Raw genomic sequence first — 57,671 nt, 5'->3', positions numbered from 1 at the left:
TTATCTAACGGAAGGTTGAGAGACGAAAACCATTACTAAATGCTGTCTTACCAGTACATTGGTAACGAAAAGCAGTCAAAGTTGTTGCTTCCGGGCGTCGCTGATTGCATGCGGACGAGGGACCAGGCCAAGCCTGAAAAGCGGTCTTGGCCTTCGCCCGGAATGGTTGCAAAAATCGCAACTATCCCGGACCGTCCGTCCCATAAGACCGGCAAAAATCGCCGCTCAAACGGGACTTTCACGTCCGATGCAATCAGCGACGCCCTCCAGCTAAGTTAATGGTTATAAAGTAAGTGGCCCTAAAAACAGTTGAGTTGATTCTTGAAAATCATTGAGCCAGCCGGCAATGATTTGAACTTTCTCAATGCTTTCATTGGTTGCCTGTATTAATATTTCATGTATAAATACTGCTACACTGGGATTACTAGTCACTAGCCATCATGCAACTTTTAGGTGAAAGCTAAGAGTTGCATGTAAGTTCCAACACGCCAATAACTAAGCCCATACAGAATTCACTTCGGGTTGTAACTGATAATAGGTGGTTGTGGAACTGGTCAGGTCCCGCCGTTAGTTCATTATTTTACAATATTTCTGAAAATACTTGAAACCGGTTCCGCAAGTCTTCCTAAAAAGGGGTATACTTAGTTTAAATACAGCTTAAAGGAGTGTCCAGTACATGAAAATTGTTGCACTTGTTGGTAGCATTCGACATGCCTCGTACAATCAAAAACTAGCCGAATATGTGAAAAACCGTTACGCGGATCAGATGGAAGTTGTCATTCCGTCATTGCGTGACTTACCGTACTATGACCAAGATATTGAACTAACCGCGCCTGATAATGTTAAGGCTTTCAAACAGTTAGTCCTCGACGCAGATGGTGTTATTTTTGTCACCCCAGAATACAATCACAGTATTTCCGGTGTGCTTGAAAATGCGATCGATTGGCTCTCACGGGTTGAACATCCGTTAAAAGGGAAGCCAGCAATGATCTTGGGCGCCACGATGGGACCATTAGGAACGGTACGGGCGCAAGGTCATTTGCGCCAAATCTTAGATTCACCCGGGGTAGCGGCCTTAGCCATGCCTGGTGATGAATTCTTGATGGGAACGGTTCAAAACAAATTTGATGCTGCGGGGCATATTACGGATCAACCAACCATTGAGTGGCTCGATCATTGTACGCAGGACTACCTTAAGTTTGTGCAACAAGTGACTGCAAATACGGTCAATGAATAAGAACTAAAAAAATAAGCGTTGAGGGGTAATTTCAGATGAACAGAGAACGTAAGTTGATTTATGTCATTTTAAATGATGAAGATGTTGAGTACGATTTGGAAGAATTGCCAGATGAATATGTCGTTTATATTCGCCAGCAAGCCGGAGATCCTCGCGACTTACCGTTAGTTAATACTGAAGTTCAAAACTTATTTAAGGATGCCGGCTTGGACTTCGCTGAAAAGGTCAAACCAACTAACAGAAAAGCAGATATCGTCTTAACCGTTAAGCGGACCAGTGTCACTGACGATTAATTCGGACAATCAGAACTATTGACTGTTATTTAAGGGTCAGTTCAATTATCATAAAGCATAAATCGAAGCGCGAGGAAAATTCCGAGCGCTTTTTTTATTTGGGAGGAAAATTAATGACGATTGATGAACTTTATCACTTAATGTTAACGACGATGGGCCCGCAACATTGGTTGGAACCTGGTGTTGCGCCGGCAGAAACGCCCTGGGAGATCTTATGGGGTGGCGTGTTAGTCCAAAATACAAATTGGCGCAACGTTGACTACGCGTTGGCTAATTTAAAACAAGCGACGCAATTTGAGCCAGAACGGGTCTTAGCCTTAACCCCGAGCGAGTTAACGGCCTTAGTTAAGCCGGCAGGATTTTACACGCGGAAAGTGCCGACGCTACAAGGCTTAGCCGCTTGGAGTGGTCACTATGGCTTTGATCTGGCTAAAATTCGGGCGTTACCTGCCACCCAGATTCGGCGGGAACTCAAAGCCCTCAAAGGGATTGGTGATGAAACGGCGGATTACTTCAGTATGTATGTGTTTAATAAGCCCACAATTATTGTGGACACCTATTTGCGTCGGCTATTCACTTGGCTAGGCGTCAACTTACCTAGTTCATATGTGAAAGCCCAAGCTGTGATTGCGGCCAATTGGCGTTTTGACTTTGCGGCGGCGCGCGAATTTCATGCGTTGATTGTTGAATTCGGGAAACAAGTTAAATCAGCACCAGACTTTCAACGTTCTTTTCTTGCTGACCAGCAGTTGCACTTGCATTAGAAAGTAAGTTAACTAATAAAGTCGTCCGTTAAATCATCATATAAGCGAATAAATCGTTAGGTTATATTTGACCATCAGCGTTGAGGTCGATATGATGGTTACGAGTAAATGAAAGCGGTTTCTAAAGCTTGCGTTACTTAATTCCGAGTTAGGTTTGGAGGGGGTATGGGTGCACTTTTCACAAAAAGTGATCTATCAAATCTATCCTAAATCGTTTTATGACAGCAATGGCGATGGCATTGGTGATTTACGGGGAATCATTGAAAAGCTGCCGTATTTATCGCGTCTGAACGTGGATATGATTTGGTTCAATCCGTTCTTTGTCTCACCGCAACGTGATAATGGTTACGATATTGAAGACTATTATCAAATTGATCCCTTATTTGGGACAATGGCGGATTTTGATGAGTTGGTGCAAGCCTTAAAAAATGTTGGGATTGATGTCATGCTGGACATGGTGTTCAATCACACCTCGACACAGCATGAGTGGTTTCAAAAAGCCTTGGCAGGTGACCCTGAGTTTCAGCAATATTATTATATCCGTCCCGCCAAGGCCGATGGAAGTTCACCAACGAATTGGCAATCGAAGTTTGGCGGTTCAGCTTGGGCGCCTTTCGGAGAGACTGGTCAGTACTACTTGCACTTGTTTGATCCATCGCAAGCAGATTTAGATTGGCATCACCCTGCGGTTCGTCAAGCTTGTGCCAATATCATTAATTATTGGCAACGCAAAGGGGTTCGGGGCTTCCGATTTGATGTCATCAATGTGATTGGTAAGGATGAAACGTTGTTGGATGCGCCACCGACGATGAGCAGTAAGTTGCTTTATACCGATCGACCAATTGTGCATGACTATTTAAAGGAACTAAATGCGGCCAGCTTTGGTCAGCATCCGGAAGATATTACGGTTGGTGAATTGTCCTCGGCCACGTTGGCGAACAGTATCGCTTATACGCAACCTGAACATCATGAGCTCTCGATGGTCTTCAATTTTCACCATCTCAAAGTCGATTATGATCACGGCAACAAATGGACTGATCGACAGTTTGACTTTCCGGCCTTGAAAAATATTATGAACGATTGGGCACAAGGCATGGCTACAGCTGGCGGTTGGCATGCGTTATTTTGGAATAACCACGATCAACCACGGGCAGTGAATCGGTTTGGCGATGTGACGCATTATCGGGAAAAATCCGCTGAAATGTTGGCGACGGTCATTCATTTAGGTCGCGGCACCCCCTTTATTTATATGGGGGAAGAAATTGGCATGACTGATCCACAATATCATGAGATTGATGATTATGTGGATATCGAAAGTCACAATGCTTATCGGCAGTTACGCGCCCAAGGTCATAGTGATCGGGCGGCGTTTCATCTCGTACATGTCAAGTCTCGTGATAATGCCAGGACGCCGATGCAATGGACAGCGGCCCCGAAAACGGCCGGATTCACGACTGGAACACCATGGTTGAAACCAACGAATCAGGCGACTATCAACGTGGCGGATGAGCTGGCTCATGGGGAAATATTTAGCTATTATCAACGGTTAATTCAGTTAAGAAAACAAGTTTCAGCGATTTCAGATGGGGATTATCAACCACTGTTATTAGATCATCCCCAAGTGTTGGGTTATCTGCGGACGAGTTCATGCCAGCAGGTAGCCGTTTTGACTAATTTCTTTGGTCGAAAAACGACAGTCGAGTTACCACCAGAATTTGTCGGTGCGCAGGTCCTAATTTCGAATTATGACGCCACCGTGGTTGGTAATGCTGTGATTTTACAACCATATGAAGCAATTGCCTTACGACGCGATTTAAAGTAAAGGGGGACTTCGCGATGAAACAAGTGCAATTATTATCACCAATCAAAGGGCAAGTAATACCCTTAAGCGATGTTAAAGATCCGGTGTTTTCACAAGGTATGATGGGAAAAGGGTTCGGGGTTGAACCAACCAATGGTCAAATCGTCGCACCAGTTAGCGGGCGAATTACGATGGTCGCATCGACCTTGCATGCGATTGGCTTTGCGACTACGGATGGTTTGGAAGTGTTAATTCACTTAGGCATTGATACGGTTGAGTTGAAAGACAACCCACCGTTTAAGCTCAGTGTGCAAGTCGCCGACGAAGTTAAAGCCGGTGACAAGATTGGGACGATGGATTTAGCCGCGGTAAAAGCGGCCGGCAAGCAAACTACGGTAATTCTGGCAGTCACCAATACTGCGGATAAGGTTGCCGCATTAACGCCGAACTTAGGCAATGTGACGGCTGGCGCAGTCGCTGCACAAGTTGATTTGCAAGCTGAAACGACCACGGCACCGGCTGCCGCAGCTGTGACCAAGGGAAATGGCGGCAAGTACGATGACTTAGCGCGCCAGATCATCACGAATATTGGTGGTGCTGGGAACGTTAAGAGTGTCATTCATTGTATTACCCGGGTTCGGTTTTACTTAAAGGATGAAAGTATTGCGAAAGATGATGTCATTCGAGATTTAAAGGGTGTCATTGATGTCGCCAAGGCTGGCGGCCAATATCAAGTCGTTATTGGTCCAGCCGTCAACGATGTGTATGACGCAGTGGTTGCGCAACTTGGCCCTGGCTTCGGAGATGACGATGCATCGGCCATCGCCAGTGAAAAAGAAGCTAACAAGGCCGCTTGGAAAAAGATGACACCTTGGCAAAAAGTTAAACATGGCTTTAGCGCCTTAATTGGGGTTATCACCGGTTCCATGATTCCAGTGATTGGGTTGTTAGCCGCTTCAGGTATCTTAAAAGGGGTCTTGGCCCTACTGACTTCCTTCAAACTCGTCTCGGCAACCACGACAACTTATGTGATTATTAATGCGATGGGAGATTCCGTCTTCTACTTCCTGCCGATTTTCGTCGGCTTTACTGCTGCAAAGAAATTAGGCTCTGATCCCGTTATTATGGGGATCATTGGTGGGGTATTGACGTATCCAACGATTGTGGCAATTGCGACAACTGGGAAAGTCACGAGTCACTTACTAGGTATGGGGATTAATGCGACATTCTTCGGTCTGCCAGTCCACGTGGCGTCATACAGTTATTCCATCTTCCCAATGATTGCCGGTGCTTGGTTGGCCAGCAAGTTGGAACCATGGCTCAAACGTGTGATCCCAACGGTTCTACGGATGATCTTTGTCCCATTACTCGAAGTTATCATTGTTTCTGGTGCGATTATCTTATTCCTTGGTACAATTATTACTGCCTTATCTGGCGCACTCGCGGCTGGGATTGTTAAGATTTACGAACTCAGTCCCGCAATTTCCGGGTTGATTATTGGTGGCTTTTATCAAGTCTTGGTTATCTTCGGCTTACATTGGGCGGTTATTCCGATTGTGGCCAACGATATTGCCACGACCGGACACAGTTATTTGAACGCGATTGTTTCTGCGACGATGGTTGCCCAAGGTGGGGCCGTCTTAGCCATTGCGATGAAGTCTAAAGTAGCCAACATTAAAGAATTAGCTTGGCCTGCAACAATTTCAGCCTTCTCTGGTGTTACTGAACCCGCAATGTACGGGATTAACTTGAAGTACGGTCGGGCCTTCGTCACTGCCAGCATTGGTGGGGCCGTCGGTGGGTTCTTAACTGGTTTGATGCACGTTAATATGTGGGGCTTTGCTGGTTCATTGATTGGCTTCACCTCATTCGTAAACCCGAAAGGCTTGGACTTTAGTTTCTGGGGCTTCTGGATTGCATCAATCGCCGACATTATTGTTGCCTTCACGTTGACTTACATGTTTGGCTTCTCCGATGAAGATGTTAAAAACGTTAAGACTGCACCAAAAAAGAAACATTTAGGGGAACAAGCTGCGTAGGGAAACCTATGCTGCATTGAAAAAAGTGTTTGGCATAAGCGGCTTTCAAAATAGACGCGACACAAAAGGAGCTGTGACATCAAGTCATGGTTCCTTTTTGTGTCTCCAAAGCCCATACAGATTAATTAAGTGCTGTCACTTCCGGTTGGGACTGATCACATGCGGTCGTGGGACCGGGTCAAGCCAGGAACGTCTTGCCCCTCGCCCGGAACCCTTGCAAAAAAGCGCAAGTGCCCCGGACCGTCCGTGGTGTAAAATCGGCAAGCCCGGCCGATTCAACGCCACCTTCACGACCGATGTGATTAGTCCCAACCTACAGTTATTAGGTTTAGCGGAGTCAAGAAAAAACGCGGTGCTGTGTTAGTAAGAGTGGCTATTAATTCCAGTGTAGCAGTATTTGCACACGAAATATTACTCGCGGATAGCCAATAAAAGTATTGAGAAAGTCCAAAGAATTTCTAACTGACGTAATTATTTTCAAGAATTTAATCAACTATTTTTAAGCCTTTTATCCTTATAACCATTAACCTAGCTGGAAGGCGTTGCTGATTGCATCGGACGAAGGCCAAGACCGCCTCTCAGGCTTGGCCTGGTCCCTCGTCCGCATGTAATCAGCGACGCCAGGAAGCGGCAACGTTGACTTCTTTTCGTTACCAATGTACTGATACGACAGCATTTATTAGTGATTTTCGTCAGTCAATCTTTAGTTGAGATGGTCTCTAGTTGACAAATCGGCTTAAAGTTGATTTAATGTAACTAATGAAGTTACAGGAAAGTGGGAAATCAAAAATGAAAATTACAATCACCGGTGCAACCGGGCATTTAGGGACACAAATTGTTAAGGCATTAAGTCAACTAGTACCAGCAAGTCAACTCAATTTAGGGGTACACACGGTTGCTAAAGCCGCTAAGTTTGCCGCGCAGGGCATGACTGTAACTGCGATGGATTATCATGATGTGGACAGCCTGAAGCCAGTATTGGCTGACAGTGATGTTTTCATTTATGTGCCCAGCAAGAGTCATGACAGTTATTCGCGGGTCAGCGAATTTGAAAATGTCATTCAGGCCGCGGAAGCGAGTCAGGTTAAGCATATTTTAGTGATGGGCTTTATTGCGGATCAAGTGAATAACCCGTTTGCATTGTCCGCATTTTATGGGTATGTGCCACGTCGATTAGCGGCTTCTCGCTTACGTTATACGATTATCCGTAATAGTTTGTACGCTGATCCATTGATTCCTTATCTGCCAGAATTGATTACGCGCAAAAATGTTATCTATCCGATGGCTGATCAAGCATTGAGCTTTATTAGTCAAGCTGATAGTGCGGCCGCTTTTGCCAAAGTTGCGACCACCGCAGAGCTATTAGTGAATGGCAAAATTTATACGTTGACGCAATCGCAAGCTTATACAATGCCAGCTTTAGCACAAGTGTTAAGTCAAGTTTCAAAGCAACCAATTGGCTATCAACCAGTCACATTAGCGCAGTTTGAAAAGCTGTATAACCAAGGTAATGAAGGTCATATGTTAGGGTCGATGTATGCTGGTGGCGCAATGGGACTATTGAGCGAAGTCAGCAACGATTACGACACGATCATGGGTCATCCGGCGCAATCACTAACGGCTTTTTTACAAACTAATTTGCCAGAAAAAGCCTAAACCCGCGTAAAATTCATCGTCAGGTCACGGGTAAGTCCCCATTCCATGCTATAATTTAAATTGACAAAAGCATTTGGAAAGGGGGACGCTAGCATGGCTGAACAACCGAGCCCGGATTTTCGTGACTTGTTTCATCGGGGACAATTGACGATCGGTATTAGTGAGTTAAGCAGAATGACTGGTGTCTCGCCACGCCAGCTGCGTTATTGGCAAAAAAAGGGATATATTATCCCTAAAAATGAAGACGAACCGGGGCGTGCGCGGATTTATACCATGAAGATGGTGATCAAGGCGGCTGCCATGAGCAATTTGTTGCAGACCGGTTATACGTTGAAGGCGGCAGCGGCACAAGTGGATGAGCGCATGCGGCCGGCACAAACAATGTATCGTCTTTTATTTGGTCGGTATCAAGGCTATGAAGTGGCGGAAGATGGTCAGCTATTGGTTGATTTGGGAAAGTTCGATCCAGATCCGGCGCAAGAACTATTTGTGAAGCTGGTGGATGATCAACCGAAGTTTATTTTGAAAGCTAGAGCGTAGTTAATCATTGGGGATATGATTAACCGAAAACGACAATCAATCTCAGCGAGCAGTAAGCTGCTACTGGTCTTGGTTGTCGTTTTTTGCTTGTTAAGGGCTAGCATTTCAGAAAAATAAAGAAGGATTAGTGTGAAAACTTTATTAGCAAATTGAAAAGACGTCTCCAAACAGTTTTAAGCCTGTTTGTGAAGACGTCTTTTTAGTGTGTTTAATCAATGACGACCTTAGTCCCATAGCGAATGTGCTCGTAAATCCATTTGGAATCCGCCACACTTAAATGAATACAACCGTGTGATGATGGCTTTTTTCCTAAATCAGCAGCGTCGGTTTTAATAAACTGTTTTTGGGTATTGACCGGAGTTGAATGAAAGAGATATTCACCATGATTGAGCCATGAGGCCCAGTAATAGGCGCCTTCATTAACAACAGCACTATAAAAATATTTGCCGCGCTCGGCTTGAACGTGGTAAATGCCGCGTGGTGTTTTACGGTCAGCTGTTGGGACGCCGGTTGAAACATACATTGTATACAGTTTATGCTGATGAGTCATCAAATATAAGCGTTGCTTTTTGAGTGAAACGTGAATCCACAAGTTGGGATATTTAGCGACATCTGGATAGGCGACCTTTTCTGAGGATTTGCGCCAATTGATCGGTGTACGCATGACGGTTGATTTCACTGGTCTTTTAGTCGGCTGTGTTTTGTGATTGGTGGTGATAGTAGATATTGTGACAATTCCAGCGATTAGGACGAGACCGATTAGGAGGATGCTTTTTTTAAGCCTTCGCATTTTTGAACCTCCAATAGTGCTGTACATGATCTGAATTAAGTTGGAACAAGGATAGTAGCAGGGCGACTTTCAATTTTTATGACCTCTCTTATGGTTAAACAAAAATCTAATGCTCAACTACCGTTGTAACGCTTTAAAAACAGATAAACAAGGCTTAGCTTTATGAAAAAACTCGACCAAAATTGCCATGTGCTGAATGATGTTTTAAACGAGTTACCTCAATTCTTAAACGGATAACAACTGGTCTCAAACAGTTGATAAGTAATCTTAAACGACGGTCTAGTTTGTCGCGGAAATCTTAAAAAGTTTCGTCGTGAAAATTGCAAATAATGCTGAATTTGAGTTGAGATAGCGAATTTCATCTTTCAATTTTTAGTTGTAATCGGTCGGACAGACAAAAAGAAGCCATGACTTTACTGATGTCATAGCTTCTTTTTTCATAACAATTATTTGGTAAATTCGGTTAAGATTTTTTGTGCAGTCTGATCACTAAATTGATTGGTTTGGAGTCGATTAAAAACATCCTTCATAATTGCGACCAACTGTTTATCAGTCAAACCTTGGGCGGCGAGCGTGTTGATGACGACTTGCAACAGATCTAGTGGCAGAATAGGCCGCTGATCAGGGTGATTATCGAAAAATTCTTGCACCGCTTGATCATGCAGTTGCCAATAAACTGGATTTTTAACATCATCAAAAATGGTTTTTAACTGCTCAAGTGTCGGTGATAACGGAATGTTTTTTGCAATCAATGTCGTTAACATGCCATCGCGTTCTGGAATGCGAACATCGGCAACGTAATCTTTCAACAATAAGAAATGGGTCTTGAACGGTGGCCGCAAACTAAAGGTCATCGTTAAGGCAATTTGACTATCAGTATCTGCCATAAACAAAAACTCCCTTACTGATTAATGCCGCTTGGTGAAACGGACGACCGCTTCGCAGCGGGCGGTTTGTGGAAACATATCAATTGATTGAATGTAATCGACTTGATAGCCATGCGTTAATTGGCGTAAATCCTGAGCTAACGTTGATGGATTACATGAAATATAAACTAATTTTTCAGGCGCTGACTGTAAAATAGCGTCGATCAAGACATCGTCTAACCCTGTTCGTGGCGGATCAACGACGATGGCATCGGGAGCGAAACCAGCTGCCAACCATTGTGGCAACAGTGTTTCAGCCTCGCCAACTTCATACTTAGCATTCGTAATCTGATTACGCTTGGCGTTTTCATTGGCGTCCATCACTGCGGCTGGAATCGTATCCATCCCGCGAACTTCTTGAGCAACGTCCGCTAAAGAAAGTCCGATAGTTCCGACTCCCGAATACGCATCAACTAAAGTTTCGTGTGGCGCTATATTTAATGCGGTTCGTGCAAGCTGATAGAGTTTGTGCGTTTGTTCCGGATTTAATTGGAAGAAAGCCCGGGCCGATAAGTCAAAGGCGAGACCATCAAGTTCTTCCGTAATGGTCGGTTTGCCGGCTAACAAAGTGGTCTGGTCACCCCAGATCAGTGATGTTTTACCAATGTTAACGTTTTGCATTACGGAGACGACCATTGGTAAATTGTCGGCAATCTTCATGAGTAGTTGATGCTTTTTCGGAAACTTAGGTGTATTGGTAACAAAGACCAATTGGACTTCACCAGTAGCCGCTGCGGCCCGGACAATCACCGTTTTGACGATGCCAGAATTGTGTTCTTCGTCATAAATCGGAACGGCTAGTTCTTCGAGCCATTTTACAACTGCCCGCATGACGGTCATTGTGACGGGCATTTGGACGGAACAAGTTGGTAAATCGACTAAGTCGTGACTATTTTCCTTATACAGGCCAGCCGCCACATGACCGTCAATCAGCCGCACTTGGAACTGGGCCTTGTTGCGGTATTCATAAGGATCGGCCATACCAATGGTTGGTCGGATGTCATACTGACGGAAGCCGGCTGGTTGGTATTTCTCTAATGCCTGCCGAATCAAATCTTGCTTAAATTTGAGTTGCGCCGGATAGTCTAAATGTTCGAGTTCAAAGCCACCGACTTCACCAGCATACTCATCACGGGGATCAACCCGATCTGGACTAAATTTCCGAATTTTACGGATTTTAGCTTCTAAGTAACGTGGATGAACCGTGGTCACTTCTGCGACAATGACTTCACCGGGCAAAGCGCCCTTGACGAAGGTGATGACGTGTTTGTAGTAGCCGATTCCTTCACCATTGATACCGAGTCGCTTGATGGTCAATGGGAAGCGTTGTCCCAGTGTGATATCGGCTTGAACTTTTTCAGCCGGTTGACGGCGCGCTTGTGAGGGCCGCGCTGGTCGGCGATTTGAATAATGATTCGATTCTGTCATATTAGCTTTAACTAACCTCGTTTTCTGTTAACTGCGTTCAAGTCATTATAGCATGTCGGCTGATGGTAAAGGGAGAAAGGACCGGCGAACACGCAGATTATGGGACGCTATTTGTGAGACTGATGGCGGTCATTTTAGCCCGGAGCCAGTCGCGACTGACACGATGGTTACACGACAATCATGTAAGCGGTTTATGCTAAACTTAGGGCAACTAGAAGTTGAATGGAGGGGTGTTCGATGACTGCTTTAATGACGTTAAAAAATGTCACTTATCAGGTCGAAGATAACTTGATTTTAAAGGACATCAACTTGACGGTGCCAGCCGGGGCGCACTATACGATGACCGGACCGTCTGGGAGTGGCAAAAGTACGCTTTTACGACTGATGGCGGCGATGATTTCCAAAACTAGGGGCGACTTGATTTTTGATGGGCAACCAATTGAAAGTTATGACCCGATCATGTATCGGCGAGAAGTTTCTTATTGTTTCCAACAGCCGACCTTGTTTGGGGCCACAGTTGCCGATAACTTAGCGTTTCCTTATCAAATTCGCAAACAAACGATGGACACTGCGCACGTCACGGCGGCGTTAGACTATGTTGGCTTATCGGCTAAACAATTAACGCAAAAAATTGAAGACTTATCTGGCGGTGAACGCCAGCGAGTCGCTTTAATTCGCAACATTTTGTTTTTACCCAAAATATTGTTATTAGATGAAGTGACGGCAGGGTTAGATACGGCCAACAAGGACATCATTCATGAGTGGTTACGACACTTGAATCAAGATCGACAGGTGACAACCATCATGATCACCCATGATACGACGGAAATTGAAGCGGCTGATCAGTTGTTACGTGTGGTCGATGGCCGTTTGGAGGTGGGCGCATGAATTTAGTCGTTAATAATACATCGTTGTTCTTAGCCGCAATGCTTGTACTGGTGGCGTTAGCGATTAGTCTGTGGCAAAAATTAGGCCTGGATAAAGACATTATTATTGGGGTTGTCCGTGCCGTCATTCAATTATTTATCGTCGGGTATTTATTGAAATATATCTTCCGGGTGAATAATTTTTGGCTAACAACCGCGATGATTTTATTTATTATTTTCAACGCGGCTTGGAACGCGCAAAAACGGGGTGCTGGGATCGCCCATGCCTTACCGATCTCGTTTTTAGCGATTTTTGTCAGCACTGGGGTGACACTCGGGGTCTTAGTCTTGGCGGGTGCCATTAAATTTATTCCGTCACAGATGATTCCAATTTCTGGAATGATTGCGTCTAACTCAATGGTCGCCATTGGGTTAGCTTATCGGAGTCTCAATAGTCAGTTCCATGATCAGCGACAAGGGGTTCTGGAACGACTGGCATTAGGTGCTGGCTTAATGGATGCTTCCATTGCGATTGTCCGCGAGGCGATTCGGACGGGGATGTCGCCAACCATTGATTCGGCTAAAACGGTTGGCCTAGTGAGCTTACCCGGAATGATGTCAGGATTGATTTTTGCTGGTGTTGATCCAGTTCGCGCCATCAAATACCAAATTATGGTGACCTTCATGCTGTTATCGGCAACTAGTTTAGGCTCAATCATCGCCTGCTATTTAGCTTATCGAAACTTTTATAATGAACAAAAACAATTAAAATAATGATTGTGTCACGACTGTTTTTATGATGTGATAGGTAGTGAGATTTTTATAGGGGGTGTGCGTGGCTTGACTCAGTCAGATGTTTGGCTTCCGATACCAACGGGGGCTTATTGGTTTTGGTTAATTCCGTTTGTTTTTGGGGTGATTTTTAGTTGGCGGTATCGGCGCGACAAGGTTCGTTTGAGTAATGGACTCTGGTTTTCGCTATTTTTCTATTCATTTTTGGCCATGTTGGCGGTGACAATTTTTGGAACGAATAATCATCCATTAATCATTGTTTGTGGCACCATTTTCATTGGCTTTATTCTCTTTTTAGCGGTGCTGTTCTTTTTGCAAGCGTTTCTCCTGTTATGGAATGCTTGGATCATGTGGCGGCATGAAAGTCATACGTTGGCAAACATGTTGACGTTAATTTTAGGCATCGCCATTCTAGTATTACCGTTTGTCGCCAGTGCCGTTGGAAATCGGGTGCCACAACCGGTCAATACGTTCATGACGATTTTTCCAAATTTAGTCATTTTATACGTTGTTTTTTGGTTTTATAATTATTTGACAATGCTGGTTATTTATCAGTTTAATCGGCCACGGTTGCGGCAAGACTACATTATCGTCTTGGGAGCTGGCTTACTAAATGGGGATGAAGTGTCACCGTTGTTAGCACAGCGAATCATGCGCGGGTTGAAATTTTATCAAAAGCAACAACGGCGAACTGGTCATCCGGCCGTGATGATCTTTTCCGGTGGGCAAGGTGGCGATGAAACCGTTCCTGAGGGACAGGCGATGCTAAACTATGCGATTTCTCAAGGGCTGCCAGCAAAAGATGGTTGGGCAGAAACAAAATCGACGACTACCTTAGAAAATATGCGATTTAGCAAGGCTTTGATTGATCAAGGTCAGGTTAAGGCACCGCGCACGATTTTTGTGACAAATAATTATCATACTTTTCGGGCCGGGATGTTTGCGAAGCAAGCCGGGTTAACCGCCGATGGGATTGGGGCGCGTACTGCCCGTTTCTTTTTACCGGATGCAATCATTCGTGAGTATATTGCAATTTTTATGAAACACAAATGGTGGCATGCCGCGGCAACGGTCGCACTATTGATTTTATCAGTGGCAGTAGTGCTACTAGACTTGTACAACGGTCAGCTCTAGGAAGATTAGTAACTTTTAGGATTGAAGATAAGTAATTCAATAGGTGTGCGATTAATTTCAAATGAGGCTGTGACATCACTCAAATTTGACCGATACAGCAAATTCAATGACCCGTCACCTGTCGCTCGATAGTGAGCCACTCAAAATAACGCCAATACAATTGTACTGGCGCTTTTTTGAGTGGCTTATTTTTGAATCAGCCAACCCAGGAAGTCAGTCGGTTGGTGTGGACGTACTGAGGCTAGTAATCGTTTTTTTCAGCAGAAAGTGTTCGTATTATATGCTAGTGATGAGGAATCAAAGAAAGCATGGCTGACAGTTCCTTCAATGAAGGAGAATATTTTTCTGTTGTATCTACATGTATTGTTTCTACATCAATTTTAGGTTCGTTATAATGTGAAAATTCTACTTTCTCACCTTTTCGGTATTGTTCTACACCGTAATCACTATGAAAATATTCCCGTCTATGATCAGATAACCCTCTTTTCAAAAATCGTTCATGTGCAACTTTTTCTTCAACAGTGCAAATAACAATAGAAACGTCCGCTCTCTCAATAAACCAACCTAAATTTTTTAACCAAAGTTCATGTTGAAAAGCTGCTTCTGCAATTAGAGAAACACCATCTTGAATTAATTGTTTCAAAACCGCGAAATATATTTCTGTTGCTTCTTCATTTGAGTCATTAAGTAGTTCTTTACTTGGTACCCCTAATGTATGAACATATCCTTCTTTAATTTCATCTCTACTGATTACTGGCATACAGACTTGTGCGCCAAGTTTTTTTGACAATGTAGATTTACCAGCTCCAGGCATTCCTGTAATTATAATCAGTTTAGGTTTGTTCATTTCTATTGCTCTTTTCATTTTTTAATAGTTTCATAGAAGAAATTCAGGATAAAAAACACTATTTTACTGTTTTAATTATACTCCGAAAATATTTCTTTATAGTAAGAGTGTCTTTATCCGGGTCTTTATCCGAGCTTTATAAAGTCCCCCATAGTTTTCAAAAAGTTAACAAGCTATATTGAAAGTGACAGTGGCCGTTTAGTATCTGTTCTTGTCATAAGTTTCCAAACTCATCCTAAGTTATCGCAACTTAGCTGAATTTAGTGCCAGACTAAGTGCCCCACGAATGCGGGCGCTTAGTCTAAAATCAGTAAATAATCGCGCTGATGACGATCTTTCTATCAAGCAACTCAGGAGCAATCTGATCTTCAGAGTTCAGGAATGCTACCCGACTGGCCGGGCCTGTTTGAAAACTCTTGTTACCGAAGTCTGATTTTTAATGGAAAATATTAATATTTTGATTGACCTGAATGACGATGACTTATATACTATTAATCAAGCAATACTATACGACGTATAATATAACAGGGGGAATAATGATGGCAATTCAAATCAGCTCGGAACTGCTGGATGGCTGCGTGTTAGCGCTGCTGAGTGATGAAGATTATTATGGTTACGCACTCACGCAACGGTTACAAACGACCGTGGCAGTCTCCGAATCGACCCTATATCCAGTCTTGCGCCGTTTAAAGAAGAATGGGTGGGTCACCACGTATGATCAAGCCTTTCAAGGCCGCAATCGGCGTTACTATCAACTAACTGCGGCGGGGCAACAGCAATTAACGGTGATTCAAGCAGACTGGCAAAGTTATTATCAAGCAATTAATCAATTATTAAAGGGGGAGGCAACGTCATGAAGAACTACTTAGATAAATTCGCTGCCTATCTGATTCAGTTAGCGGATGGCGAACGTGACGAAGTGATCGAGTTTTACCGGGAATACTTATTGGATGCGGGAATCCAAGATTATGATGACTGTGTGGCCGAACTGGGGACACCTAAGCAGCTTGCACGTAAAATTTTAGCCGATTATTCGATCCGCTTTAACGAAAATCTGACGGCGGATCAAGGTAAACGTCAAAAATCACGGGCGGGTGTCCGGGCGATCTGGTGGGTCGTCTTGGCGTTACTTTCGACACCAATTACGATTCCAGCATTGATTGTGATTTTAGCCGTTCTGTTTGCCATGGCCGCGGTCGTCTTTGCAATTGGGGTGGCACTCGTGGCGACTATTGCCGCTGTGACGATGTTAGCGTTCAGTGCGATTACGGCTGGGGTTGGCGTTTTTACCCAAGAAATTTGGGTATCAATTTTCTACATCGGTAGTGGATTAGCGATTATTGGTGTCGAACTGTTAATCTTACCATTGGTTGTTTGGTTTATCGGCGTGATGATCCAAGGGGTTTCTACGGTAGTCCAACGGTTATATCATCGGTTTGTCAAACGGAATCGTGCAGAGAGAGGAGGCCGTCACCATGAAGAAAACCGTTAAAATTGGTTTCTTATTATTAATTTTAGGCATTATTTTAGCCATCTTAGGCATTGCGAACAACGGGATTCAAACGGTTTATTGGAAGAACGGCTTTCACGTGCAACATCGCTACGTTGAGACGTCTCATCCAAGTAAAATCGAGTCAATCACCCTACAAACAGGTTCGGATGTCGTTATTCAATCCGGTGACCGAAATAGTGTGAAGGTCGTTAGTGGGTTGCAAAAGCTCACCGTCGAGGTAAATGATGGTCATTTGACCGTCAGGTCTAGTTCTGGTAGTTATCAAACGTTTAATTTTCAACTGACTAGAGCGATTCACGATACGACGGTGATTACAGTGGCCAGAGGGACTAAATTAAGTGAAATTAAAGCGGATTCCCAGCAAGAAGGCGATGTCCGGATTAGCAATTTAGCGGTAAAATCTCTGGCCTTACAAATTCATGGTGATTTGAATTTGAACCAACTGACGGTAGATGACCCCTTAACAGATCTAACGGCGGAGAATACGTCCCTGACTAAGGTTACGGCCCCCAGCTTAGGATTGAAGAGCGATGGTGATGTGCACATTGATCAAAGTAAGTTTGATCAAGCGGCATCTTCAATTGAAAGTAACGATGATGTGACCATGCGACAGACTCAGTTAAAAAGTGGCCAGATCAATACCGTGGATAGTGATGTGTCACTTGCGAATAATCAGTTGGCGCAACAGCTGGCGGTTAAAACAACGGATGGCGATATTCATGTGACAGCTGATCGAAATGTCGGCGTCAATGCTAGCACGACGGACGGCGACTTGACCGTTTTTGATTGGCACAGTGACGAAACTAACAATTATCAGACCCAACCGAAAGCGAGTCAGCAATATCAACTGACGACCACGGATGGGGATATTAACGTGCGGGCCACTTCATAGGGCTCATGTTCGCTTAATAAAAAATGCCAACTCAGTTTTCGCTGAATTGGCATTTTTTTATTGATTAGCTTTATCTGAAATAGTGGTGAAGGTCATCGCCGCTAAAAAGTCGGAAATTCGTTGGGTCGGCTGTTTGAAGAATTCGGCGGGTGTGCCGTCAAATAAAATCTTGCCGTTTTCAACGAAGAGAATCTTATCAGCAACTGCGCGGGCAAATTCCAAATTATGGGTCACGATGATCATGGAGTCTTTTTCTTGTGCTAGTTCTAGCAAGACGCGTAAGACGCCGGCTTCCAGCTCGGGGTCCAAGGCGCTAGTCGGTTCATCAAGCAAAATATATTCCGGATTCATCGCGAGGGAACGCGCAATCGCGACCCGTTGTTGTTGTCCACCGGATAGTTGGCTAGGATAAGCATCAGCTTTGTCCGCTAAGCCAACCTTGTCGAGCAACTCGAGCGCGGCCTTTTTGGCGTCCGTTGCCGATTGTTTGAGAACTTGGATGGGACCTTCCATCACATTTTTAACGACGGTTAAGTGTGGGAAAAGGTTGTAGCCTTGAAAGACCATCCCAGTTTTGCGACGTAACGTTAAGATGGTCTTGTTGGATAATGGTTTGGCAAAATCGACAGTTAAATCATTAAACTGATAGTGGCCAGATTCTGGTCGTTCCAGTAAGTTGAGTGATCGTAGTAGTGTTGACTTGCCGGAGCCAGAAGGCCCAACAATGACAGTCGTTTGATGTTCTTTAAATTCGGTATTGATGTCAATCAAAGCCGGATGTTCGCCGAAGGTTTTATTGACGTGTTCAAATTTAATCAAGGTGGCGCCTCCTAATTAATTGGGCTGATGTAACGTGAGGTCCGTTTTTCCAGATAGCCTTGTAACCAGCTTAGAATCGAGCAGAGCACCGCGTAAAGCGCGGCAACTAGTGCATACATGATGAGTGGTTGATAGTTTTCGGCTGCGATTTGTTGACTCACTTCAAACATTTCGATAATAGTGATAGATGCGGCCAATGACGTGTCTTTAACTAAACTGATAAAGCTATTCGACAGTGGTGGCAAGGAAACCCGGGCGGCTTGTGGCAAAATAATGTGCCGTAAAACTTGTGGCTTTGTCATCCCGATTGAATAAGCAGCTTCCCACTGACCTTGCGGAATCGACAAAATTGACGCGCGAATCGTTTCGGCACAGTAAGCGCCAGTATTGAGGGAGAACGTGGCAATCCCAGCAGTCCAAGGATCAAGTTGAATCCCATTTGGCCAGAGTCCTTTTACTTTAAGATAAGGCAACCCAAAGTAGACGATGAATAACTGGACGAGTAAGGGGGTACTGCGGAATAACCAGACGTAGAAATAGGCGATGGCCTTGACGATTGAAAACCAGCCTCGCCGAGGAGATAGCTTAGTTAGCGCCGTTAAAACGGCCAAGATTAGGCCAATAATAAATGAAATGATTGCAATTGGAATTGTATATTTAAGTCCGGCGGCCACGATTTGGGGCGTCGACGTCACGATAATATGCCAAATGGATGCCATGAAAATCCTCCTGAAAAACTAAAGTTGTGCTGCTATGTAGGGCCGCCAGTAAACTGGCGGCGTGGTGCTGATTACTTATTAGTCACATCAGCACCAAAGTATTTCTTAGAAAGTTTCGTTAAAGTGCCGTCTTTGCGTAACTCTTGAATGGCTTTATTAACTTGTTTTTGTAATTTCGTGTGTTTCTTAGTAAAGATAGCGCCAATCTTTTGCGAGGCAATTGAATCGCCAGCATCGATTAAACGAATATTAGCATTGGGCTCTTGTTTCAAGTATGAGTAGAAGGATTCACCAGAATTAATCGTCCCGTCAACTCGGCCTTGAGATACTAAGTCGATTGATTGTTGAAAACCATCCACTGGGGTAATCGTCGCGCCCAGGCGTTTAGCGTCAGTCGCGTTATTACTAGTGGTTGTTTCAGCGACTTTTTTACCTTTAATGTCGGTAATTGTCTTGATTGACTTGTTGTTCTTCTTAACTGCAAGCTTTGACTTAGAATAAATATACGGTGTTGAGAAGAGGTACTTCTGTTTGCGTTCTTTATTTTCCGCCATGTTGTTAATGACCACGTCGAATTTATTCGTATCTAAGCCAGCGACTAGCGAGTTGAACTTCGTTGGGACGAATTTAACTTTCACGCCCATCTTTTTCGCCACATCACGTGCCAGGTCGACTTCGAAGCCAGTTAACTTGCCATCTTTCCGATAACTGTATGGCTTGAAAGTTCCTTCCAAACCAACGGTCAACGTGCCAGATTGTTGTAAGCCTAAATCTGAACCAGCCGCGCTGGATTTGCTCGAACTACTATTGCCACAAGCCGTTAAAGTGGCTGCTAAGGCAATCCCGAAGGCAGCTAAGCCAAGCTTTTTCATGAATCGTTTCATAATTGCAAAACACTCCCTAATTTTTTTGACACTATTTCATCATAGTTGAAAGTGAAACAACTGACAAAAAATAAGTACCGTGTTTTTATTATAGCGAAGGAAGCCGATTCATGGTAGCACTAAACGCGCTGAAGCCTTATTTTTTAGTGACGTCGCCACCAAAGTAAGTTTTAGAGAGCTTTGTTAAAGTCCCATCTTGCCGCAGGTCTTGGATAGCCTTGGAAACTTTGGTCTGCAATTTAGCGTGTTTCTTCGTGAAGATGGCGCCAATCTTAGAGGTGGCAATCGAAGAACCCGCATTAATTAGCCGAATATCACTGTTCTTATTTTGCTTGAAGTAGGCGTAAAAGGCTTCACGCGAATTAATCGTCCCAGCTACCCGGCCTTGTGAAACCAGATCAATTGACTGTTGAAACCCATCCGTTGGGGTGACGGTCGCGCCTAAACGTTTGGCATCCGCAGCATTATTGCTAGTTGTGGTTTGCGCAATCTTAGTTCCTTTAATCTCAGTGATTTTCTTGATTGTTGATGATTTCTTAACCGCGAGTTGTGATTTCGAATAAATATAAGGCGTTGAGAAAAGGTACTTATTTTCGCGAGCTGGTGTTTCGGCGATATCATTAATCACAACGTCATATTTATTCACATCCAGTCCCGCAATCAAAGAATCAAATTTCGTTGGGACAAATTTTGCTTTCAAACCTAGTTTCTTGGCAATCGCCTTACCTAGATCAACTTCAAAGCCAGTTAGCTTGCCATTGGAACGATAACTGTAAGGCTTGAAGGTACCTTCCAAGCCAATCGTTAAGGTGCCCGACTGTTGCAAACCTAAGTTTGAACTGGCGGCACTCGATGACGTGCGACTACTGTTCGAAGCCTTCCCACAAGCCGTTAAAGTTACTGCTAATGCAACCCCTAAAACTGCGACACCTAATTGTTTAACCCATTTTTTCATATCCTAGCCACTCCCATGTTTTAAATTTTGACCATAAAAAAATTGCAACCATCCTTAGTAAAAAGGACGAATGCAATCGCGGTACCACCTTTGTTTCTGAACCATTCACATGATTCAGCTCCATGAGTTTAATTAACTCAAGTACGGTAACGGGTACAGGGCGTTTACGGCTTACATTGTGCTCACCGCAACCATTTAGAGACCATCTTCATCTTTGTTTTCAGATTGCCTTGCACCCGTCCTGGCAACTCTCTTAGCTGAAAACGCGGACTACTCATCTCATCCGGACGTTTCACTTATTTAAGGTTAGTTTAGCGCGCCAATTGATGGCTGTCAAATCGTTTTATCATAATTAACTAATTATATTGTTATTTTTATCATTTTTAGTTAATTTTATCGAGGCTTCAATTAACGATCTCATACAGACTGATTAACGGCGGTCACTTCCAGTTGGGGCCGATAACATGCGGTCGTGGGACCGGTCCAAGCCAGGGACGTCTTGGACCTCGCCCGGAACCCTTGCCAAAATCGCAAGTGTCCCGGACCGTCCGTGGTGTAAAATCGGCAAAATCAGCAAAATCAGCCGATTAACGCCACCATCACGACCGATGTTATCAGTCCCAACCTTCAGCTATTAAGCTTAGTGGAGATAATTGGCATCGTGGTCGGTAATAGTAATTGGCTACCTAATATTGCTAGAACTGTCCGGTTTGACTGATGGCGACAGTTACAAGCTTTTTTTGTGTTTTCAACCACGTCCTGTACTTTTAGACTAAAAAAACGACAACTAATGAAAACCAGCAGTTGTCGTTTTGATTAAGTTAGAATTGGATAGCAGGCATCATGGTTGTTGCAGGAACAACGGCAGTGCTCGTTTGTAAAATTTCGCCGAGGCGTTTGATACCGAGTTCGATAGTTGTTGCTGTCAAACTGGTGAAGTTCAAGCGGAACGCGTTTTTGACTTGGCGGCTCGCAAACTGACAAGCTGCTGGAACATAAGCGACGTGTGCTTGTGGCAAGACGACGTCATTTAAAAGCTGCTTGGCGTCAATATCAGCTGGTAGCGTGACCCAAATGAAGAAGCCACCAGCCGGTCGGGTATAGTGCACGTTGGCTGGCATGTAGCGGTCGAGTGCGGCTAACATCGCGTCGCGTTTAAGTCGGTATGCTTGGTTGATTGCGGCGATGTGGTCATCAATCTCATGACTGTCCAAGTAGGCGTTAATTGCGGCCAAGGTTACATTTGGTGATTGGACGTCAATTGCTGATTTTAGCCCAATGAGTTCGTGCATGACGTCATCAGCGGCAACGATCCAGCCGGTCCGCAAAGCCGGAGAGAGAATCTTTGAAAAACTCGAAATAAAGATCACGCGGCCTTCAGTGTCGTAGTGTTTGATTGCCGGAAGCGATTTACCACTATAACGCAAGTCACGGTAAGGGCTGTCTTCTAAAATCATGACATCGTATTGGTTTGCCAAGGCAACCATGGCCTGGCGACGCTTGGCAGAAAGGGTCGTACCGGTTGGGTTATGAAAATCTGGAACCGTATAAATTAATTTAATTTCAGGATGGGCTTGTAGCGTTTGGCGCAGTTGCCGAATGTCCATGCCGTGGCTATCAACTGGCACTTCATAATAAGTTGGTTCGTAAGTGTCGAATGCGGTTAGCGCCCCCATGTAGGTTGGCCCTTCAACGACCATCGAGTCGCCGCGATTTAAGAGGAGCTTCGCAACCAAGTCGATGGCTTGTTGGCCGCCTTGAGTTAAGAGCACATTGGCCGCAGTTGTCATGACGCCCGCGTGACTAGCCATCCGTTGCGCCAACTTTTGCCGTAGTGCTGGCAAGCCTTGTGTCGATTGATATTGAAAAATTGATGGTCCAGCGGTATCAATCGCCGTTTGGTAAGCTTGTTTTAAGTCATTTTCAGGAAATAGGGCAGCATCTGGAAAGCCGCCTGCAAAGGAAATATTAGCCGGATTAGCACTATTTTTGAAAATATCGTCAAGTTCAGAAGAATCATTGTTTAAGACGCGATCTGCAAATAGTTTTTTCATGATGATGCCCTCACTTAAATTTTTCTAGTTAGTTATTATTTTATTGATTGTTAGTATGATAAAATGAAGGGGAGATTTAGTAAAGCTCAACTTTTTCAGTTATAAATGAAATTCATTCACCTAAGGAGTAAAACCGACGATGGCAAATTTTTCATACGAAGTTTTTGCAACGGTCGTGGCTCAGAAAACCTTTTACCAAGCGGCTGCGACCTTGAATGTTACCCCGAGTGCGGTTAGTCATTCGGTCAATCAACTCGAAAAAGAACTCGGCTTTCCGTTATTCATCCGTAACCGTTCGGGAGTTGAACTTACCAGTGATGGCCGTCAAGTCTTACCATATGTACAAGAAATTTTGAATACTGAAAGTAATTTGCGACAAGTTGCGGACAATATCCAAGGGTTACATTCTGGGTCGGTGCGTATTGGTGGGTTTAGTAGTGTCTGCATTAATTGGTTGCCGCGGATTATTCGGCGGTTCAATCATGCTTATCCAGATATTGAAATCTCAGTTGTTCAGGGGGATTTTAATGAAATTACAAAGTGGGCGAAGATTGGGACCATTGACATTGGCTTCACATCAATGCCGGTGAACGACAATTTGCTCGTGCATGCGCTAGTTAATGATCCAATCTATTGTGTGACGCCGGCAGGATTTGTTCCGGCAAATGGCAGCTATATGACGACGGATGATGTCGTGGATCAAAACTTTATTTTGCAACAAAGTGATTACGATCGTGATACGAAGTTGGCACTAGACCATTATCACGTCACGAATAACTTTTTGCGGTTCTCAATTGATGATCAGTCAATTATTTCGATGGTTGAGTCTGGTTTGGGAATGGGAATTTTACCGCAACTGGCCTTGAAAAAGTTAACTGGCGATGTTAATACCTACCCCTTTGCTGAGCCCTATAATCGTGAGATCGCGCTCGTGGCAAATAAAACGCAAGCCACTGCGCCTTCAACGGTGATGATGATTCGGGCAATTAAACAATTTTTGACAGATGAATATGCTGACCAGATGTTGTGGCAATAGCAACGGTTAGTCGTTAATAGATAAAAAAGAAGCTGTGACCTGAGCGTCATGGCTTCTTTTGAAAATCTTCGAATAGTTGAGCTACTTCGAGGTATCTCAGACTTATTTTTTTCGCTAGTCGATAAATTCTTGAATGAGGTTAGCCAGTTTCCAACTACTGTATAAGCTTGTATGACTCGCGTGCCAACTGTGAATGACACTTTGTTCATAGTGTTTGACAACGGGGCGATAGATGGCTTGCCCAGCTAAAGCACTTTGAACCGGGATAACGCCGTCGCCATTAATATCACCCTTCGTTTGTCCTGCGATGAGCAGCACACGAATGTTAGCACTGATGGCGGCTTTTTTGGTGATTAGATTTTTTAGCTGACTGGTCTGATCTTTTCGGCTAACTGCCGTTGTCTCATTGGTGTTTTGTTTGAGACTAGTGCCGTTAAACGGGGTTGCAATTGCAACAAGTTGGTTTGGTAAGGGAGAATTGTCAGTTTCTTCAAGATAGGTCGTGGCAATTAAACCACCAGTACCGTATGTGATTAGATTAAACTGGCTAAACTTAAACTGTTGCTGGGCGCGTTTTAAGGCCAATTTGAGCCAAGTGGCTTGTTGTGCCATGCTGGCAGACTTTGTCGGTAGTTTTAGTTGTATGTAAGGGCGGGTATCATAGGCAGTTAATTGGCCACTAAATTTGACGGCGCCAGCAGTTGTCAGTTGGGCGGTAATAACCGATTGATTGCCATTATGACCTTGTAAACTGGCGGTAAATTCGTGACGCTGTGCGCTAGTTGTTTTGGCATCTAATAAAAGGATGGTCGGAATCCGCGTGGTAGAGCCCACGGTGATGGCGGCCACGGGGTGCTTTGGTCGGCGAACTTGCCGTTGCCACAATAGCGTTCCACCGATCACGCCAAATAATGTGAGTAGCCAAGCTGCGGCCACAAAAACCTGCTTAGTAGTTGTTTTCATCATGTCTCCTGCTATTCTTATCAGTTCGTTACTAAACTTAGCTTAAATGAGCTGATGTTGCAACTTTTTGACAGCAAAAGACCCAGCCAATGAGTTGACTGGGTCTCCTTAAATGCAATCAGTTCAGTGCACCCTTTAGTGCAGAGACTGATGCCTTAAGATTTCGATTGGAACTCAAAAAGCATCACCCCCTTTCGATTTATTGCTTGTAGCTTACGCTGTTTGACAAGATGGGTCAAATAATTAGTTCGCTCAAGTGCCAAACACGGTATAATAAGGTTCCTTGGCAGGGGCCGAAGTTGAGCGCAACTTCGAGCTTGATTATTTCTTAGAGTGCGACAAAAGGCGGGTTGCTACCGAGCATAGCCTAGGAATCCGAATGATTGGAATTTTCAATCGTTCGGATTCCGTAGCTAAGCGGAGGTCGCAGCCTTTTGTTGCACGTTTCGACTATAAAGCTTTGAAGTCATAGTCGCTTTTTTACGTTCTTTTTTCAAATAATCCCTTAAGGAAACCTTAAAATATTCCTACCATAAAGCTGGTGGAAATGGTAAATTAATAAAGGAACTTTTTTTGGTCACTTATTGGATTGTCAACATTTATAGGGAAGAGGGATTATTCACATGGTCTTTAACTTGGTGGTTAATATTATCGGGATTGTGGTGTTCATCGCAATCGCCTACTTATTCTCCAAGCAAAAGCACGCCATTCATTGGCGTTCAGTTGGTATCATGCTGGTTTTAGAAATCTTGTTAGCCTGGTTCTTAACCGGTTCACAAGTCGGTGTCGACGCAGTTAAAGCAGCTGCCGACGGATTTACTTGGCTCGTCGATGTTTCATACGATGGGATTGCCTTCGCTTTAGCCAGCTGGGTCAATGTTAAACAAATGGACTTTGTTACCAGTTCATTATTACCAATTTTATTGATTGTGCCATTATTTGATATTTTGACATATATCGGCGTTTTACCATGGATTATCAAATGGGTTGGTCGGGGCTTAGCCTATATCACCGGGCAACCAAAATTTGAATCATTCTTCGTTGTTGAAATGATGTTTTTAGGTAATACTGAAGCGCTAGCCGTTTCACAATTACAATTAAAACAAATGAATGCACAGCGTAATTTGACCATCGCGATGATGTCGATGAGTTGTGTGACGGCTTCCATTTTAGGGGCTTATATTCAAATGATGCCCGGCCAATTTATTTTGACCGCGGTGCCAATGAACGTGTTGAATGCGGCCATTATTGCCGCAATTTTGAACCCAGTGGAAGTTTCACCAGAAGAAGATACGATTGCCAAAGTTGGCAGTAGTGCAGCGGTTGAAGAAACTACTGAAACGACTGAAACTAGCGGTTCAGAAGCCTTGGCAGATGAACAAGTTAAGACAGTTAAACCAGCTCGCGAACCATTCTTCTCATTCTTGGGCGATTCAATTTTAGGTGCCGGTAAGTTAATCTTGATTATCGCTGCCAACGTGATTGCTTTCGTGGCGTTAGCTAAATTGATTGATAAGCTTTTAGGCTTGATCAATTCTAACTTGTCACTTGAAAATATCTTTGGGATTATCATGTTCCCATTTGCTTGGTTACTTGGCTTCAACCCACACGATGCTTTCCAAATGGCTTCGTACATGGGGACCAAGTTAGTCACCAACGAATTCGTTGTCATGGGTGAAGTTACAAGCAAGGTAAATACCTTCGCTCCCCATTTCAAAGCTGTCTTGACAGTCTTCTTAACATCTTTTGCCAACTTCTCAACGGTCGGTATGATTATTGGGGCGTTCAAAGGAATTGTTAACCGTGAAAAGAACGACGTTATTTCACGGAATGTCGGTTATATGTTGTTAGCTGGGATTTTAGTTTCCCTCTTATCAGCCGGCGTTGTTGGGTTATTCGTTTGGTAAGTTTGAGTTAATAGCAATGAATTTTGAAACGATCTTTCAGCTGTGACGGCTGAGAGGTCGTTTTTTCGTCGGGAAATGATAACTCGTAAGCATCCGGGTTAGTTCAACTAGCGAAAGGCTGAAAGATCAAAATACCTAATCATTGCCGCTATGTCAATGATTAGGTCATGAAGATTAGTTGCCATGAACGCTTCCAGTCGCCACTGATAACATGCGGCCGTGGGACCGGGTCAAGCCTGAGAAACGTCTTGGTCCTCGCCCGGAACCCTTGCACAAATCGCAAGTGTCCGTGGCGTAACGCCGGCAAGAAACATGCTGACCCAACGCCACGGTCACGGCCGATGGGATCAGTGGCGACTTTCAGCTAATTTAACTGTTTTTAGGTTAGGTTTAGCTGAAGCGAAATTACTACTAATTTGGAAGTGTCTGTTGCCTATATGACAGTATTTACAAGCCTTTTGTCCTTTCAACCCTTTGTCAACTAGCTTAAAGACAGTGTATTTTTTACAATGTTGAGCCACTAACGTAAACTAGTTGAAAATTTGTGACCAATTTACTGAAAATGCAGAAGCAACTAAACAGCGCCAAACAGCTTATCAATAAGGCTTCTCACCAACTAAATATCCAAGCCGGAGCATTGATTTTAACAAGAATTTAAGTTAAAGTTATGAGGTGACGTGAAACATTCAAGTTGTTTCACAACTGTAAGACAAATGCGACCTTAATTAAGGAGCTTATTCATGAATCCAACCGAATTTAAACAAGCTTTGGCGAGCCATGACATCTCGTTAGATGATCATCAGATGGCCCAATTTGCAATGTACTATCAGTTGTTGGTTGAGACGAATCGTCAATTCAATTTAACGACGATTACTGACGAGCCGGAAGTGTATTTGAAGCATTTCTATGATTCATTGACCCCGGCTTTTTATGTGGCAGCGTTACGGGACCAACCGCTAACGCTTTGTGACGTCGGTGCTGGTGCCGGTTTTCCGTCGATTCCACTTAAGATTGCTTTTCCACAATTGCAAGTCACGATTGTGGACTCGTTAAATAAGCGAATCAACTTTTTACAGCAATTGATTACCGCGTTAGGCTTAACGGGGGTTCAGACGTTCCATGACCGTGCTGAAACCTTTGCTGGTAAGAAGTCGCCACATCGCGAAAGTTACGACTTAGTGACCGCACGGGCGGTGGCACGATTATCCGTGCTCAGTGAATTTTGTTTGCCATTAGTCAAAATTGGTGGGCAGATGGTCGCTTTGAAAGCGTCGAATGCCCGGACTGAAACCGCGGAAGGTGACTACGCCGTGAAGCAACTCGGTGGCCAATTAGTCACAGACGAGGCGTTCACTTTACCAGAAACGGGCGACCCGCGGCATATCATCGTCATTGATAAAAAACGGCCGACACCAAAACGCTATCCTCGGAAGCCGGGTACACCGGCCAAACAGCCGTTAACGGCACCGGAATAGGGTTGGGAGGTAATTAGATGGCATTTTCTTTGTTTGGTTCTAATCGTGATAAAGATAAAAATAAAGAGACCCCGGTCGTAGATCACAGCCAACAAATCGTGCGGATTCCGGTTACGGCAATTATTCCAAACCGTTTTCAACCGCGTCAGGTCTTTGATGAAGCCGGAATCGCTGAATTAGCGGCGACGATTGCGGAACACGGGTTATTACAACCGATCGTCTTGCGCGAATATGAACCGAAAAAATACGAAATTATTGCCGGTGAGCGCCGATTCCGGGCGATCACGTCGCTTCATTGGGCGGACGCGCCAGCCATTATTCATAAGATGGATGATGGTGAAACGGCGTCGATGGCTTTAATTGAAAACTTGCAGCGGCAAGATTTGACGGTCATCGAAGAAGCCACGGCTTATCAAGAACTGATGAAACTTAATTCGTTGACCCAGGCAGCACTCGCCAAGGAACTCGGTAAAAGCCAGTCGTTTGTGGCAAACAAACTGCGCTTATTAAAGTTAGCACCACCTGTTCAGCAAGCCTTGCTACAACGCCAGATTAGTGAACGCCATGGCCGCGCCTTATTAACGGTGCCGGCTGAACAACAAGTGGCGATTTTGGCTAAAATTCTTGACCAGCAATTAACGGTCAAAGAAACCGAACGACTGGTGCAACAATTAAGTTTGCCACCGAAGCCGAAAAAGAAACGGCCGCGCGGGCTATCTGGTGATAGCCGCATCGCGGTTAATACGATTAAACAATCAATTAAGATGGTGACGGATGCTGGTCTGCCGGTTAAGACGCATGAAGAAGAAACGGCAGATGGGTATCGCATCACCATTGAAATTCCAAAAAATCAACCAAGGAGTGGTCAATAATTATGGGATCCGTAATTGCACTCGCTAACCAAAAAGGTGGCGTTGGCAAGACGACGACTAGCATTAATTTAGGTGCCAGTCTCGTCGCTCAAGGTCAAAAGGTACTTTTAATTGATACGGACGCTCAAGGAAATGCCACGAGCGGGTTGGGGATTCAAAAATCAGCGATTGAAAATGAAATTTATGATGTTTTAATCAATGATACCCCGATTAAAGAAACCATTATTCCGACAAGTCACAAGGGATTAGATATCGTGCCAGCCACGATTCAACTCTCAGGTGCCGAAATTGAATTAACCCCGATGATGGCACGGGAAACCCGGTTGCGGGATGCCATTGACGATGTGCGCGGCGATTATGATTTCATTTTGATTGATTGTCCACCTTCGTTGGGTCTTTTGACCATCAACGCGTTCACGGCCTGTGATTCGATTCTGATTCCAGTTCAAAGTGAATATTACGCGTTGGAAGGCTTAAGCCAACTATTAAATACGATAAAATTAGTTCAAAAACATTTTAATAAAGACTTGAAAATTGAAGGCGTCTTGTTAACGATGTATGATGCCCGGACCAATCTTGGTCAACAAGTTAACGAAGAAGTGCGCAAATACTTTAAGGATGCCGTCTATACGACGATTATTCCACGAAATGTGCGTTTGTCGGAAGCACCAAGTCATGGCCTATCAATTATTGATTATGATGCCCGGTCCAAGGGTGCACAAGTCTACTTAGCATTAGCAAAGGAAGTGTTGGCTGCTCATGGCAAGTAAAAAAGATCAAAATAAAGCGTTGGGGCGTGGCATTGGGGCTTTATTTGCCGATGTTGATGAACCAGCCAGTGAAGAAGCCGTCGTTGAGTTAGCATTAACTGATATTCATGCGAATCCTTATCAACCACGGCGGAAGTTTGACCAAGCGGCTTTAAAAGAATTAGCCAGCTCGATTGAAAAATCAGGGGTTTTTCAACCGATTATCGTCCGCCAACCGGATGCCGAAGTAAAAAAATACGAAATTATTGCTGGTGAACGCCGCTTTAGAGCGTCTAAGCTAGCCAAACAGACGACGATTCCAGCCATAGTTCGTGAGGTCACTGAAGAACAAATGATGGAAGTCGCCGTGTTGGAAAATTTACAACGCGAAGACTTAACGGCTTTAGAAGAAGCTGAAGCCTACGACTCTTTGATGAAGAAGTTAAAGTTAACGCAGGCAGAAGTCTCTAAGCGGCTTGGTAAGAGTCGACCATATATTGCCAACTATTTACGCCTATTAGGGTTACCAACCGCGGTCAAAACGATGATTCAAAAAGGACAACTCTCGATGGGACAAGCTCGAACGTTGTTATCTTTGAAAGATAAGACCAAGATTGCGCCATTAGCTAAACGAGCCGTCAAAAATAATTTGACGGTACGACAGTTGGAACAAATCGTGGCGCATGCTAATGGTGATGCTAAACAGCCGGTCAAAAAAGCGGTTAAGAAATCGCCGTATATTCGGGCCAGTGAAGAACAACTTCAAGAGAAGTTTGGCACCCAAGTGTCGATTTCAGCTAAGGCAACTAAAAAAGATGAAGGTAAGATTGAAATTCCATATTTATCGAATGACGATCTCAGCCGTATCTTAGAAATTTTGAACATTAATTTAGACTAATTTGAGAAGGGGCGTTGCGCATGTACGATTTAGGTGATATTGTCGAAATGAAGAAAGCGCATCCGTGTGGGGTGAACCGTTGGGAAATTACCCGGATGGGTGCGGATATCAAGATCAAGTGTACCGGCTGTGACCACGTTGTGATGTTGCCGCGGCGCGAATTCAATAAGAAAATGAAGAAAATTCTTGAAAAGAAAGCCGATCAAGCTTAATTATTTTGAAAAGGAAGAGTGAATAACCGATATGGCACTTACAGCAGGTATCGTTGGGTTACCAAACGTTGGTAAATCCACATTGTTTAACGCAATTACGAAGGCGGGCGCCGAAATGGCTAATTATCCATTTGCGACGATCGATCCAAACGTGGGGATGGTGGAAGTTCCTGACAAACGTTTAGACCGAATTCAAGCACTGATTCCCGCTAAAAAAGTTGTTCCGACGACATTTGAATTTACTGATATTGCCGGAATCGTTAAGGGCGCCAGTAAAGGTGAAGGTTTGGGCAACAAGTTTTTGGAAAATATTCGGCAAGTAGATGCGATTGTCCACGTTGTCCGGGCATTTGACGACGATAATATTACCCACGTTACGGGTAAGGTTGATCCTCAAGACGACATTGAAACCATTAACTTGGAATTGAGCTTGGCCGATTTGGAAGCCGTTGACAAGCGGTTGGCAAAGGTTCAACGTGCGGCAAAGGGTAGCGATAAGGAAGCTAAGGCTGAATTAGCTGTTTTGGAAAAGATCAAACCAGCTTTGGAAGCCGGCCAACCCGTTCGCGCTTTGGAATTTAACGAGGATGATCAAGCGATTGTTCGCGGCCTGTTCTTGCTAACGTCTAAGCCAGTGCTTTATGTAGCAAACATTGCGGAAGCTGACATGGCAGATCCTGAAAACTCAAAATACTATCAAGTGATTGCTGATTACGCTAAAAAGGAAGGCGCACAAGCTATTGGTGTTGCAGCCGAAACCGAAGAAGAAATTGCCGAACTCGATGATGACGACAAGGCTGACTTCTTAGCAGCGGAAGGTGTTGAAGAACCTGGCTTGAATAAGCTTATTCGGGCGTCTTATAAGCTCTTAGGCCTCGAAACCTTCTTTACGGCTGGTGGTAAGGAAACCCGAGCTTGGACGTTTAAGACCGGGACTAAGGCCCCTCAAGCTGCTGGGATTATTCATTCTGACTTTGAACGTGGGTTTATTCGTGCCGAAGTGATGTCTTTTGATGCCTTGGATGAAGCGGGTAGTGAAGCCAAAGTGAAGGAAAACGGTAAGCTGCGCCTTGAAGGTAAAGATTACGTGATGCAAGACGGCGACATTGTTGAATTCCGATTCAACGTCTAATTAAGAAAAGGGGGAACTGCTCGTGAGTGAAGGGCCAAATGAACCACGGAATGCTCAAGCGGGTGCTAAGCAGATCCAGGCGTCGGAACATCCATTACGGGATGATACCGAATTAACCAAACGAAATGAAGATTACATGCGGCAAATGCGTAAGTCTTTGAACGCGACCGCATTGTCAGGTGAAAAGAAAAAAGCAGCTCTCGACGAAATGACGGCAACGTTATTAGCGGAACAACATAAGGGGACGACTGCGCGTCAATTGTATGGGACTGTTCAAGAACGGACACAAGCCGTTATTGAAGGACCTAAGAAAACGCCACGGGAGCAAGCCAAGGCTAACTATTGGGTCACTTCCCTAGATAACGGGTTGATGTTATTCATGATCTTCTGCTTAATGTATGGGGTCATGGGCTTTATTTCCAAGGCATCTCAAGAGTCACAAGGGGCTAATGGGATTACTGCCATCTTACTGACATCAGTTGTTGGTGGTCTTGGGGTCGCTAAATTATTTGAATATCTCGCACCAGACAAGAACAAGCCAAAGGTCCCAATGTGGCGTAAAATCTTGTGGTCAATTTTGGCCGTAATGGTGTGGATGTTGATCTTTACGACCGCAGCGATGTTGCCAAAGGCATTGAACCCAGCTTTACCAGCGGCAGTGTACTTAGTCATCGCCGCCATCGTGTTCTTTGCCCGGATGTGGCTTAAGCGGAAATTCAATATTACGACAAGTTTATTTTAAATTTAAATTGAGAAATCTAGGCCAGTGCTTAGGTTTCTTTTTTCAAAATTAAAGCATAAAAGGTATCAGTAATTAGTGCTGTGTCAGTAATTGACACCTGGAGATTGCTGCTTCCAGTCGCCGCTGATAACATGCGGCCGTGGGACCGGTCCAAGCCAGAAACGTCTTGGCCCTCGCCCGGAACCCTTGCACAAATCGCAAGTGTCCCGGACCGTCCGTGGCGTAACGCTGGCAAGAAGCATGCCGACCCAACGCCACGGTCACGACCGATGCTATCAGCGGCGACTTCCAGCTAATTTAACTGTTTTTTAGGTTTAGCGTAGGCAGGCAGAATCGTTGTGCTGTGTCGGTAAGATTGGTCGGCGTTCTTGGCCGCCTAATCTTACAGGGCGATTCAAAGACGTGGGTTATCGGCTTTGAATCGAAGTTCCAGACCGCTTTTTGGCTGGGACTGTCCCACCATAGCACAACGATTCTGACTGACGGAGCGCTTACCACGAGTCTTGTGTTGGTAATGTCTGTTGCTGACATGATAGTGATTTATAATCATTATGATGCTTGTAATCTTTAGGGACAAAATGAAAAGTCACTGAAAATCTGGCAGAAGCCTTGCAATTATCACGATGTTTTGTTACCTTTACAGATAAAATAAAATCATAAGGAGCTAACGTTCTATGTCTAATTGGGAATCAAAGTTTGGAAAAAAAGGTTACACGTTTGACGATGTCCTATTAATTCCAGCTGAAAGTCATGTATTACCGAATGAAGTTGATTTAGGTGTGCAACTCGCCGATAACTTGAAATTGAACATTCCGATTATTAGTGCCGGAATGGACACGGTTTCCGAATCTGCTATGGGGATCGCAATGGCGAACCAAGGTGGGTTAGCGGTTATTCATAAGAACCTTAGCATTGAAGCCCAAGCTGAAGAAATCAGCAAGGTTAAAGCAGTTGAAAAAGATGCCGATCATCCACATGCTGCGGTTGATGCCAACAATCATTTGTTAGCTGTTGCTGCGGTTGGGGTGACGAGTGATACTTTTGATCGCGCAGAAGCTTTATTTGCCGCAGGCGCTGATGCCATTGTTATTGATACGGCCCATGGTCATTCTGCTGGCGTTTTGCGAAAAGTTAAAGAAATTCGCGAACATTTTCCTAAGCAAACTTTGATTGCCGGGAACGTTGCCACTGCCGCTGGGACGCGGGCATTATTTGATGCCGGTGTTGACGTTGTTAAAGTTGGGATTGGCCCTGGTTCAATCTGTACGACCCGGATCGTTGCTGGTGTCGGCGTGCCACAATTGACGGCGGTTTATGATTCTGCTGAAGTTGCTCGTGAATACGGCAAGGCAATCATTGCTGATGGTGGGATCAAGTATTCTGGGGATATTGTCAAGGCCTTAGCTGCCGGTGGTAATGCCGTTATGCTTGGTAGCATGTTAGCTGGGACCACTGAAGCGCCTGGCGAAACCGTCTTTGATGATGGTCGTCAATACAAGTTCTATCGTGGGATGGGCTCTGTTGGTGCCATGTCACAAGCACATGGTTCTTCTGATCGCTACTTCCAAGGTGGCGTCAACGAAGCTAACAAGTTAGTGCCTGAAGGTGTCGAAGGCCGCGTGCCATTTAAGGGGAGTGTCGATGACATTATCTTCCAAATGCTCGGCGGGCTACGTTCTGGGATGGGTTATGTTGGTGCCAAAGACATCAACGCTTTGATTGAAAATGCCCAATTCATTGAAATCTCTGGTGCTGGTTTAAAAGAATCACATCCTCACGAAATTCAAATTACAAAAAATGCGCCTAACTATTCCGTTAACGGTTAATTAGGCTGACTTGAAAGGGCCACGAAACTGCTTTTGTTTCGTGGCCCTTTTTGTGACTGATCCAGATTTGAAAACTGAGATAAGTTAATTCTTTGCGTTTTCTCTAAAAAAGGCCGTTAATCGCCCTCAAATCTGTCTGATTTGGTAGAATGTAGTCAGAATGACTTACGAGGAGAAATTTAATATGAAAATTTTAGTAGTCGACGACGATAAAGAAATTGCGCAATTATTAGAAATTTATATCAAAAATGAAGGCTACGAGCCAATTAGTGCTTATAATGGTAAAGAGGCCTTAACTAAATTAAATACGAATCCAGATATTGCTTTAATGATCTTAGATATTATGATGCCCGAAATGGATGGGATTGAAGTCATTAAAGAGGTTCGGAAAGATTCTCAGTTACCAATCTTAGTGTTGTCTGCGAAGACGGGTGATATGGATAAGATTCAAGGCTTAATTACCGGGGCGGATGACTATGTCACGAAGCCATTTAATCCATTAGAAATTATGGCGCGGGTTAAATCTTTATTGCGGCGCTCAGAAAACAACGTGACGACCACTGAACCAGATATTTTGGACATTGGCCCGTTGACTATCAACAAAGATTCACATGAAGTTAAAACCTTGACCGGTAAAGATATTCAACTTACCGCGTTGGAATTTGGCATTTTGTACTTATTGGCCAGTCATCCTAACCGGGTCTTTTCGGCAGATGATATCTTTGAACGTGTTTGGCAACAGGAAAGTATCGTTTCTGCCAAAACGGTGATGGTCCATGTGAGTCACTTACGGGACAAGATCGAAGAAGCCACTGATGGTGAAAAGGTCATCCAAACGGTGTGGGGCGTCGGCTATAAGATTGAATCACGCTAATAGCGAGGTTAGCTTTTGAAATTAACAGGACGCGAAAAAAGTGAACTATTTTTTGAAGGAGTAGTGACAGTTATTCTGCTACTCCTTTTAAACTTGTCGGTGGTTGTGCTGATCAATAGTGCGATTGCACATAATCCAGGATTACAAAGTGGTATTTTCCAAATCAAACGCTCGATCAAGCTTGGCCCGACTAATTATCAGTTATGGAGTTATGAAAATCTCTTTATTGCGCTGATGATTGTTGCGGATGGCTTTGTGTTATATTGGCGGCTGATTCGACGCTATAAACAAATGCAATTGCGGCACATCATTAGTGAACTGCATTATATTGCTGCGGGGCACTTTGACCATCGAATTAATTTTAATTTGACCGGTGATACCCAGCGTGTGGTCGAAAGTGTGAATGCATTAGTCGATTCTGCCATCCACTCGATGGACGAGGAACGCGAAATTGAACGCTCTAAGGATGCACTGATCACTAATGTTAGTCATGATATTCGGACGCCGCTGACGTCAATTATTGGCTATCTTGGCCTGATTGAGAACCAGCAGTATCAGTCGGAAGCCGATTTGGTGAAATATGCCCATATTGCTTATCTCAAATCAACGCAGATGAAGTCGTTAGTTGAGGATTTATTTGAGTATACGAAGGTCCGGCAAACCGAAACACCTTTAAATATTAGTCGACTAAATTTGACAGCGATGCTTGAACAATTAGCGGCAAGCTTTGAATTGGAGGCCAATAAAAAGCATCTGACCATCGAAGTTGAGAGCGGTAGCGCCCCAATTTATTTGGAAGCAGATGCGGAAAAGTTAGGTCGAGTCTTCAACAACTTGATTACGAATGCGTTTAAATACGGTACTGGTGCCAATAAAGTTATTTTACAGGCGGAACAACAGGGGCCAGAGGTGATCATTCATGTGACCAATGACGGCCAACGGATTCCGGCTGATTCGCTCGGGATGTTATTTGAACGATTTTATCGGGTGGAAGAGTCACGGTCTAAAGCAACTGGCGGTTCTGGCCTAGGTTTAGCAATCGCCCAAAGCATCGTGCAACATCATGGTGGCTATATTTATGCCCAAAGTGATGATGCGCTGACGAGTTTTGTGATTCATTTACCAGTCGAGCACGATCATCCACTAACGAAAACGGCGCAAAAAGTTTCAAATTAACTTGTGTCAGGGCATGGAATTAATTAAACTTAACTATATTAGATTCGGCATTCAGGAAAGGGATAATTGAGAAATGAGAGTTGCGGGAACATTAAAGAAGATTATGATCAGCCTCGTTGCTGCGGTGACGTTTACCACGGCTGGACTGGGGATTGCTGACGCGGGGATTACGGCCCAAGCAGCAACGACGCCATCAATTTCGGCTAAGGCGGCGATTGCCGTTGATGCTGGGACTGGGCAGATTTTATATGATAAGAATAGCACTCAGCCAATGGCGATTGCGTCGATGACTAAGATGTTAAGCACGTACTTAGTTTTACAGGCGATTAAGCAAGGAAAATTGTCTTGGAATCAAAAAATCAGTGTGAGCAAAGATGTTGCTAAGATGAGTCAAAATACGGATTACGCCAATGTGCCGCTACTTGCGACTAAAACGTATTCTGTACGTGAACTTTACAACGCGACTGAAATTTATTCGGCTAACGCGGCCATTACCGCATTGGGCGATGCAGTTGCAGGGTCACCACATAAGTTTGTGGACATGATGCGTAAAACGGCTAAGTCTTTTGGTATTACTGATGCAACGATTATCAACGCTTCCGGTTTGACCAACAAAGAAGTTGGGAGTGCCATTGGTTACAGCAGTGAAGCAGCCGATGCTGAAAATGAAATGTCAGCTCAAGATGTTGCGACCGTTGCCCAAAAGCTGTTGGCTGACTATCCAGAAGTTTTGAAGACGTCTAGTATCGCGCATGCTTGGTTTGAAAAGGGCACTAGCTCAGAAACTAAGATGGATAATCGGAACTTCATGTTAAAAGGCTTGGTTAAGCATTATGATGCCTTACCAGTCGATGGCTTGAAGACTGGGACATCAACCAAAGCTGGGAATGCCTTTACTGGGACGGTTAAGTTTAGCAATGGTAATCGAATTATTACGGTTGTCATGCATGCGGGTGCCGCCAATGACAGTGGGACGGAGCGTTTCACGCAAACGGCTCAGATCATGTCTTATGTTTATCATAACTACACGACCACGACATTAGCGAAAAACAAAACGATCAATGGCGTCAAAGCGGTTAACGTCCAAGATGGGAAAGCTTTAACATCAACCTTGGTTAATAATAGTAATAATACTAAGGTTTACTTGCCAACTGGTACGGATGCATCACAACTTAAAGGGACGGTTAGTTTGAACAAAACTGCCACAACTGCCGGTAAGTTACAAGCACCAGTCAAGAACGGCAAGACCGTTGGGACAGCTAATTTAGCGTTGAATAAGAAAACAATCAGCGTTGTTAGTGGGACCAAGAGTCAGTCGATGACCGTCAATGTCACACCAAAGCAATCAATCGAAAAAGCCAACATTTTCGTCCGTATGTGGCGTGGTGTTAGAAGCTGGTTTAACTAAATAGTCATTTGAACACCTAAGACTTCGGTTTTAGGTGTTTTTTTAGTCCTAGCTTAAAGGTTGAAAAAACAAAATTGCTAGTAACTACTGTCATGTCAACGATTAGGTCATGAAGATTAGTTGCCATGACCGCTTCCGGTCGCCACTGATAACATGCGGCCGTGGGACCGATGTTATCAGCGGCGACTTCCAGCTAATTTAACTGTTTTTAGGTTAGGTTTAGCGGAAGCGGGCAGAAATCGTTGTGCTGTGTCGGTAAGATTGGCCGGCGGGTCTTGGCCGCCTAATCTTACAGGGCGATTTAAAGACGTGGGTTATCGGCTTTAAATCGAAGTCGCAGACCGCACTATGGCTGCGACTGTCCCACCATAGCACAGCGATTTCTGCCTGCCGTAGCGGGATCACTCAAAAAATGACTTGTCAGATAAAGTGACATGAAAAAGAAATGTGGCATTTTCTGAATAACGGTATAATAAAGAAAGGGTTTTACAAAATAGGTTGTTGTGAAAGGATTGAATGTCATGGGGATAACCTTACGCAGTGCAACGATGTCAGATTTACCACTTATTGTGGATATTTATAACCAGGTCATACCAGGACATCAAGTGACTGCTGATCTGAAACCGGTGACTGTTGACCAGCGTCGGGACTGGTTTTTGGCGCACACTACTGATCACTATCCATTGTGGGTAATTATCAATGATGGGTTGATTATTGGCTGGTTGAGCTTCTCACCATTTTATGGACGGGCGGCTTATGCAAAAACGGCTGAAATTTCGATTTATCTTGATCGCAGTGTTCAAGGCAAAGGGATTGGCAGTCAGGTGCTTGAAATGGTGCCAACTCAAGTAACGTTGACGGGGCTGAAAGTTTTACTGGCCTATGTCTTTTCAAGTAATTTGCCAAGTATTAAATTATTTAAGAAATTTGGCTATGACCAATGGGGATTTTTACCAGCAGTGGCTGAGCTGGACCAACGGCCAAATGATTTGGTGATTCTTGGAAAGCATTTTGATTAGAAAATAGTTAATGTAAGCGTTTGCTTTTCGTGAATAAGCGAACAATCTAATGTTAGAGGTAGGATTGACGGGTGAAACATGTTAAAATTAGACCCGAATGTCTAAGTAAATAGACATCAGACAATGTTGCTAGAATTCTTTACTGGTAAGGTACTGGAGGCATTCTTGGTGAAAAAGAACGAGCCAAATTGGTTAATGGTATTACGGACTGTAATGCCACTTGGGCTGAGCTATATTCCCATTGGTCTTGCTTGTGGGGTTTTATTGCATGCGGCCGGGTTCAACCATCTACTGACAGCGTTAATCTCAGTATTGGTCTTTTCCGGTGGTGCCCAATTTTTAATTGCATCGATGTTGACCATCAATGCACCAATGACAACAATTATTTTGATGATGTTTTTCTTGGAGTTACGCTACGCGTTGCTTGGGTCAAGCTTGTCTCGTTATTTAAAGGGACAACGGTTACCGTTTATCTTCTTTTTTGCGTTCTCGATGAACGACGAAAATTATGCCGTGAACTATTTAAAGTTTGCGACGGATAAGCAGTGGAAACCTAGTCAGGCCATGTTAGTTGAGCACTATTCACTACTATTTTGGACAGTCAGCAATATTGTCGGCAGTCTAATTGGGAGTGCGTTGACCATTAATCTAAGTGTCGTCGATTTTGCGTTAACCGCGCTATTCATTTATATGGCAATTATGCAAACAAAGAGTCGCTTAACGATTTTAGTTTGTGCGTTATCTGGCGTATTAACGATTTTCTTCTTAGTTTTGATGAAGAGTACGTTAGGATTAGTTGTCGCGACGTTATTGGCGTCACTGACTGGCTACTTTATTGAACGCCAGTTAATCGCACATAAGCCAGAAAGTCATTTGTTATATAAAGTTCACGATCCCACTGGTCATTCGGCCATGGAGGAAGACTCTGACAAGTAAGGTACAGAGGGGTTTTAATTATGCAATCAGTCAGTTCAATGAGTAGTTTGGACCACTTTTGGTTGGTCATCTTTTGTGCCATTGTGGCGTTTATTCCACGTTTCTTTCCATTACTATTCTTTACGAAGCGCAAAATTCCAGAGTGGTTTAACGAGTGGATGCGCTTTGTGCCGGTGTCGTTATTCACGGCACTAGTTGTGAAAAGTGTCTTTATTGATAGCAAATACCAAGTCATGACATCAGGAAATTTAGGCATGATTATTTCGGCAATTATTGTTGGTTTTATCGCCTTTAGAACCCGGTCAATGACCTTATCAGTGGTCATTGGCTTGGTGTCAGTGATGATATTTGTGCTAGTACTGCATATTTGAAAAATAACTTTAACGATGGGACTAGCATAGGCTGGTTCTTTTTTTTAGAATAGGAAACCAAGTTGCAAGACAATTTATCAAGAGAGGGGGGCGTTGGCAGTGACGTGGTTACTCGTAATTTTACCCGGATTTTTAGCGGGGCTAGTCCAAGGGCTAACTGGATTTGGTGCGGCTATTATTATGATGATTTTTTTGCCGCAATTGTTACCAATTGACCAGAGCGCCGGGGTGGCCGGACTAATTATGGCCGCTAGCGTGATCACAATGGTCGTGCGCTATCGACAACATATTCGACTCAAGCGAATTATCATCCCGTTTATCATATACGCGAGTGTTGCGGCCTGGTCAGTTCATTTAGGCAAAGTGTTAGACGTCCAGTTGCTGCGGACCTTGTTGGGTGGGCTGTTAGTCGGATTAGCAATTTATTTCACGCTCTCCAAACAAGCGGGAACGCAGCGCTATCCCTTTTACGTTGCAGGGGCTTTTATGATCATCTCAGGGTTTTTCAATGGGTTATTTGGGATTGGCGGCCCACTGATGGCCTTGTATTTCTTATCATTATCGCAGACGACCGAAGATTATATTGCTAACTTACAAACTTTTTTCTTGATTGATATTATTTACATCACGACGATTCGGGTCTCAACGGGTATTTTAAGCTCAGCGGATATTCCAATCGTTTTAATTGGCATGTTAGGCGCCATGTTGGGGACACTTTTAGCCGGTCGAATTTTGCCACACATGAACATGTTAATGGTTCGGCGCGTGATTTACGCTTTTATTGGGCTAAGTGGTTGTTATTATTTGGTATTTTAACTAAAAAAACCGAGCCTGGCGTTAAGCTCCAAGCTCGGTGATCTTTCTGAATTGTTATTGCAGAAGGTTGACTGCTGAAATTTGCTGTACCCATTTTCGTTGCTAGTTGGCGGCGGTGATCGTGCCCAAACCGTATTGAAATAAAAGTTCATCGGTTTGGTTCAGATTAAAACGTTGCACGAGGGCAAAAATAACTAAGGCGTCCCATTCATCTTTGGCATAGAGTGGGGCATAGCCCGTACGTTTTAACATGGTATTGGTCTCGTCTAAAGATAAGTGAAACCCAAATCCAAGTGCCAACAGGCGCGACCGACTGGGACGACGTTTACCGTCAAAGTATTGATAGCCAGTCGTCGGTGTGAGATTGGCCTGATGAATCACCACACTTTTAGTTTGGCCTTTAATGTGTAATAATTCGGCTAAATATTCAGCTGGTTCGAAGTGAGCAAAATTGGTTTCGACATTTGTCATAAATTGGTCGGCCTCTTTAGCGTGCATGATTTCGTTGAGTAATTCTGATGTCTTTTGTGCCATAACTAGATTACCTCGACTGTTCATTAATGGTTTAAGTGTACCAGAATTCGCAGCGTTAAAACGATTAAAAAGTTACTTTCTAAGTGCTAGACCACCAGCAATGATAATTAAGAGTCCGCTCAAGATACCAAAGTAACTCACAAAAACGATATTTAGCACGCCACAGATAATGATGAGCCAACCCATTAATTTGTGATTTTTGTTAATTAGTGCGGCTAAGACAATCGCCAGTGCCGAGACGGCGATACAAGCACCCCCCAAGCCACCGATACTACCGCTGCCGCTAGCACCAAACGCGCTACCAAGTCCGCCGATAGCGATGGCGATAATGCCGGCAATCATCCCGAAAATGCCGCCGACAATTCCAAGGACTAATTCGGCTGTGCGGGGACGATTGGTTTGAATCGTTTTTTGATTATTTTCATTAACAATTGTTTCTTTTGACATTGTAATTCCTCCAAATTTTTGACTGTGACTAGGTATTGAAACTGATTAAGAAAGGGGCCAGTAAGATGTTACCGATCGTTCAAGCAATGCAACTGCTAGCAGCGCATGATTACACACCATTAGGGCCGCTGATTACTGGGCGGGAGTTTCCACTACTGGTTCAACAGCAACAAGTCGTGTTTGTCGCCAAGTTGATTACGCCAGCAGAGTTGCGTATTGCTGAAAAATTAAAGGTACAGCCAATTGCGCTAATGCCACGGGTGCAAGCTGTTTTGCAAGCGCCAGACTGCCAACTGAGTATTGAAACACTGATCAATGGTCACTCCTTGGCAGATGAATTAGCTCATCAAGGGACGTTTAACCCAACTGACGTGCAACAAGTGGCCTTAGATGTCAGTCAAAGTTTGCAACAACTTGCACAGCTAGGCATTGTGCATCGGGACGTCAAGCTAAGCAATATTATGGTCAGTCACCAACACTATTACTTAATTGATATCAGTGCGGCCCGTGAATATCAACATGATAAAAGTAGCGACACCCGGCTCCTTGGGACGAGTGGTTTTGCGGCACCGGAAAATTATGGCTTTGCCCAAACCGACGGCCGCAGTGACATTTATTCACTCGGAATTGTGTTGAACTGTTTGTTGACTGGAAATGTCCCGACCACCCGACAAGCGAGTATGACGAAATTAACGACGGATGAGTATTGGCGTCCAATCATCGAACGCGCAACGGCGATTGATCCACAGCAACGTTATCAAACAGCGACTGATTTTTTGGCTGCCATAACACCACAACAACCGTCAAAATTGACAGCCTCACAAGTTAAGCAATGGTTGCCGACCGCCTGGCCACGACTTAAAAAAGCACTATGGTGGTCGTACGTGGGACTTTGGCTCGTAATTGTTTTAGCCAGTTTTACTGACCCACATCCGCGAGATCAAGTCGTGACATTGAGTGCTATTTTTATCATGATTGGCTTACCAGTCGTGATGCATTTGGTCAATCGCTGGGTTTGTCGACGTGTTAATCAGGGCAACTGGGTCCGCTATCGATGGTGGCTGCGCGCTGCCGAGGCCATCGTGGTCCTAGTGCTGATCAGTTGGATTGGCCAGTTCATGTCATAACACCCCTGAGCACAAATCCTAGGATAGCTGGAAATGGGTCAAAATGCTTATGCAAGTTGCATAATCTATGAAAAAATGTTAAAGATTGAAAGATGAAAACCACTCATAAGCGCTGTCGTAACGGTACGTTGGTACGAAAATAGTCAAGGTTGTCGCTTCCGGGCGTCGCTGATTACATGCGGACGAGGGACCAGGTCAAGCCTGAGAAGCGGTCTTGACCTTCGCCCGGAATGGTTGCAAAAATCGCAACTATCCCGGACCGTCCATCCCGTAAGACCGGCAAAAAGCGCCGCTCTAACGGGACCTTCACGTCCGATGCAATCAGCGACGCCCTTCAGCTAGGTCAATGGTTATAAAGTAAATGACGTTAAAAACGGTTGATCTGATTCTTGAAAATCATTGAGCCAGTCGGCAATATTTTGAACTTTCTCAATGCTTTCATTGGCTGTCTGTGAGTAATATTTCGTATGTAAATACTGCTATCTGATAGCCACTAGCCACCTTTTAACCTTTAGATAAAGTCTGAAGGTTGAAAGGACAAAAGGGTCCTTAAACACTGTCATATAGGTAACAGGCACTTTAAAATTAGTGCTGATCCCGCTCCGGCATGCAGAATTGCTGTGCTGTAGGGACAGTCGCAGCACAACAATTCTGCATGCCTCCGCTAACCCTAGCCTAAGAATACTTAAATTAGCTGGAAGTCGCCGCTGATGGCATCGGTCGTGAAGGTGGCGTTGGGGCGGCATGTTTCTTGCCGGCGTTACGCCACGGACGGTCCGGGACACTTGCGAATTGTGCAAGGGCTACGGGCGAGGACCAAGACGTTTCTCAGGCTTGATCCGGTCCCACGACCGCGTGTTATCAGTGGCGACTGGAAGCGGTCATGTCAACTAATCTTCATGTCCTAATCATTGACATGGTAGTAATTACTAGCGATTTTGATCTTTCAACCTTTAGTAAAGTGCAAAAAAGGCACTGGAAACCAGGATAGTCCTGATTTTCAGTGCCTTTTGAAAGTTAAGTTAAGCGTTAACGGTATTGTCTTCGTACATGTATTCACGGGTCATTGGTAAGGTCCGTGATGAAGGTCCCTTAGAAACAAGGTATTGCATGACGTCAATGTTACCTGATTGGAATGAAGCGGCACAGGCTTGGAGATAAAGATCCCACATCCGCGTGAAGCGGGTACCCATTTTGGCTTCGATTTCAGTCCGTTTGGCATTGAAATTCTCGTCCCACAATTCAGTGGTCCGCTGGTAATGGCGGCGTAACGTTTCCACGTCATCAACTTGTAAGCCACAGTCAACGATGTGTTGTAAGTTTTCGGTCATCCCAGGAACGTAGCCACCTGGGAAGATGTATTTGTCGAGCCAGCCATTGGTTGCGCCACCTTGTTGACGGGTAATCCCATGCAATAAGGCCACACCATCGTCTTTAAGATACTTTTTAACATCTTTAAAGTACATTTCCAAGTTATCTTTACCAACATGTTCAAACATCCCAACGCTGGTAATGTAGTCATATTGTTCGTCGCCAAGTTCGCGGTAGTCTTCCAAACGAACTTCGGCCACGTCACTCAAACCTTCGTCTTCAATCCGCTTGGCAACGAGGTTGTATTGTTCCTTGGATAACGTAATCCCAACGACCTTCAAGTTATATTCTTTAGCAGCCGTTAACATTAACGTTCCCCAACCACAACCAATGTCGAGCAATGTTTTGCCGGGTTGCGGATTGAGTTTTTGAATAATGTGATGCACCTTATTGATTTGGGCAGTTTCTAAGCTGTCGTCTTCATTTTGAAAATAAGCACAGGAGTACGTCAATGTGGAATCAAGCCACATTTCATAAAAGTCATTCCCAACATCATAATGACTTTGGATGTCCTCTTGACTCTTCTTTTCAGAATGAGATTGTTTCGGCATGAATTTTTTGAGCTTGGAATCGTTGAAGAAACTATCTGCTGATTCATAAGCTGATTCGATTAACTTTTGGATGCTACCATCAATTTCGATGTCGCCGTCCATATAAGCTTCGCCTAACGCAATTGAAGCGTTCTTAGTGATTTCGCGAACTGGAATCGCCTTTTTAAAAGTCACAGTTACTTCTGGGGTACCGTCACCACCATAATTTTCGCTGCTACCATCCCAATAATTAACTTTTACTGGAATATTGAAAGAGCGGCTTAAAAAGGTGTGATAAAAAGTCTTTTCTAGCATTAGAATAAGGATCCTTTCTCGATAAAAAATACAATTGTTATTATACGCCTCTGAAAACAGTTTTGTAAGCACAATGCACCCCGGATAATTTGCTAAAATGGTATAATAGGACATCAACCAAAAGGGGGGTGTCATCATGAAAAAATGGCTTTGGGTCGTCGTGACGATTCTCGTGGCAGTTGGTGTCGGTGGTTATACTTATTCGCGACATCAAGTCCAAATGCAAGGCTACCATACAGAGATGCAGAGTGGGAAACAAGCCGTTACGGCTAAGCAATACTCAGAAGCTGAGGATGCTTTTACACGTGCCTCACGCACGATCGTCAACGATACTGCGGCACAGCGCTATTTATCACAGACCCAAACCTATATCGCTGGCCAAGAAGCAATTAAAGCACGCCGATTTGCCGCGGCACAGACGGCCTTTACGACGGTGAAGAATGTTAAAAAAGGGTCCAGTGTTTTGATGACACGTTCTCAGACGAAGCTTGAACTATTAGATACGATCATTAGCCAACGCAAACGCGACAATAAGTTATATCAAAAAGCGTTAGTTTTAAATCAGGCCAATGAATTTACGGATTCAAACGGGGTTCTAATGGTGTTATTCCAAAACAAACAATTTTCTCAAGATTACTACCAAGATATTTATCGTAAGGCGAAGGGACTACGACATGAAAATAACGCTGCGCTCAAGTCATTAACGGGGTCAACGCCAATTACAAACAATGAAGCCCAGACGGTGACGTCAAATGCTAATCAAACTAGTGAGCAGCCGGCCAAGTCGTCGGACAGTAAACCTGCTAAAGAAAGTCAAAGTAGTAGCGCGACCAGTCAGTCGTCAACGGCGACAACTAGTCAGACGCAAAGTAGTTCGGCTTCAACGACGAGTTCTTCAGCGGCGACGAGCACGAGTACGACGGTCGATCCATCTGGGATTCAAGCCACACGGGCAGAATTGACGGCTGCGGGCTTGGATGGTAACCAATTTACGGATGCACAGATTCAAGCCATTATGCAACAAGCGGCGGCCGCACATATCACACCGGTTGAAGCAGCGCGACAATGGCAATCACAGCCATAATTGATTAAGATTTAAGGACCAGTATGGAAGCATACTTTACAATCATCGATAAAACACTTGAAATTAAGTGTGAATCGGTGATTTTTTTATAAAAACTGTTATAAATAGAGGTGTAAGGATAGATTAATTTCTACGCTTACATGGCAGTTGAACCGTGGGGGCAGTCAGATTTATATCACTTTGGGGCATTTTTTTACAAGTTTAATGTCAAAATAGGTATAAAAATGACTATTTTGTGTACTATTTCTGTTAGATGCTTTAGAATATTAACAAGATTAGGGGGTTAAGGTGTGACGTCGATTGGATGGATACATGGCAGCGCCAATGGACAAGATTGTTTGTCAAGTTTGGTCAATTAAGGTTATCCAGTCATGCGGCGCTAGCGCCGAAATTTAGTATGATTATTAATAAACATGTCATGCGTAGTACGAACGAGAAGCAAGTCCTTCAACAAGTTATCAATGAAGGTCCGATCAGTCGTAGTCAAATTTCCCGTAACTTAAGTTTAAACAAAGTAACGGTTTCTGATATTTATAACCAGTTGCTCCGGGCACAATTTATCAAGGAAATTGGTTGTGGGGTCAGCACTAAAAATGGTGGTTGGAAACCTGTAATGGCGGAACTCAACGTCAACTATGGCTTTGTTGCCAGCATCGACTTATCTGTAGACGCTGTGAAGTTAATGTATTCACGGCTCAATGGTAAGATCCTACATTTTCAGAGCTTCAAGACAACGGATATGACTTTAACGGATGTCATTGACTTAATTGAAGATCAGTTACGAAATGTGGATGATTATGGTACCGTCCATGGCTTGATGGGGGTCGCAATTGCACTAGACGGCATTATTTACGAAAACAAAATCTTGAAGACGCCAATAAAATGTTTAGCGCATTTTGATTTGGCGAAATATTTACGCGACAAACTGCGTATCCCAGTTATGCTGGAAAAGAAAGCAAACTTAACGGCCGTATTTGAACGGGATTTCCATGATAATGAAATCTTTGACAACGTCGTTTCGGTGGTCGTTCGGGATGAAATCCATGCCGGAATCGTTGCTGATTCACGGTTGTATTCAGGTCATGAAGGTGAAGCCGGTGAAGTGGGCACGGCGTTACTTGAAGATCGCACGGTTGAGAATCATATGGAATCCGCCAATGAATACGCTTCCGAAAAGACCTTGTGGGCGAAATTGAAAGCGATTAAGCATGTGGATCGTTTGGATTTAACCGCGGTTAAACATGATTATATTAACCACGATCCAGAAGTAACCAAAGTATTTGATGATTTTGTTTACTACTTGTCAAAGGTGGTCTCCAATGTTTCCACCGCTTTCGCACCAGATGTGGTTGTTTTGAACACGAGTGTTTTGGAAATCTTGCCACAATTGTTGACAGATTTGCGTGACACGACCGCGAAGATGTCCTCGCCAACGCGGCAAGTGCCGATCATTGCAACGAAGAATGTTCAATCGGCCGCCTTACTAGGTGGGGCCTCTGAGATCATTCATCAGGCATTAGGACTCGAAAGCTTAAAGATGCATTTTTCATAGAGACGCTTATAAAACGTGTAAGGCTAGCGATAGCTTTACACGTTTTTTGCGTAATAATGACGGACTTTTCATGTTTATTGCGACCGTTTCAGTTAGAATGGATGTAAGGATAGTAGAGGGAGTGGATGTTGCTTGGAATTTTGGTCACGATTTGTCCACAACGTGCGGCTACGGCGAGCTTGCGTCTTATTGCTAATTTGTGTGGGGTTGTATTTAGCTTCAAGCATGTTGAGTATTATTTTGTTAACGTTCATTTTCACCTTTTTAGTGACGCGCTTAGTCCGATTCGTGCAACGATGGGTGAAGATTCCGAGTGCTGTGATTGTGATCACGGTGTATGCGTTGGTCGTTTTAGGGATGTACTTTGCGGTCACCACGTATTTGCCTCAGTTGATTAAACAAACCTTTTCAACCTTTGAATCAGTCTATCGATTCTATCAAGATCCATCGCATGATACGAACGAATTTTTATCGTGGGTCACGAATTATTTCCAAGAATCTGAGATTCTAAAGCAGTTTAAAACTGGTATTTCGGTTGTTTTCAAATACATTACAAATATTGGTAATATGGGTCTGACGTTCTTCCTGTCGTTTATATTGAGCTTTTTCTTTACCGTTGAAGAACGTCAAATGAAACGTTTCTCAAAACGCTTCCTGACAAGTACCTTTGGCTGGTTTTTCCAAGATGTTTACTTTTTTGCACAGAAGTTCGTCAATAGCTTTGGGGTGGTTTTGGAAGCCCAATTTTTAATTGCGATTGTGAATACCGTGATTACAGTGATTTTTATGGCTTTTTTACATATGCCACAATTGATCAGCTTAGGCTTGATGATTTTTCTATTGAGCTTAATTCCAGTGGCTGGAGTCATTATTTCACTAGTACCATTGAGTTTGATTGCTTATTCAGTCGGTGGGTTCCGGTATGTGGTGTATATGGTGATCATGATCGCCATCGTGCACACGTTGGAAGCTTATGTGTTGAATCCTAAATTTATGGCGAGCCGCACCGAGTTACCGGTCTTTTATACGTTTGTCGTGTTACTGGTGAGCGAACGACTATTTGGGGTTTGGGGCCTGATTGTCGGGGTGCCAATATTTAACTTTATTTTGGATATTATTGGCGTGAAACCGGTTCATGGTCTCAAACCAAAAATTCATTTGAAAAAAAGTTTAAATTCTGACCATGATTCGGGAAATAACCCCCGATAATATTTTGATTTTTCGGCGTTTCAGTGTAAAATGAGTGGAGTAAATAATAAATGAAAGAGGTCATTAACTGCTATGGCAAAATTAGTATTGATTCGTCACGGTCAAAGTGAATGGAACCTGTCAAACCAATTTACGGGTTGGGTTGACGTTGATTTAAGTGAAAAGGGTGTTGAAGAAGCTAAGGCTGCTGGTAAGAAAGTTGCCGAAGCTGGCTTGAAGTTTGATTATGCCTTTACTTCAGTTTTGACTCGTGCCATCAAGACATTGCACTACGTTTTGGAAGAATCTGACCAACTTTGGATTCCTGAAACCAAGACTTGGCGCTTAAACGAACGTCATTATGGTGCCTTACAAGGTTTGAACAAGAAGGAAACCGCTGAAAAATACGGTGACGATCAAGTTCATATCTGGCGTCGTTCATATGACGTTTTACCGCCATTATTGAGTGCTGATGATGAAGGTTCAGCTGTTAACGATCGTCGTTATGCTGACTTAGACCCTAACATCGTCCCTGGTGGCGAAAACTTGAAGGTTACCTTGGAACGGGTTATGCCATTCTGGGAAGACCAGATTGCGCCAAAGTTGCTTGATGGCAAGAACGTCATCATCGCAGCCCATGGTAACTCATTACGTGCCCTTTCGAAGTACATTGAAAACATCTCCGATGATGATATCATGAACCTTGAAATGGCTACTGGTGAACCAGTTGTTTATGACTTTGATGAAAAATTAAACGTCTTAGGCAAAGAAAAGTTAGGCAAATAATCAGCGTGATTATTTACTGATTTTAGAAGAAGCGTCCGCATTCGTGGGGGCGCTTTTTTATGGCGCTAAATTCGGCTAAGTTGTGATAACTTAGGATGAGTTTGGCAATTAATGACAGCAAACGGACGCTAAATGGGCACTGCCACTTTCAATTTAGTTTGTTAACTTTCTGAAAATTAGGAGGGCTTTGCATGTATGATGAAGCAGAATTAGTAGAAGCTAAACGCCAGATTGATTCCACTTTGCATAAAATCCGTGAAGTGGTGAAGACTTTTGAAGCTAAAGATGAGCCATCACGTTATAAGTCCCAGATGACATTGGCTAAACGGCGCTTGAAGGCGTTTGGCATTGCTAATCAGTTGATTGAAGAAAAGTTAGCGGAGTTGAAGGCTGGTAGTGGTCACTAATTAGTCACTAGCGATTAAAGTTTCAGGGGACTGCGCGTGAGGTGAAAATGACTCCCGTCGTCCCCGTACTGCCCACGGGTTAGTATTGGCATAAGTTTAGACAGTAAGATTAAGAGAATCGATAGGGGTATTTAAATATATGAGTGAAGCAACAAACGCAAACGAAGTTACACAACGCGAAATGGTTAAATTGATTGGTTTATTCCGAAAGAACGGTTTTAAGGGTGAATACGTTAGTTTCCAACACGTCGTTGATGAAGGAGCTAGTTACTTCGTTGTGATGGCTGATGAAAATAATGGGACGCAAGGGTTATTTAAAGCCGACTTGTTAAGTGGGACGATTGAATTTCAGTATATGTTGGATGAGAACCACGCGGTTGCGAAGTAAATAGAATTAATTTTAGAAGGATGGCTGTGGACATCCTTAGTGAAAGATGCAATCATATAAATGCCAAAAGGACCTCTGGATCATTTTCCAGAGGTCCTTTTGCAATAAATGGACAAATTAAGTAAGATTTTCAGACAAATTAGTCCGTCGAAATATTATGCTCTAATCCGTACAACAAGAGGTAAATCGCATCCTGATAACTATTTTTAAAGTCAATCCCGATTTCTTCAAATGAAAAGTTTTTCTGATTTAAGTCGCTAACCTTCGCCACTGGAAATTCGCCCAGTGCTAACGATAGTGCTGAGAACGTAAAGCTAATTAGTGCTGGTTCACTTGCGTTGGGAAATAGTTCGGCTAAGGTTGCAGCCATCTGCTGACGGGCATTCTTGGAAGCTTGTTCGAATTTAGTCAGATATTCTGAGGAAACATTTTTGGCGATAATCGTAAACAAAATTGAGTGTAATTCAATCATCCGCTCATGTTGCATCAGGCATTTGGTCCAGATAGTTCCCACATCTTTAATTGAGTAAATATGATTCAAAATAAACTGATTATTGAAATCTTTACACCATTCTGCAAGATCATTAATTAGAATCAAAATTAATATTTCTTCTTTAGTTTCAAAATAATTATAGATAGTGGGACGAGTAAAATCGGTATGACTGGCGATGCTGGCGAAACTCAAGCCTTCATAGCCGAGTTCCTGATACACCTTTGCTGCGGATAAAATTATAGCGTGCTTTCTTGCCTCAACCTGTTCTTTTGATCGGGCACGTTGAAAAGCCATGGCAAACGACCTCCTTGGTTAAAATCAGATAAGTCTATTCAACGCTAAAAAAGCTAAAAAAGCAACTCGATAACTGACTTTCAGATTTTTATAAACATTCTAATTGACAAAATGTCAGCTAAGAGTTTTAATAGACTCATCTTAAGTGCTTAGGAAATTGATTTTAGCTGACATAACAACTTATAGGAGGATGACTTAACTTGGGTAACGAAAGTTTGAAAAAATTAATTGGACTACAAAAGGGCGAATTAGTTGGTGTACAGATCTATCGGCAATTGGCAAAGATTGCGAATGATCCACAAATCACTCAAAAATTACTGCAAATCTCAAATGAGGAATATGCGCACAGTCAAGCGTTACAAAAATTAACTAAGACAGTGGTTAAAGGCAATGGGGTCATTGGAAAAATGATGGGCGTTATGAAAGCACTACTTGGAATGAAAAAAGTACTCGAAATGACTGCCAAGGGACAATTTGATACGGCCCAAAAATATGAAGCATTGGTTGATCAATTTCCGACTTTGGCCGCAGTTGCTCAGCAAGAAAAAGCACATGGTAATTTATTGGAACAATTAGCACAGAAATAGGAGGTATTCCATGAAAAATTTCGAAGAAAAAATCAGTTTGGATAAATTAGTCAATCGGTGGACTGTACTGGGTGATGAAAAGCGGACGGAAGAACAGTTAGAATTGATGACTTCAGATGTTAATTATCAAGTTTACTTTGGCGACCAGATGGTTGTGGAGACGGTTGGACGGGAAAAGTTGATCCAGGAATTTAAGACCCACGCTACTGAAGTAAACCGTTATTTTAGTTTGGATGGCCAGCACATTGTTGATTTTAACCGAGCAGGTGCAACGGGTACTTTGTACTCACAAATGAAAATGGTTCGTGTGAATAGTGAAGGTCAAGAAGTTTTAACAGATTATAGTGTTAAGTATCAAGATACTTATGTCAAAGTTAATAAGTCGTGGAGAATTAGCCAGCGGGTGGCCTACTATGTGATTGTGAATAGTAAAGCATTATCAACGGATTAATACTGAATATTTTGAATACTGTTTTTCTCCGCCTAAAAGATAAGTTGGTCCTGCATTTGTTTAAGTGAAGATTGTAGTTGTTAGTGGGGCAAGTTGTTTTCAGACGTAGCCGTAACCCGTTGCTCATATATAGAATAAAAGCATAGCAATGGATTTGGTTTAAGCATTGGACATACTTGCTGCTAGGCATTATTCTCAATGTATAGAAAGTTAAAGCGACTGTACTTTAGCGCTGTATGGTTGGAAGCACTGTGATTTTGATTGGAATTGACGAACAATAATTAAACTGGATTAATCTCAGTAAGGAGCTAAAAATATGAGCATTAAAAATAAAGTTGTCGTTATTACTGGTGCCTCGTCAGGTATTGGGAGAGCGACAGCGCGATTATTAGTTGAACAGGGTGCCAAGGTTGTCTTAGGTGCTCGCCGAGTTGAGCGTCTAGCTGAAATTGCCGATGAACTTAAGGATGAGGCTGGTGAAGTTGCTTTTAAAGCGACGGATGTCACTAAAAGAAGCGAAGTTGCTGCTTTGTTGGATGTTGCAGTTCAAAGATTTGGGCATGTGGATGTTTTGTATAACAACGCCGGTGTTATGCCACAAGGATTGCTAAGCAGTCGGGATTATGACGGGTGGCAGTTAGCGATTGAGACCAATATTATGGGTGTTCTGAATGGTATCGGCGAAGCGTTACCGATTTTTAAGAAGCAGCATGATGGCCTGATTATTGCGACTGATTCAGTTGCTGGTCATGTTGTTTATCCTGGATCAGCAGTCTATAACGGCACAAAATTTGCCGTACGTGCAATTATGGAAGGCTTGCGACAGGAAGAAAATGCTGATGGTATTCGGTCCACGATTATTTCACCAGGGGCCGTGAAGACTGAATTGGTTAATAGTGTTCGTGACGCGGCTTTTCAAAAAAATATTGAAACACTGTTTGATTCCCCGGAGGAAAGTGGTTTAGCTATTAGTCCTGAAGATGTTGCCAAAGCAGTCTTGTATGCAATCGATCAACCTAAGCACGTCGTTGTGAGCGAAGTTTTGATTCGACCAGCACAGCAACCAGTATAAACATAGTTGATGATAGTACGCTAGGTAGAATGGAGGCACATTGAATGGCATTTGATGACCGGTTTTTATGGGGCGGCGCAACCGCCGCTAATCAATATGAGGGTGGCTACTTGGATGATGGTAAGGGTCTAAGCACGTCGGATGTTTTAACGGTAGGTGCTAATGATAAGCCCAGAATGGTTACTTGGAAAAATCCTAGAACTGGAGAGACTGGTGAAACTGAATTTGGCTTTTACACAGATCAGCGGCAGGTACCAGTTGGTACGATTCCAGCCATTTTACCAGATAAATATTATCCTAGTCACGAGGCGACTGATTTTTATCACCATTACAAAGAAGACATCAGCTTGATGGCAGAGATGGGCTTTAAAGTTTTCAGACTCAGCATCAATTGGGCACGCATCTTTCCAAATGGCGATGATGAGCAGCCTAACGAAGCGGGACTAGCATTTTATGATCGTGTATTTGATGAATGTGTTAAACAGCATATCGAGCCATTAGTCACATTGTCGCACTATGAAACGCCGCTAAACTTAGCCATTAAGTATAACGGCTGGGCTAGCCGTAAATTGATTGATTTTTTTGTTAAGTATGCAACGCTTGTACTGAAGCGCTATCATAAAAAGGTCAAATATTGGTTAACCTTTAATGAAATTAATTGTATGGAATTTGCTCCGTTTATGGCAGGTGGCGTCATTGATGGTGGTAAGCAAAATAAGGCACAAGCTGCGCATCATCAATTTGTGGCGAGTGCCCTAACCGTTAAAATCGCTCATGAAATTGATCCACAGATGAAGGTTGGTCAAATGCTGAATTATGGCGTATTGTATGCTTATTCGGCTGACCCAGCAGATCAATTGAAAGTGCAATTGCAGATGCAGGATACTTACTTTTACGCGGATGTTCAAACTGGTGGGCATTACCCCAAGTATCGATTAGCTTACTATCAACGTGAAGGCATTAAAATCGATCAATATTCTGATGATTTTAAATTACTAGCTAAGTATCCGGCTGATTTTTTGAGCTTTTCATGCTACGGTTCGAATGTGGTGACAACTCATGATGAAATCAGTGGTGATAAGGGAAATTTTACTACTGGTGTGAAAAATCCGTATCTCAAAACTAACGCTTGGGGCTGGGTAACCGACCCCAATGCGTTGCGAATTGCATTAAACAATTTGTACGATCGTTATCATAAACCGCTGTGGATTGTTGAAAATGGAATAGGTTGGGATGATCAAGTCTCAGCAGATGGTAAGATTCATGACGACTATCGAATTAAGTATTTACAAGCTAATCTTTCTTCTATGTATGATGCTGTGACCATCGATGGTATTGAGTTACTAGGATATACCATGTGGGGATGTATTGATTTAGTCTCTGCGGGAACTGGAGAGATGAAGAAGCGTTACGGCTTAGTCTATGTCGATAAGGATGACCATGGTAATGGCACACTTAGACGAGTGCGTAAGGATTCATTTGGTTGGTATAAAAAGGTAATTGCTTCTAACGGGCAAGACCTAAGTGATTGATTGGTTTGCTCTACAAGAATGGATTTACGGGCATGCACTATTTGGAGTTACAACAAAGAGGACAATTACTTTGTTGTAATGGTCAATGAAAGTAGTAGGGCAAGGACTGTTTAAAGCAAGCAGTATGGTTAAATTCCAATATATGCTGGATGAGAATCACCTGGGTGCTAAGTAAATAGAAGAATTTCACTAATTTTTTGCGACTAAAATGAGCTTTAAAATTGAAGTGAATGTTTAATCCAATAATTGGCTAGCGTGTCCTCGACATTTTATCGGGAACCTACTAGCCAATTTTGTTTACGCATAAAATACTGGAGTAATCAGTTTCTCGCAGATAATATAAGCCTAAAAAGTCACATGATTCTGGATGAAATGAAGACCATCCGATCAGAATTGCGTGGCTTTTAAACGCCGGAATAGTGTGAATGGCGATAATAAAAGGATCTAAGACTCAACATACTAAGCGGACGATACCAATTCCACCTAAGGTTATGAAGATCCTAGAGGGGTGGATTCACTATTATTGGAAGGCCTTATTTCGAAATAGAATTGCTAACTCTAATCACTTTCCATTACTAAATAAGGATAGTCGGTTACCCAAGAATCAGAACGGCAGTGCATAGCATCATCAATTACAGAAAAAGCTAGAGACCGAGTCTAAGGTCAGCATGCATACTTTTAGGCATACGTTGACTACTTTGATGATTGCTGATAAGAATATATCTAGTTAGTCTACATTTTACGTAATATTGGTCATTCTAGCATGGCGATAACTCAGAAGTGTTAAATAGGCTTGCTGCCGACCATTCTTTTTTCTGAACTATGGGTAATGTATGAAAAGGTTACACAAGTCAGTAGTTATTGATAGATGGTTGATAACAGTACAGAATGTTGTATATAATCTAAATGTATAGGAGCAAGAGTTTTTTAGATAATAATATTGTGCAGTGTAATCGAGGAATGAAGAAAATGAGCAAACCTAAACGGGAAAATATAAAGATTGAAAAATTACATCAATTAACCACTAATCCAAGAACAATCGATGCAGTTAGTGATTTTGATGCCGTAGAAAAATTGTATAAAGTGAATCGGCAAGCTTCGTCTCATTTGATAAACTTGGCTCTTGAAATAGCAGATAAGGGTTTTGATGAAAATGAGCCAATATATGCAGTTCAACATGGTAATACAAATGAATATGATGTTTATGAAGGTAATAGGCGTTTAGCAGCATTGAACTTACTAAGTGATCCAAATAAGTATGGCTTTTTGAGTAAAAAGCATAAGAAAGTTTTACAACAGGCAAATTTAGATAAAGTTCCAACTGAAGTTGAGGTTACGATAGTTAACAAAGACGAAGCACAGCGTATAATGGCTAGAAACCATGACGGCATGCAAAATGGAATAGGGCGTGTGGCTTGGGACACAGAATCGTCACGTCGTTATGCTAGATCTATGGGGAAAGATGCTAGTTATGTGGGGAAAGCTACATCACTTTTTAAAAATATGTTTGGAAAAACAATAGGTGAATATATTGGTGGAATCACAAGTGCTGATAGAATATTAAATAACAAGGCAATTCAAATGTATATTGGTGCTGTCGGTAGTAGTGGCCCAACTAGTGAGCAAGTTGAGAAAATAAAGAGGGTTTTGGATGAAGCCAAACTAGTATCTGATGAAAAAGATATGGCCATTTCACGTACCTTTGGTAAAAAAAAGGATATAGAAGCACTAATACCTAGGCTGGAACAAAAAAATGCTAAAGAAAATGATGATCAAACTGGTAATAGTGGTGTAGAAATACCTGTAAATGATGATCAAACTGGTAATAATGGTGTAGAAATGCCTGTAAATGATGATCAAACTGGTAATAGTGGTGTAGAAATACCTGTAAATAATGATCAAACTGGTAATAATGGTGTAGAAATGCCTGTAAATGATGATCAAACTGGTAATAATGGTGTAGATGTATCTGCCGGTGATGGTCAAACTAATAGTAGCGAAGTGCATGAAAATACAATATCTGAAGATGTTTCAAATCATAAGTTAAATAAAAGTGTACCATTTGTAAAAGTAGACCCAATATATTCACGAAAATCAGCTCAATATCTTAGAGTCGTTAGACGATAAGGTATTGGGCTGATTTTCGTTTGCA

At 43.3% G+C, this 57,671-nt stretch carries 56 protein-coding genes; 42 read left to right on the top strand and 14 right to left on the bottom strand.

Annotated features, from left to right (window positions below; all coding sequences use genetic code 11):
• Window positions 1-676: 676 nt before the first annotated feature.
• The 7 genes from FFM74_RS10190 to FFM74_RS10160 all read left to right on the top strand — a co-directional run bounded on the left by FFM74_RS10190 (window position 677) and on the right by FFM74_RS10160 (window position 8,330).
• Window positions 677-1,237: an NADPH-dependent FMN reductase gene (locus tag FFM74_RS10190; RefSeq protein WP_137626529.1), complete on the top strand. Its 561-nt coding sequence runs from the start codon at window positions 677-679 to the stop codon at window positions 1,235-1,237.
• Between the two features lie 35 nt (window positions 1,238-1,272).
• On the top strand, window positions 1,273-1,530 hold the full coding sequence (locus tag FFM74_RS10185; RefSeq protein ID WP_137607613.1) for a hypothetical protein: 258 nt from the start codon (window positions 1,273-1,275) through the stop codon (window positions 1,528-1,530).
• Window positions 1,531-1,643: 113 nt separating this feature from the next.
• Window positions 1,644-2,294 carry an endonuclease III domain-containing protein gene (locus FFM74_RS10180; protein ID WP_137626528.1) on the top strand — a complete coding sequence of 217 codons (651 nt, stop codon included), beginning with the start codon at window positions 1,644-1,646 and terminating at the stop codon, window positions 2,292-2,294.
• Between the two features lie 169 nt (window positions 2,295-2,463).
• The gene (treC, locus tag FFM74_RS10175; RefSeq protein ID WP_137626527.1) at window positions 2,464-4,116 is read left to right on the top strand and encodes an alpha,alpha-phosphotrehalase; all 1,653 of its coding nucleotides are present in this window, start codon (window positions 2,464-2,466) and stop codon (window positions 4,114-4,116) included.
• A 14-nt stretch (window positions 4,117-4,130) separates the two neighbouring features.
• Window positions 4,131-6,134, top strand: a complete 2,004-nt coding sequence (locus FFM74_RS10170) for a PTS sugar transporter subunit IIABC (RefSeq protein ID WP_137626526.1) — start codon at window positions 4,131-4,133, stop codon at window positions 6,132-6,134.
• A gap of 789 nt (window positions 6,135-6,923) precedes the next feature.
• On the top strand, window positions 6,924-7,790 hold the full coding sequence (locus FFM74_RS10165; protein ID WP_137626525.1) for an SDR family oxidoreductase: 867 nt from the start codon (window positions 6,924-6,926) through the stop codon (window positions 7,788-7,790).
• Between the two features lie 93 nt (window positions 7,791-7,883).
• Entirely contained in the window at window positions 7,884-8,330 is a 447-nt protein-coding gene (locus FFM74_RS10160; RefSeq protein ID WP_137626524.1) for a MerR family transcriptional regulator, read from the top strand.
• A 208-nt stretch (window positions 8,331-8,538) separates the two neighbouring features.
• On the opposite strand, the gene FFM74_RS10155 is transcribed toward FFM74_RS10160, so the two are convergent.
• The 3 genes from FFM74_RS10155 to rlmD all read right to left on the bottom strand — a co-directional run bounded on the left by FFM74_RS10155 (window position 8,539) and on the right by rlmD (window position 11,474).
• The gene (locus tag FFM74_RS10155; protein ID WP_137626523.1) at window positions 8,539-9,120 is read right to left on the bottom strand and encodes a L,D-transpeptidase; all 582 of its coding nucleotides are present in this window, start codon (window positions 9,118-9,120) and stop codon (window positions 8,539-8,541) included.
• Between the two features lie 446 nt (window positions 9,121-9,566).
• Window positions 9,567-10,007 (bottom strand): hypothetical protein, encoded by a 441-nt coding sequence (locus tag FFM74_RS10150; protein WP_137626522.1) that lies wholly within the window; start codon window positions 10,005-10,007, stop codon window positions 9,567-9,569.
• Between the two features lie 21 nt (window positions 10,008-10,028).
• Entirely contained in the window at window positions 10,029-11,474 is a 1,446-nt protein-coding gene (gene rlmD / locus FFM74_RS10145; RefSeq protein WP_137626521.1) for a 23S rRNA (uracil(1939)-C(5))-methyltransferase RlmD, read from the bottom strand.
• 237 nt (window positions 11,475-11,711) lie between these two features.
• Between rlmD and FFM74_RS10140 the strand changes: the two genes are divergently transcribed.
• From FFM74_RS10140 to FFM74_RS10130, 3 genes are all read left to right on the top strand, one after another.
• Window positions 11,712-12,362, top strand: a complete 651-nt coding sequence (locus FFM74_RS10140) for an ABC transporter ATP-binding protein (RefSeq protein ID WP_137626520.1) — start codon at window positions 11,712-11,714, stop codon at window positions 12,360-12,362.
• Complete coding sequence (locus tag FFM74_RS10135; RefSeq protein WP_137626519.1) at window positions 12,359-13,114, top strand: ABC transporter permease; 756 nt, start codon at window positions 12,359-12,361, stop codon at window positions 13,112-13,114. Before FFM74_RS10140 ends, FFM74_RS10135 begins: the two co-directional genes overlap by 4 nt.
• A 66-nt stretch (window positions 13,115-13,180) precedes the next feature.
• Window positions 13,181-14,266 (top strand): YdcF family protein, encoded by a 1,086-nt coding sequence (locus tag FFM74_RS10130; protein ID WP_137626518.1) that lies wholly within the window; start codon window positions 13,181-13,183, stop codon window positions 14,264-14,266.
• A gap of 283 nt (window positions 14,267-14,549) precedes the next feature.
• Here the strand turns inward: FFM74_RS10130 and FFM74_RS10125 are convergent, their stop codons facing one another.
• Entirely contained in the window at window positions 14,550-15,113 is a 564-nt protein-coding gene (locus FFM74_RS10125) for a P-loop nucleotide/nucleoside kinase family protein (protein ID WP_171000715.1), read from the bottom strand.
• Window positions 15,114-15,652: 539 nt separating this feature from the next.
• Between FFM74_RS10125 and FFM74_RS10120 the strand changes: the two genes are divergently transcribed.
• The 3 genes from FFM74_RS10120 to FFM74_RS10110 are packed head-to-tail and all read left to right on the top strand — an operon-like array spanning window position 15,653 to window position 17,518.
• Complete coding sequence (locus tag FFM74_RS10120; RefSeq protein ID WP_137626516.1) at window positions 15,653-15,970, top strand: PadR family transcriptional regulator; 318 nt, start codon at window positions 15,653-15,655, stop codon at window positions 15,968-15,970.
• Window positions 15,967-16,605, top strand: a complete 639-nt coding sequence (locus tag FFM74_RS10115; RefSeq protein ID WP_137626515.1) for a DUF1700 domain-containing protein — start codon at window positions 15,967-15,969, stop codon at window positions 16,603-16,605. The genes FFM74_RS10120 and FFM74_RS10115 overlap by 4 nt, the downstream gene beginning before the upstream one ends.
• Window positions 16,589-17,518, top strand: coding sequence for a DUF4097 family beta strand repeat-containing protein (locus tag FFM74_RS10110; protein ID WP_137626514.1), 930 nt, complete (start codon window positions 16,589-16,591; stop codon window positions 17,516-17,518). The genes FFM74_RS10115 and FFM74_RS10110 overlap by 17 nt, the downstream gene beginning before the upstream one ends.
• A 57-nt stretch (window positions 17,519-17,575) precedes the next feature.
• Here the strand turns inward: FFM74_RS10110 and FFM74_RS10105 are convergent, their stop codons facing one another.
• From FFM74_RS10105 to FFM74_RS10085, 5 genes are all read right to left on the bottom strand, one after another.
• Entirely contained in the window at window positions 17,576-18,337 is a 762-nt protein-coding gene (locus tag FFM74_RS10105; RefSeq protein WP_137626513.1) for an amino acid ABC transporter ATP-binding protein, read from the bottom strand.
• A gap of 11 nt (window positions 18,338-18,348) precedes the next feature.
• A complete protein-coding gene (locus FFM74_RS10100; RefSeq protein WP_137626512.1) occupies window positions 18,349-19,056 on the bottom strand; it encodes an amino acid ABC transporter permease in 708 nt (235 codons plus the stop codon).
• A gap of 71 nt (window positions 19,057-19,127) precedes the next feature.
• Window positions 19,128-19,940 carry a transporter substrate-binding domain-containing protein gene (locus FFM74_RS10095; RefSeq protein ID WP_137626511.1) on the bottom strand — a complete coding sequence of 271 codons (813 nt, stop codon included), beginning with the start codon at window positions 19,938-19,940 and terminating at the stop codon, window positions 19,128-19,130.
• Window positions 19,941-20,076: 136 nt separating this feature from the next.
• Window positions 20,077-20,895 (bottom strand): transporter substrate-binding domain-containing protein, encoded by an 819-nt coding sequence (locus tag FFM74_RS10090; RefSeq protein WP_137626510.1) that lies wholly within the window; start codon window positions 20,893-20,895, stop codon window positions 20,077-20,079.
• A gap of 821 nt (window positions 20,896-21,716) precedes the next feature.
• Window positions 21,717-22,949 carry an aminotransferase-like domain-containing protein gene (locus FFM74_RS10085; protein WP_137626509.1) on the bottom strand — a complete coding sequence of 411 codons (1,233 nt, stop codon included), beginning with the start codon at window positions 22,947-22,949 and terminating at the stop codon, window positions 21,717-21,719.
• Between the two features lie 139 nt (window positions 22,950-23,088).
• Here FFM74_RS10085 and FFM74_RS10080 point away from each other — a divergent pair, with 139 nt between their 5' ends.
• Entirely contained in the window at window positions 23,089-23,985 is an 897-nt protein-coding gene (locus tag FFM74_RS10080) for a LysR family transcriptional regulator (protein ID WP_137626508.1), read from the top strand.
• Window positions 23,986-24,099: 114 nt separating this feature from the next.
• Here FFM74_RS10080 and FFM74_RS10075 read toward each other — a convergent pair whose 3' ends face one another.
• Window positions 24,100-24,948, bottom strand: a complete 849-nt coding sequence (locus FFM74_RS10075) for an alpha/beta hydrolase (protein ID WP_171000714.1) — start codon at window positions 24,946-24,948, stop codon at window positions 24,100-24,102.
• Window positions 24,949-25,571: 623 nt separating this feature from the next.
• On the opposite strand from FFM74_RS10075, the gene FFM74_RS10070 reads away from it, so the two are divergent.
• The 16 genes from FFM74_RS10070 to FFM74_RS09995 all read left to right on the top strand — a co-directional run bounded on the left by FFM74_RS10070 (window position 25,572) and on the right by FFM74_RS09995 (window position 41,361).
• Entirely contained in the window at window positions 25,572-26,855 is a 1,284-nt protein-coding gene (locus FFM74_RS10070) for a NupC/NupG family nucleoside CNT transporter (RefSeq protein ID WP_137626506.1), read from the top strand.
• 740 nt (window positions 26,856-27,595) lie between these two features.
• Window positions 27,596-28,330: a 16S rRNA (guanine(527)-N(7))-methyltransferase RsmG gene (gene rsmG, locus FFM74_RS10065; RefSeq protein WP_137626505.1), complete on the top strand. Its 735-nt coding sequence runs from the start codon at window positions 27,596-27,598 to the stop codon at window positions 28,328-28,330.
• A gap of 17 nt (window positions 28,331-28,347) precedes the next feature.
• A complete protein-coding gene (gene noc / locus FFM74_RS10060) occupies window positions 28,348-29,202 on the top strand; it encodes a nucleoid occlusion protein (protein WP_137626504.1) in 855 nt (284 codons plus the stop codon).
• 2 nt (window positions 29,203-29,204) lie between these two features.
• On the top strand, window positions 29,205-29,972 hold the full coding sequence (locus tag FFM74_RS10055; RefSeq protein ID WP_137626503.1) for a ParA family protein: 768 nt from the start codon (window positions 29,205-29,207) through the stop codon (window positions 29,970-29,972).
• The gene (locus FFM74_RS10050) at window positions 29,962-30,849 is read left to right on the top strand and encodes a ParB/RepB/Spo0J family partition protein (protein WP_137626502.1); all 888 of its coding nucleotides are present in this window, start codon (window positions 29,962-29,964) and stop codon (window positions 30,847-30,849) included. Before FFM74_RS10055 ends, FFM74_RS10050 begins: the two co-directional genes overlap by 11 nt.
• 20 nt (window positions 30,850-30,869) lie before the next feature.
• A complete protein-coding gene (locus tag FFM74_RS10045; protein WP_137626501.1) occupies window positions 30,870-31,061 on the top strand; it encodes a DUF951 domain-containing protein in 192 nt (63 codons plus the stop codon).
• 31 nt (window positions 31,062-31,092) lie between these two features.
• Complete coding sequence (gene ychF, locus FFM74_RS10040; protein WP_137626500.1) at window positions 31,093-32,193, top strand: redox-regulated ATPase YchF; 1,101 nt, start codon at window positions 31,093-31,095, stop codon at window positions 32,191-32,193.
• 22 nt (window positions 32,194-32,215) lie between these two features.
• Window positions 32,216-32,935, top strand: coding sequence for a DUF1129 domain-containing protein (locus FFM74_RS10035; RefSeq protein ID WP_223877215.1), 720 nt, complete (start codon window positions 32,216-32,218; stop codon window positions 32,933-32,935).
• A gap of 674 nt (window positions 32,936-33,609) precedes the next feature.
• On the top strand, window positions 33,610-34,761 hold the full coding sequence (gene guaB / locus FFM74_RS10030; RefSeq protein WP_137626498.1) for an IMP dehydrogenase: 1,152 nt from the start codon (window positions 33,610-33,612) through the stop codon (window positions 34,759-34,761).
• Between the two features lie 184 nt (window positions 34,762-34,945).
• Window positions 34,946-35,635, top strand: a complete 690-nt coding sequence (croR, locus tag FFM74_RS10025) for a response regulator transcription factor CroR (protein WP_137626497.1) — start codon at window positions 34,946-34,948, stop codon at window positions 35,633-35,635.
• A 15-nt stretch (window positions 35,636-35,650) separates the two neighbouring features.
• Window positions 35,651-36,811, top strand: coding sequence for a sensor histidine kinase (locus FFM74_RS10020; RefSeq protein WP_137626496.1), 1,161 nt, complete (start codon window positions 35,651-35,653; stop codon window positions 36,809-36,811).
• 73 nt (window positions 36,812-36,884) lie between these two features.
• Window positions 36,885-38,219, top strand: a complete 1,335-nt coding sequence (locus FFM74_RS10015; protein ID WP_137626495.1) for a D-alanyl-D-alanine carboxypeptidase family protein — start codon at window positions 36,885-36,887, stop codon at window positions 38,217-38,219.
• A gap of 521 nt (window positions 38,220-38,740) precedes the next feature.
• Complete coding sequence (locus tag FFM74_RS10010) at window positions 38,741-39,238, top strand: GNAT family N-acetyltransferase (RefSeq protein ID WP_137626494.1); 498 nt, start codon at window positions 38,741-38,743, stop codon at window positions 39,236-39,238.
• A gap of 123 nt (window positions 39,239-39,361) precedes the next feature.
• Window positions 39,362-40,174 (top strand): AzlC family ABC transporter permease, encoded by an 813-nt coding sequence (locus tag FFM74_RS10005; protein ID WP_137626493.1) that lies wholly within the window; start codon window positions 39,362-39,364, stop codon window positions 40,172-40,174.
• 20 nt (window positions 40,175-40,194) lie between these two features.
• The gene (locus tag FFM74_RS10000; RefSeq protein ID WP_137626492.1) at window positions 40,195-40,545 is read left to right on the top strand and encodes an AzlD domain-containing protein; all 351 of its coding nucleotides are present in this window, start codon (window positions 40,195-40,197) and stop codon (window positions 40,543-40,545) included.
• Window positions 40,546-40,644: 99 nt separating this feature from the next.
• Entirely contained in the window at window positions 40,645-41,361 is a 717-nt protein-coding gene (locus FFM74_RS09995; RefSeq protein WP_137626531.1) for a sulfite exporter TauE/SafE family protein, read from the top strand.
• A gap of 102 nt (window positions 41,362-41,463) precedes the next feature.
• Here FFM74_RS09995 and FFM74_RS09990 read toward each other — a convergent pair whose 3' ends face one another.
• Window positions 41,464-41,895, bottom strand: a complete 432-nt coding sequence (locus tag FFM74_RS09990) for a hypothetical protein (protein ID WP_223877214.1) — start codon at window positions 41,893-41,895, stop codon at window positions 41,464-41,466.
• Between the two features lie 72 nt (window positions 41,896-41,967).
• Entirely contained in the window at window positions 41,968-42,342 is a 375-nt protein-coding gene (locus FFM74_RS09985; protein ID WP_137626490.1) for a DUF4064 domain-containing protein, read from the bottom strand.
• Window positions 42,343-42,407: 65 nt separating this feature from the next.
• On the opposite strand from FFM74_RS09985, the gene FFM74_RS09980 reads away from it, so the two are divergent.
• Entirely contained in the window at window positions 42,408-43,469 is a 1,062-nt protein-coding gene (locus FFM74_RS09980; protein ID WP_137626489.1) for a protein kinase domain-containing protein, read from the top strand.
• 1,022 nt (window positions 43,470-44,491) lie between these two features.
• Here the strand turns inward: FFM74_RS09980 and FFM74_RS09975 are convergent.
• Window positions 44,492-45,685 (bottom strand): SAM-dependent methyltransferase, encoded by a 1,194-nt coding sequence (locus FFM74_RS09975; protein ID WP_137626488.1) that lies wholly within the window; start codon window positions 45,683-45,685, stop codon window positions 44,492-44,494.
• Between the two features lie 136 nt (window positions 45,686-45,821).
• Between FFM74_RS09975 and FFM74_RS09970 the strand changes: the two genes are divergently transcribed.
• The 6 genes from FFM74_RS09970 to FFM74_RS09945 all read left to right on the top strand — a co-directional run bounded on the left by FFM74_RS09970 (window position 45,822) and on the right by FFM74_RS09945 (window position 51,090).
• Window positions 45,822-46,769 carry a cell surface protein gene (locus FFM74_RS09970; protein WP_137626487.1) on the top strand — a complete coding sequence of 316 codons (948 nt, stop codon included), beginning with the start codon at window positions 45,822-45,824 and terminating at the stop codon, window positions 46,767-46,769.
• Between the two features lie 397 nt (window positions 46,770-47,166).
• Window positions 47,167-48,321 carry an ROK family protein gene (locus tag FFM74_RS09965; protein WP_137626530.1) on the top strand — a complete coding sequence of 385 codons (1,155 nt, stop codon included), beginning with the start codon at window positions 47,167-47,169 and terminating at the stop codon, window positions 48,319-48,321.
• 132 nt (window positions 48,322-48,453) lie between these two features.
• Window positions 48,454-49,530 (top strand): AI-2E family transporter, encoded by a 1,077-nt coding sequence (locus FFM74_RS09960; protein ID WP_137626486.1) that lies wholly within the window; start codon window positions 48,454-48,456, stop codon window positions 49,528-49,530.
• Window positions 49,531-49,602: 72 nt separating this feature from the next.
• Window positions 49,603-50,295 carry a 2,3-diphosphoglycerate-dependent phosphoglycerate mutase gene (locus FFM74_RS09955; RefSeq protein ID WP_137616185.1) on the top strand — a complete coding sequence of 231 codons (693 nt, stop codon included), beginning with the start codon at window positions 49,603-49,605 and terminating at the stop codon, window positions 50,293-50,295.
• A 191-nt stretch (window positions 50,296-50,486) separates the two neighbouring features.
• Window positions 50,487-50,702 carry a hypothetical protein gene (locus tag FFM74_RS09950; protein ID WP_137626485.1) on the top strand — a complete coding sequence of 72 codons (216 nt, stop codon included), beginning with the start codon at window positions 50,487-50,489 and terminating at the stop codon, window positions 50,700-50,702.
• A 139-nt stretch (window positions 50,703-50,841) separates the two neighbouring features.
• Window positions 50,842-51,090 carry a hypothetical protein gene (locus FFM74_RS09945; RefSeq protein WP_137626484.1) on the top strand — a complete coding sequence of 83 codons (249 nt, stop codon included), beginning with the start codon at window positions 50,842-50,844 and terminating at the stop codon, window positions 51,088-51,090.
• 139 nt (window positions 51,091-51,229) lie between these two features.
• Here the strand turns inward: FFM74_RS09945 and FFM74_RS09940 are convergent, their stop codons facing one another.
• Window positions 51,230-51,877 carry a TetR/AcrR family transcriptional regulator gene (locus FFM74_RS09940; protein WP_137626483.1) on the bottom strand — a complete coding sequence of 216 codons (648 nt, stop codon included), beginning with the start codon at window positions 51,875-51,877 and terminating at the stop codon, window positions 51,230-51,232.
• 200 nt (window positions 51,878-52,077) lie between these two features.
• Between FFM74_RS09940 and FFM74_RS09935 the strand changes: the two genes are divergently transcribed.
• The 5 genes from FFM74_RS09935 (at window position 52,078) to FFM74_RS09915 (ending at window position 57,646) form a co-directional block, all read left to right on the top strand.
• Window positions 52,078-52,464, top strand: a complete 387-nt coding sequence (locus tag FFM74_RS09935) for a ferritin family protein (protein ID WP_137626482.1) — start codon at window positions 52,078-52,080, stop codon at window positions 52,462-52,464.
• Between the two features lie 10 nt (window positions 52,465-52,474).
• Window positions 52,475-52,915 (top strand): nuclear transport factor 2 family protein, encoded by a 441-nt coding sequence (locus FFM74_RS09930; protein ID WP_137626481.1) that lies wholly within the window; start codon window positions 52,475-52,477, stop codon window positions 52,913-52,915.
• Window positions 52,916-53,231: 316 nt separating this feature from the next.
• The gene (locus tag FFM74_RS09925) at window positions 53,232-53,987 is read left to right on the top strand and encodes an SDR family oxidoreductase (RefSeq protein WP_137626480.1); all 756 of its coding nucleotides are present in this window, start codon (window positions 53,232-53,234) and stop codon (window positions 53,985-53,987) included.
• A gap of 44 nt (window positions 53,988-54,031) precedes the next feature.
• Window positions 54,032-55,519: a glycoside hydrolase family 1 protein gene (locus tag FFM74_RS09920; RefSeq protein WP_137626479.1), complete on the top strand. Its 1,488-nt coding sequence runs from the start codon at window positions 54,032-54,034 to the stop codon at window positions 55,517-55,519.
• 969 nt (window positions 55,520-56,488) lie between these two features.
• Complete coding sequence (locus FFM74_RS09915) at window positions 56,489-57,646, top strand: hypothetical protein (RefSeq protein ID WP_137626478.1); 1,158 nt, start codon at window positions 56,489-56,491, stop codon at window positions 57,644-57,646.
• The last annotated feature ends 25 nt before the right edge of the window (window positions 57,647-57,671 follow it).

Source organism: Lactiplantibacillus pingfangensis (assembly GCF_005404945.1).
Lineage (GTDB): Bacteria > Bacillota > Bacilli > Lactobacillales > Lactobacillaceae > Lactiplantibacillus > Lactiplantibacillus pingfangensis.
This window is presented reverse-complemented; position numbering and strand designations above follow the sequence as displayed.

Excerpts from the sequence above, each read along its gene's own strand:
- FFM74_RS10190 (WP_137626529.1), top strand. The coding sequence starts at position 677 with ATGAAAATTGTTGCACTTGTTGGTAGCATTCGACATGCCTCGTACAAT.
- FFM74_RS10185 (WP_137607613.1), top strand. The coding sequence starts at position 1,273 with ATGAACAGAGAACGTAAGTTGATTTATGTCATTTTAAATGATGAAGAT.
- FFM74_RS10180 (WP_137626528.1), top strand. The coding sequence starts at position 1,644 with ATGACGATTGATGAACTTTATCACTTAATGTTAACGACGATGGGCCCG.
- FFM74_RS10170 (WP_137626526.1), top strand. The coding sequence starts at position 4,131 with ATGAAACAAGTGCAATTATTATCACCAATCAAAGGGCAAGTAATACCC.
- FFM74_RS10165 (WP_137626525.1), top strand. The coding sequence starts at position 6,924 with ATGAAAATTACAATCACCGGTGCAACCGGGCATTTAGGGACACAAATT.
- FFM74_RS10160 (WP_137626524.1), top strand. The coding sequence starts at position 7,884 with ATGGCTGAACAACCGAGCCCGGATTTTCGTGACTTGTTTCATCGGGGA.
- FFM74_RS10155 (WP_137626523.1), bottom strand. The coding sequence starts at position 9,120 with ATGCGAAGGCTTAAAAAAAGCATCCTCCTAATCGGTCTCGTCCTAATC.
- FFM74_RS10150 (WP_137626522.1), bottom strand. The coding sequence starts at position 10,007 with ATGGCAGATACTGATAGTCAAATTGCCTTAACGATGACCTTTAGTTTG.
- rlmD (WP_137626521.1), bottom strand. The coding sequence starts at position 11,474 with ATGACAGAATCGAATCATTATTCAAATCGCCGACCAGCGCGGCCCTCA.
- FFM74_RS10140 (WP_137626520.1), top strand. The coding sequence starts at position 11,712 with ATGACTGCTTTAATGACGTTAAAAAATGTCACTTATCAGGTCGAAGAT.
- FFM74_RS10135 (WP_137626519.1), top strand. The coding sequence starts at position 12,359 with ATGAATTTAGTCGTTAATAATACATCGTTGTTCTTAGCCGCAATGCTT.
- FFM74_RS10125 (WP_171000715.1), bottom strand. The coding sequence starts at position 15,113 with ATGAACAAACCTAAACTGATTATAATTACAGGAATGCCTGGAGCTGGT.
- FFM74_RS10120 (WP_137626516.1), top strand. The coding sequence starts at position 15,653 with ATGGCAATTCAAATCAGCTCGGAACTGCTGGATGGCTGCGTGTTAGCG.
- FFM74_RS10115 (WP_137626515.1), top strand. The coding sequence starts at position 15,967 with ATGAAGAACTACTTAGATAAATTCGCTGCCTATCTGATTCAGTTAGCG.
- FFM74_RS10110 (WP_137626514.1), top strand. The coding sequence starts at position 16,589 with ATGAAGAAAACCGTTAAAATTGGTTTCTTATTATTAATTTTAGGCATT.
- FFM74_RS10100 (WP_137626512.1), bottom strand. The coding sequence starts at position 19,056 with ATGGCATCCATTTGGCATATTATCGTGACGTCGACGCCCCAAATCGTG.
- FFM74_RS10095 (WP_137626511.1), bottom strand. The coding sequence starts at position 19,940 with ATGAAACGATTCATGAAAAAGCTTGGCTTAGCTGCCTTCGGGATTGCC.
- FFM74_RS10090 (WP_137626510.1), bottom strand. The coding sequence starts at position 20,895 with ATGAAAAAATGGGTTAAACAATTAGGTGTCGCAGTTTTAGGGGTTGCA.
- FFM74_RS10085 (WP_137626509.1), bottom strand. The coding sequence starts at position 22,949 with ATGAAAAAACTATTTGCAGATCGCGTCTTAAACAATGATTCTTCTGAA.
- FFM74_RS10080 (WP_137626508.1), top strand. The coding sequence starts at position 23,089 with ATGGCAAATTTTTCATACGAAGTTTTTGCAACGGTCGTGGCTCAGAAA.
- FFM74_RS10075 (WP_171000714.1), bottom strand. The coding sequence starts at position 24,948 with ATGAAAACAACTACTAAGCAGGTTTTTGTGGCCGCAGCTTGGCTACTC.
- FFM74_RS10070 (WP_137626506.1), top strand. The coding sequence starts at position 25,572 with ATGGTCTTTAACTTGGTGGTTAATATTATCGGGATTGTGGTGTTCATC.
- rsmG (WP_137626505.1), top strand. The coding sequence starts at position 27,596 with ATGAATCCAACCGAATTTAAACAAGCTTTGGCGAGCCATGACATCTCG.
- noc (WP_137626504.1), top strand. The coding sequence starts at position 28,348 with ATGGCATTTTCTTTGTTTGGTTCTAATCGTGATAAAGATAAAAATAAA.
- FFM74_RS10055 (WP_137626503.1), top strand. The coding sequence starts at position 29,205 with ATGGGATCCGTAATTGCACTCGCTAACCAAAAAGGTGGCGTTGGCAAG.
- FFM74_RS10050 (WP_137626502.1), top strand. The coding sequence starts at position 29,962 with ATGGCAAGTAAAAAAGATCAAAATAAAGCGTTGGGGCGTGGCATTGGG.
- FFM74_RS10045 (WP_137626501.1), top strand. The coding sequence starts at position 30,870 with ATGTACGATTTAGGTGATATTGTCGAAATGAAGAAAGCGCATCCGTGT.
- ychF (WP_137626500.1), top strand. The coding sequence starts at position 31,093 with ATGGCACTTACAGCAGGTATCGTTGGGTTACCAAACGTTGGTAAATCC.
- guaB (WP_137626498.1), top strand. The coding sequence starts at position 33,610 with ATGTCTAATTGGGAATCAAAGTTTGGAAAAAAAGGTTACACGTTTGAC.
- croR (WP_137626497.1), top strand. The coding sequence starts at position 34,946 with ATGAAAATTTTAGTAGTCGACGACGATAAAGAAATTGCGCAATTATTA.
- FFM74_RS10015 (WP_137626495.1), top strand. The coding sequence starts at position 36,885 with ATGAGAGTTGCGGGAACATTAAAGAAGATTATGATCAGCCTCGTTGCT.
- FFM74_RS10010 (WP_137626494.1), top strand. The coding sequence starts at position 38,741 with ATGGGGATAACCTTACGCAGTGCAACGATGTCAGATTTACCACTTATT.
- FFM74_RS10005 (WP_137626493.1), top strand. The coding sequence starts at position 39,362 with ATGTTGCTAGAATTCTTTACTGGTAAGGTACTGGAGGCATTCTTGGTG.
- FFM74_RS10000 (WP_137626492.1), top strand. The coding sequence starts at position 40,195 with ATGCAATCAGTCAGTTCAATGAGTAGTTTGGACCACTTTTGGTTGGTC.
- FFM74_RS09990 (WP_223877214.1), bottom strand. The coding sequence starts at position 41,895 with ATGGCACAAAAGACATCAGAATTACTCAACGAAATCATGCACGCTAAA.
- FFM74_RS09985 (WP_137626490.1), bottom strand. The coding sequence starts at position 42,342 with ATGTCAAAAGAAACAATTGTTAATGAAAATAATCAAAAAACGATTCAA.
- FFM74_RS09980 (WP_137626489.1), top strand. The coding sequence starts at position 42,408 with ATGTTACCGATCGTTCAAGCAATGCAACTGCTAGCAGCGCATGATTAC.
- FFM74_RS09975 (WP_137626488.1), bottom strand. The coding sequence starts at position 45,685 with ATGCTAGAAAAGACTTTTTATCACACCTTTTTAAGCCGCTCTTTCAAT.
- FFM74_RS09970 (WP_137626487.1), top strand. The coding sequence starts at position 45,822 with ATGAAAAAATGGCTTTGGGTCGTCGTGACGATTCTCGTGGCAGTTGGT.
- FFM74_RS09965 (WP_137626530.1), top strand. The coding sequence starts at position 47,167 with ATGATTATTAATAAACATGTCATGCGTAGTACGAACGAGAAGCAAGTC.
- FFM74_RS09955 (WP_137616185.1), top strand. The coding sequence starts at position 49,603 with ATGGCAAAATTAGTATTGATTCGTCACGGTCAAAGTGAATGGAACCTG.
- FFM74_RS09950 (WP_137626485.1), top strand. The coding sequence starts at position 50,487 with ATGTATGATGAAGCAGAATTAGTAGAAGCTAAACGCCAGATTGATTCC.
- FFM74_RS09945 (WP_137626484.1), top strand. The coding sequence starts at position 50,842 with ATGAGTGAAGCAACAAACGCAAACGAAGTTACACAACGCGAAATGGTT.
- FFM74_RS09940 (WP_137626483.1), bottom strand. The coding sequence starts at position 51,877 with ATGGCTTTTCAACGTGCCCGATCAAAAGAACAGGTTGAGGCAAGAAAG.
- FFM74_RS09930 (WP_137626481.1), top strand. The coding sequence starts at position 52,475 with ATGAAAAATTTCGAAGAAAAAATCAGTTTGGATAAATTAGTCAATCGG.
- FFM74_RS09925 (WP_137626480.1), top strand. The coding sequence starts at position 53,232 with ATGAGCATTAAAAATAAAGTTGTCGTTATTACTGGTGCCTCGTCAGGT.
- FFM74_RS09920 (WP_137626479.1), top strand. The coding sequence starts at position 54,032 with ATGGCATTTGATGACCGGTTTTTATGGGGCGGCGCAACCGCCGCTAAT.
- FFM74_RS09915 (WP_137626478.1), top strand. The coding sequence starts at position 56,489 with ATGAGCAAACCTAAACGGGAAAATATAAAGATTGAAAAATTACATCAA.